Raw genomic sequence first — 57071 nt, 5'->3', positions numbered from 1 at the left:
TCGAAGGCATGGCGGAAATGCCTCCGCAGACGCCGATCCACATCGCCCTGGACATTCTCGACCCCGGCGCCAAGGCCGTGAACTACAGTCTGAGCTTCCACTCTCCGGAGTGAAACGCTTCATCGCTCCCCGATTGAAGTCGGCTTTCTGACTCCCCCTGGCCAACCAAACCACGGGGAATAACAGAATAACTGTTCAGATTTTGTTCAATTCAGCCTTTATCCAGTCATCGAGAGCGGGTATCATGCCCACCCTTTTTCGAACTCTCATGATCCGGCCCCACAACAGGGAAGTCCTATGTCGGCGGTACGCATCGGCCCATACACATTGCATAACAGCTTGATTCTCGCCCCCATGGCGGGTGTCACCGACCAGCCCTTTCGTCAGCTGTGCAAGCGCTTGGGCGCGGGACTGGTCGTCTCGGAAATGGTCACCAGCGACATGAGTTTGTGGAACACCCGCAAGTCGCGAATGCGCATGATCCACACAGGTGATCCCGAGCCACGCTCGGTACAGATCGCCGGTGGGGACGCGCAGATGCTGGCGGACGCTGCCCGTGCCAACGTTGAAATGGGCGCGCAGATTATTGATATCAACATGGGCTGCCCGGCCAAGAAAGTCTGCAACAAGGCTGCCGGTTCTGCACTGCTGAAGGATGAAACCCTGGTAACCGAGATCCTGCAGGCCGTCGTGGCTGCGGTCGATGTGCCGGTTACCCTGAAGATCCGGACCGGCTGGGACCGGGACAACAAGAACGGCCTGACGGTGGCGAAGATCGCCGAGCAGGCAGGCATTACGGCGCTGGCAGTGCATGGCCGCACCCGTGCCGACCTGTACACAGGTGTTGCCGAGTACGACACCATTGCCGCGATCAAGCAGGCGGTGTCGATTCCGGTCTTCGCCAACGGCGATATCGATTCACCGGAAAAAGCCCGGTACGTGCTCGACGCGACCGGTGCCGATGGTTTGTTGATTGGCCGGGCTGCCCAGGGGCGGCCATGGATTTTTCGCGAGATCGACCACTTCCTGCGTACCGGCGAGAAACTCCCGGCGCTGGAACTGATCGAGGTGGAACGCATCCTGCTAGAGCATCTGGCTGCCCTGCACGCCTTCTATGGCGATGTCATGGGTGTACGCATTGCTCGAAAGCATGTGGGCTGGTATCTCGCAACCCTGCCGGGCGCCAGGGAGTTTCGCGCCCACTTCAATCGTTTGGATGGTACGGATACACAATGCGCCAACGTTCGGGCGTTTTTCGCCGAGCGTTACAAGAGCCTGACAGGGGACGGAGAGTGGGTGGCCGCATGACGATGATGACCGAGACTTTAGTGAGTGGAACAACACCCGTGAGCGACAACGTGAATTTGAAACAGCACCTCAATACACCGAGCGAAGAGGGCCAGACCCTTCGCGGGAGTGTCGAGAAGGCGCTGCACAATTATTTCGCCCACCTTGAGGGCGCTGCCGTCACTGATGTGTACAACCTGGTGCTCTCCGAAGTCGAGGCTCCCCTGCTCGAGTGCGTGATGAACTACGTCAAGGGCAACCAGACCAAGGCCAGCGAGATGCTCGGACTGAACCGGGGCACGCTGCGCAAGAAACTCAAGCAGTACGATTTGCTGTAAGCATTCAATCAAACCAGAAAGGCGCCCGCGTAAAACCGGTCGCCTTTTTTGCTGACTTCCTTTGCTTTTGATGGAAATTGAGATGACCGACCAGACTACCCGCCTGCCGATCCGCCGCGCCTTGATCAGCGTTTCCGACAAGACCGGGATCCTCGAATTCGCCAAGGAGCTTGAAGCCCTGGGCGTCGAGATCCTCTCCACCGGCGGGACGTTTAAGCTGCTGCAGGACAACGGCGTTGCCGCAGTGGAAGTCGCGGATTACACCGGTTTCGCCGAAATGATGGACGGCCGGGTGAAAACCCTGCACCCGAAAATCCACGGCGGGATCCTCGGTCGTCGCGGTATCGACGACGCGATCATGAACGAACACGGCATCAAGCCGATCGACCTGGTCGCAGTCAACCTGTACCCGTTCGAAGCCACCATCAACAAGCCAGGCTGCGACCTGCCGACCGCCATCGAGAACATCGACATCGGCGGCCCGACCATGGTTCGTTCGGCCGCGAAAAACCATAAAGACGTAGCGATCGTGGTCAATGCCAGCGATTACGCCAGCGTCCTTGAAAACCTCAAGGCCGGCGGCCTGACCTACGCTCAGCGCTTCGACCTGATGCTCAAGGCGTTCGAACACACCGCCGCCTACGACGGCATGATCGCCAACTACATGGGCACCGTGAACCAGGCGGCCGACACCCTGAGCACAGAAGGCCGCAGCGAATTCCCGCGCACTTTCAACAGCCAGTTCATCAAGGCCCAGGAAATGCGCTACGGCGAGAACCCGCACCAGAGCGCGGCGTTCTACGTGGAAGCCAAGCCTGCCGAAGTCGGCATCGCCACCGCGACCCAGCTGCAAGGCAAGGAACTGTCGTACAACAACGTGGCCGACACCGACGCCGCGCTGGAATGCGTGAAGAGCTTCGTCAAGCCGGCTTGCGTGATCGTCAAGCACGCCAACCCGTGCGGCGTCGCTGTCAGCCCTGACGCCGAAGGCGGCATCCGCAAGGCCTACGATCTGGCCTACGCCACCGACACCGAATCCGCTTTCGGCGGCATCATCGCCTTCAACCGCGAACTGGACGCCGAGACCGCCAAGGCCATCGTAGAGCGCCAGTTCGTCGAAGTGATCATTGCTCCGAGCGTCAGCGAAGAAGCCCGCGCCATTGTCGCCGCCAAAGCCAACGTACGCCTGCTGGCCTGTGGCGAGTGGTCGGCTGACCGCGCCGCTGCCTGGGACTACAAACGCGTCAACGGTGGCTTGCTGGTGCAGAGCCGCGACATCGGCATGATCGGCGCCGACGACCTGAAAGTGGTGACCAAGCGTGCACCGACCGAACAGGAAATCAACGACCTGATCTTCGCCTGGAAAGTTGCCAAGTACGTGAAGTCCAACGCCATCGTCTACGCCAAGAATCGCCAGACCATCGGTGTCGGCGCCGGCCAGATGAGCCGCGTGAACTCGGCGCGCATTGCTGCCATCAAGGCAGAACATGCCGGCTTGCAGGTAGCCGGTTCGGTGATGGCTTCCGACGCATTCTTCCCGTTCCGCGACGGTCTGGACAATGCGGCCAAGGCGGGCGTGACTGCCGTGATCCAGCCAGGCGGCTCGATGCGTGATGCTGAAGTGATTGCTGCGGCCGACGAAGCCGGCATCGCGATGGTGTTCACCGGCATGCGCCACTTCCGTCACTAAGTACACGATCAACTGTGGGAGCGAGCCTGCTCGCGAAGACGGCGGCACATTCAATATTGATGTGACTGAAACACCGCTTTCGCGAGCAAGCCCGCTCCCACATAAGAGCATCCCAGCGGTGCTATCAAGAATTAGCGTCATCCGAGGTTTTTGAAATGAATGTTTTGATCATTGGCAGCGGTGGCCGTGAACACGCCCTGGCCTGGAAAGTGGCTCAGGATCCGCGCGTGCAGAAGGTGTTCGTGGCGCCGGGCAACGCTGGTACCGCCATCGAAGCCAAGTGCGAGAACGTTGCCATCGACGTACTGGCGCTTGAGCAACTGGCAGACTTTGCCGAGAAAAACGTTTCCCTGACCATCGTCGGCCCTGAAGTGCCGCTGGTTGCCGGTGTTGTGGACCTGTTCCGCAGCCGCGGCCTGGATTGCTTCGGCCCGACCGCTGGCGCTGCGCAGCTGGAAGGTTCGAAAGCCTTCACCAAGGACTTCCTGGCTCGCCACAAGATCCCGACTGCCGACTACCAGAACTTCACCGAAATCGAGCCTGCCCTCGCCTACCTGCGTGAAAAAGGCGCCCCGATCGTGATCAAGGCCGACGGTCTGGCCGCCGGCAAAGGCGTGATCGTCGCCATGACCCTGGCCGAAGCCGAAGACGCCGTGCGCGACATGCTGGCGGGCAATGCCTTTGGCGATGCAGGTTCGCGCGTGGTCATCGAAGAGTTCCTGGACGGCGAAGAAGCCAGCTTCATCGTCATGGTCGACGGCAAGAACGTGCTGCCGATGGCCACCAGCCAGGACCACAAACGCGTCGGCGACGGCGACACCGGTCCGAACACCGGCGGCATGGGTGCTTACTCCCCGGCGCCAGTGGTCACCGCCGACGTGCACAAGCGCGTCATGGACCTGGTGATCTGGCCGACCGTGCGCGGCATGGCCGAAGAAGGCAACGTCTACACTGGCTTCCTGTACGCCGGCCTGATGATCGACAAGGCTGGTAACCCAAAAGTCATCGAATTCAACTGCCGTTTCGGTGACCCTGAAACCCAACCGGTGATGCTGCGCCTGCAGTCGAGCCTGGTGTTGCTGGTTGAAGCCGCCCTGGCCCAGGCGCTGGATAAAGTGGAAGCGCAATGGGATCCACGTCCGAGCGTTGGCATCGTTCTGGCCGCTGGCGGCTATCCTGGTGACTATGCCAAGGGCACAGCCATAAAGGGTCTGGATGCTGCCGCCGCACTGGAAGGCAAGGTTTTCCACGCCGGTACGGCGCTCAAGGACAGTCAGGTAGTGACCGCCGGTGGTCGTGTGTTGTGCGCCACAGCCATGGGTGCCAGCGTCGACGCTGCACAGCAGCAGGCCTACAAGCTGGCGGCAACGATTGACTGGGAAGGTTGTTTCTATCGCAAGGACATTGGCTACCGCGCCATTGCCCGCGAGCGTGGCGAAAGCCAGGAATAAGGTAGACACCGCGCCAGGCAATGAACACGGTTCATTGCCTGGCTATTCCGGCGCCGCGCATCGTTATACTCTGGCATCAACCTATCGAAGGGATTTCGCCGTGCGCTGGCTCAGGATTGCCATAAGCTTAACCGTCACATTGCTGACCCTGCTCTGCATGCTACCGGCCCAGGCCGCGCAAGGCAGTGGCTGGGCGGTATTGCTCGACGAACAGGGCGATCTGCAACTGAGCGACATCCGTTCCGCACGCTACACCAATCAATTCAGCCCCATCGAACTCGACCGCATTACCGCGGCTGAACCCGATGGGGCGCTATGGTTGCGATTCAAGCTTGCACCGGGCAAGCACGAACAGGTGCTGCGGTTGTTCGCGCCTGACCTGCGCCAGTTCAACATGTACGTACTGGACGGCGACAAGCTGATCGACCAATCCAGCACGGGCAACGAACAACCCCAATCCGAGCGTCCATTGCCGAGCAGCGACTTCATGCTGCCCCTGCCGCAAAGCGACAGCCCGCTGGACGTCTACCTGCGACTGGCCTCCGACCACCAGTTACGACCCTACATCACCCTGCAATCGGCGGTCATCGCGGCTGCCAACCAGAACCAGACGCTGATCTATGGTTTGCTGTTCGGTTGCATCGCCATGCTGATCCTGCACAACCTCATCCGCTACGCCTACACCCGCTCGCACAGCGCCCTCTGGCTGGCAGCGTGTGAAGGACTGCTGATGCTCAGCCTGCTGTTGTTGCTGAACCTCGCCGGCCCCTGGCTACCGGACTGGCCCGCACTGCAGACGCCGGGGGCTTACCTGACATTACTGCTGACGGCGCCCTGCGGCCTGATGCTTGCCTATCGCTTCTTCTCCCCGCTCGGGCCGCACCCGCTAAACCGGTTGCTGCTCGGCGAAGTCCTGCTGATCACCGCCTGCGGCCTGATGCTGCTGTTCGTCAATACCTTGCCGCTGAACTTCATTACCTACGGCCTGGTAGCCCTGGCTGGCCTGACCATGCTGTTCATCAGCGCCTATCACTGGCAAAAAGGCTATCGCCCGGCCCGTCTCTTCGTGGCGGCCATGGTGGTGTTCAACCTCGGGAGCCTGGTCATCCTGCCTGCGCTGTTGGGGCTGACCCTGGTCGAACCCCATGGCCTGATCACCACCTTGCTGGTATTCATCTGCATCAGCGGCCTGCTGATGAGCATCGCGTTGAGCGAGCGCCAGCGCCGCATCACCGAAGACCGTTTCAGCATCAGCCGCGACCTGGCGGCCAGCAATGCCGAGATCAACGCCAAGGCCGAGTTCCTGGCGAAGATCAGCCATGAAATCCGCACTCCGATGAACGGTGTTCTCGGCATGACCGAGCTGCTGTTGGGCACACCGCTTTCGGTCAAGCAACGCGACTATGTGCAGACGATCCACAGCGCCGGCAACGAACTGCTGACACTGATCAACGAAATTCTCGACATTTCCAAACTCGAGTCCGGGCAGATCGAACTGGACGATGTGCAGTTCGACCTCAACGCACTGATCGAAGACTGCCTGAGCATTTTCCGCGCCAAGGCCGAGCAGCAAAACGTCGAGTTGATCAGCTTCATTCAGCCGCAAGTGCCTCGAGTGATCAGCGGTGACCCGACACGCCTGCGCCAGACTCTGTTGAGCCTGCTCGAAAACGCCCTGAAAAAAACCGATGAAGGCGAAGTCCTGATCGTCGTGGCGCTCGACGAGCGCAACACCAAACCGCGCCTGCGTATCGCCGTGCAGGACAGCGGTGAGCCGATGGACGCCGAAGAGCGCGACGCCCTGATGCACGCCGAACTGCACAGCCGGCATTTTCTGTCGGCCACCCACCTGGGCGGCAACCTGGGCCTGGTGATTGCCCGGCAACTGATACGCTTGATGCAAGGGGAGTTCGGAATCAAGAGTGGCAGCAACCAGGGCAGCACCCTGTGGCTGACCCTGCCGCTGGATCCGGATCGCCTAGAGCACCCGACCTCCGACCTCGATGGCCCGCTGCAAGGTGCACGGGTATTGGTGGTGGACGACAACGACACCTGTCGCAAGGTGCTGGTGCAGCAATGCAGCGCCTGGGGCCTCAACGTCAGCGCCGCGCCTTCCGGCAAGGAAGCGCTGGCACTGCTGCGCACCAAGGCGCATTTGCGTGATTACTTCGATGTGGTCCTGCTGGACCAGAACATGCCCGGCATGACCGGCATGCAACTGGCGGCCAAGATCAAGGAAGACCCGAGCCTGAACCATGACATCCTGCTGATCATGCTCACTGGCATCAGCAATGCGCCGAGCAAGATCATTGCGCGCAACTCCGGCATCAAGCGCATCCTCGCCAAACCGGTGGCCGGCTACACCCTCAAGACCACCCTGGCCGACGAACTGACCCAACGCAACAAAGGCCTGGTCGTCACGCAATCACTGCCAAGCGGCCCGCCCCCGCCGGTCAAGGTCCCCAGCGATTTCCGCATTCTGGTGGCCGAAGACAACAGCATTTCGACCAAGGTGATCCGCGGCATGCTGAGCAAGCTCAACCTGCAACCGGATACCGCCTGCAACGGCGAAGAAGCCTTGCAGGCGATGAAAGCCCAGCGTTACGACCTGGTGCTGATGGACTGCGAAATGCCGATCCTCGACGGCTTCTCGGCCACCCAGCAATTGCGTGCCTGGGAAGTCGGCAACCAGCGGGTCCGTACCCCCGTGGTGGCATTGACCGCCCACATCCTGGCCGAACACAAAGAGCGTGCGCGCCTGGCCGGCATGGACGGACACATGGCCAAACCAGTCGAACTGTCACAACTGCGTGAATTGATCGAACACTGGGTCGCCCAGCGTGAGCAGCAGAATCGCGCAACGACCCAAACGTCCTGAGCCGACAGACTGCGCAACCCCTGATAGACTCCCCCTCGACTTCCCTCGCCAGTGAGCCCGGCACCATGCTCCATGTGTTGTTCAGCGTTTACCTGAAGATGCTGGTGCTCTACAGCCCATTCTTCGTGTTGTCCTGCTTCATAAGCCTGACCCGTGGTTATTCGCGCAAGGAACAGCGACGGCTGGCCTGGAAAGTTGCGGTCGCCACACTGGTCTCCAGTGTGCTGCTGTACTTGTTCGGCCGAGTGATTTTCAGTGTTTTCGGCATTACCGTGGACGCATTCCGCATCGGTGCCGGTAGCGTCCTGTTCATCTCGGCGCTCGGGATGGCACAAGGCAAATCGGCGGTACAGACCGACAACGTGCAGCAGGATGTGACTATCGTCCCGCTGACCATTCCACTGACCGTCGGCCCCGGCACCATCGGTGCGTTACTGGTGATGGGCGTGAGTCAACCGCACTGGGACGACAAACTCACGGCCATTGTCGGCATTGCCATGGCCAGTTTTACAGTGGGCGTGGTGCTGTTTTTGTCCAGTCGAATCGAGCGCATTCTCGGTGATCAGGGATTACAGATCGTCAGCCGTTTGATGGGACTATTCGTATGCGCACTGGCGGCGCAGATTATCTTCACCGGGGTGAGGGGGTATCTGGTGCCTTAGCCCGCCCCCCCTGAGCAAGCTGCACCGCATGTTCGCCGACCTTGATGCACAGTGCCTGCCGTTGCGGCCCTAGCCACCGCACTGTGTCTTCTCGGAATGCCGTGTATTCGTTGACAGCAAATCGGGCGTGAAGAAATGAAGTCATCACACCTCCCTCTACACGATTCAAAGCGAAGTCTTGCCCGATAAACTGGCCTTCAATCGGCTGATCTGTTTCAAAGAACACGGTGGCCAATGTTAAAAAACCATCAGCCTCGACTACGCCTGCCAGCACTCTCACACGATGAGTACGCTTGAGATTGTCTTCGATACCGACTGAATGAGTCCCACTCTCCAATATCGATTGCTCACGGAAAACCCCAGCCCCCAGCGACTGTACCGGCAGTTGCGCAATCATGCGCAAAGCACTTCCCATCAGAATGACTTGCTGAGCAGACAGCCTTGATTGAAAGGCTGCATGCACAGCGTCATACACGGAAAAAATCGTAACGCCTGATCGAGGGAACATTCCTGAGGTTGCACCCTGGTCATGGAACTGCCAGCCACAAGCGGCCAGCGTCTCCACGAATACTTCGGCCCATTTGGCGTGAGCGTGACCATTCGGAAAATCTTCCTCGGCGGTGAGTTGCGCAAACAAGACAGTGTCAAGGCTGTCCTGCAGGGCCGCAGGCGACAACGCCTTCGACATCAGCAAAATGCTGCCTGAATTTATTACTACGGAGTACGTCATTCGCTTTCCTTGATTCAGAAAGGCCAAAGGCCTGAAGCCTCTGGCCTCGTTCCTTCACTTGCGCCGGCTGAACCGCCTGACCAACACATCTTTTCGGTGCTCGCCGAGGTACTCTTCGATGTCCGATTTGATTTCCGCATAACGGGCAGGGTTGAACGTTACAAACGACTTTCCGTGAAAGATTTCCAGGGAAGAAGTCTTCCAGTCGACAAACAGCGCACCGCCATCATCACTACCACCCTGATGATCAACCGCGCCTACCGCGATCAGGATAATTCCGTTGGCCATTTGCTCGCAGGGAATAGTGGTCAGGCGTACGCCTTCCGTATTCTTCGCTTCAAGGTTGAACAGATTTAGTGCATCAGGCTCTTTCTTCAATGCATCCAGCGTGGAGTTGGTGATTGCACTGAGCACAGTTGCGCCAGGAATTGCGGCCTTTGCAGCCTCGACGGCAGCCTGGATAATATCGACCATGACATTATCCATCGTGATCTTCAGCGAAGTGGCACTGTACTTTGAGTAACCTTTATCTGGAACGAAACACCCCAACTCTTCCAGGCACTTGGTAAAGGCGTGATACCAAGCCTTGGGATCTTTATTCCCGGGCACTTCGTAATTAGCTTCCATCTTCGACATGGTAATCAGGTTTTCAATGATCGCCATGTTCTCGATGCTGATCTTGTCACCGTAGCCAATCAGACTGTTGCCCAACACCAGCGCGTCCAATTCCTTGGTAGGACTCGAAGCGACCGACGACATCAACGACATTGTGCGCGGCCGCTTGGCCATGGCACTTTTACGCATCTTAATGCATGCTCTTACGAAATCAGCACTTTTCGAAAAACTTACAGAACTTTCAAAGTCATCCACAAGCAATACTCCTTTATTTATTAACAAGCGCTCCATCCAGAAGCGCCTTAAAACTAACGCAGCTCACTCCAACCATCAACCGCAACTAAATACAACATGTGTATATCAATCATTACAAACTAGCGAGACACGCATTCAACAACAAACAAACAGACACCGCCCACCAGGCCATTACTAATTAATAATGGCCTGGAGTTATTCAGCAGTCCGGAATAGTAACTATTGAATGGGGGTAAGCTTGTCGCCATAACTGCGTGGCGTGTACACCCAGGTACTACCGTCCAGGCGAGGGAACACACGAGTTGTCGAAGACCCGATGAGTACCATTGTCCGCATGTCCACCTGATCGACACCCAGTTGACCCAGCGTGGTCACCCGTAACGTCTGACCCGGACGGCCAATATCCCGCCCCAATACGACGGGAGTTCCCGGCTCACGGTGCTGGCCGACAATCTCCAGCGCCCGGCCCAATTGCCAAGGGCGTGAACGAGAGATCGGATTGTAGAAAGCCAGCGCAAGATCGGCTTGCGCGGCCAGGTCCAGACGTTTCTCAATGATCGACCAGGGCTTGAGGTTGTCTGACAGCGACAGCACACAAAAGTCATGACCCAACGGCGCACCGGCCTGGGCGGCCGTCGCCAGCGAGGCTGAGACACCTGGCAGGATTTCGAGATCGACGTTGTGCCAGGCGGCATCGCTGGACTCGTGAAGCGCCTCCAGCACAGCCGCGGCCATGGCAAAGACCCCCGGATCACCGGACGACACCACCACCACCGAACGCCCTTGAGCCGCCAGTTCGAAGGCGTGACGGGCACGCTGCATTTCTTCGCGGTTATCCGTGCAGTGCAGCACCTGGTCAGCCCGGAATGGCCCGGCCATGCGTACGTAGGTTTCGTAGCCGAGCACATCGTTGGCGCGAGCCAGTTCTGCCTTCACCGCCGGCACCATCAAGTCGGCAGCGCCTGGCCCGAGGCCAATCACCGCCAGCCGTCCGCGCGGTCGGCCGATCTGCGATGGCTCCAACGGCTGCTCGGCGACTGCAATGGCAACCACGTCATCGCCGACGATGGATACAGGCCTGATGGCATGATGCACCAGCTCACTCGCCGCACCTGCAGCGCTGACAAAACGCAACGGCACACTCAGCTCAAGCGCCGCTTCGCGCAACGTGGAGCCGGCCATTTCACTGTCGGCTGCCAACAGGCAAGCCACCGATTGCACTGCGATTCCGGCCTGACGCAAAGCCTGGCGAATGGCGGCCGATGCATCGGCCACTTCACCCGCCACGGCAACCAGCACGTTGCGTGGATAGATCCGCAATTCGTGGGCCGCAGGCGCTCGCTCGGCATGACCGACGTGAACGGTCAGTCGCGCGTGTTCATTCTCAGGCAATTGCGCTTGCGCCAACCACGGTGCAGAACCTTCGATACGCACCGTTTCACCCGCCAGCAAATCGGACACGAAACGCTTGCCCAATTCCAGATCGCCCAAGACATACCCACTGGGCGGATTGAGCAGGCAGGTGCCGAAACGCAGTTCACCGCTGGTGGTGATCGCCGCCGAGACTTCCAGTGCGGCGGCAATCTCGCGCGCCATCACATTCACGCCGCCAAGACCACCAAGCAGAGGCACCACCGCGCTGCCGTCTTCGGCCACGGCCAGCACTGGCGGCTCTGCGCCTTTTTCCAGCAGCAATGGCGCCAGCGTTCGGATCACGATCCCGGCTGCGCACAAGGCTATGATCGGCGTGTCCTGTTGATAAAGCTCACGCAGGGTCGCACCGAATTCACGGTAGACGCGGTCAGCGCCCTCAACCCGCCCGGTCAGGCCGTGGATCAACGCCCCCGGATAAAACTGCTGAATTTTCTGTGCGGTCGCGAGGCTGCCATTGCCGAGAATGACAATCGCCGGAACTGGACGGGTCATCAGCCTTGCCACCTTTCACCGGGAACGATGATCAACGAGAAGTACGGCGAAGACATCGGCTCGACCTGATCCAGCGGCACGATCTTCTGATTGGCCATGGTTGCGCGTTCGACGTACAGCGCACGCTCGGCCAGGCCGAGCTCTCCGAGCACCTGGCGGACCTTGGGAAAGTTGCGTCCCAGCTTCATGATCACCGCCGCATCGGCATCGGCCAGGCGACGCTTGAGTTCGTCGTGCGGCAGCACACCGGACAACACCGACAGACTCTGATTGCGATACACCAGCGGCGCACCGAGCACCGAGGCTCCGCCGAGCATCGAACACACGCCAGGCACGACTTCAGCCTGATAACGCTGGGCGAGCCGGTCGTGCAGGTACATGTAGGAGCCGTAGAAGAACGGATCGCCCTCGCAGATCACTGCCACATCGCGGCCTGCGTCGAGATGCGCGGCCAGCTCTGCGGCAGCGTCATCATAGAAGTCGCTGATCACTTGCTCGTAGGACAACGGCGCCGGCAAGGCTTCAGTGGTCACCGGGTACACCAGTGGCAACAAATTCTGTGCGTCCTGCAGGTGTGCTTCGATGATACCGAAGGCGTTGCCCTTCTTGCCCTTGGCGACGAAGTACGCCACTACAGGCGACTCGCGCAGCAGTCGCAGCGCCTTGACGGTAATCAGTTCCGGATCACCGGGACCGACGCCAAGGCCGATCAAACGTCCAGGTTGCTGCATCATTCGATCTCCGTGGCGAGGGCATTGACGGCGGCGGCAGCCATGGCGCTACCGCCCAGGCGACCCTGCATGATGACAAAAGGCACGCCACGGCTGTCAGCCGCCAGCGCTGCCTTGGATTCGGCGGCACCGACGAAACCTACAGGGAACCCGAGGATCAGCGCCGGTTTCGGCGCACCGGCGTCGAGCATTTCCAGCAAATAAAACAATGCCGTCGGGGCGTTGCCGATGACCACCACGCTACCTTCCAGATGGGGCCGCCACAGTTCCAGCGCAGCGGCTGAGCGGGTGTTGCCCAATTCACGGGCCAGCTGCGGAACGCTTTCGTCGCGCAAGGTGCAGATCACCGGATTGTTCGCTGGCAACCGCGCGCGGGTCACGCCTTCGGAGACCATTCGCGCATCGCACAAAATCGGCGCGCCGGCCGCCAGCGCATCACGCCCGGCCTTGCCCGCCCCTTCGGAAAACTGCAAACCGTCGATGGCCTCGACCATGCCGCAGGCGTGAATCACACGGACCGCGAGTTTCTCGAGATCGGCAGGAATTCGGTCGAGGTTGGCCTCGGCGCGAATGATCGCGAAGGAGTTGCGATAGATCTCCTGACCGTCGCGGATGTAATCAAGCATCAAGGGGGCTCCGTGAGCGAGCGTCGAGCAAGGCCGCGACCGCTTCAATAGTAAGGTTGTGTGCGTGCAGCGCGCCGAAACCCGGCTGCGCTGCGTCGCGAAAATATAGATCGTAGTGACCGGGGGCGACGGCCAGCAACGTGACGGGCGCGATATGCGCGGCGGCGCAGGAACGCGGGCAACCGCTCAGGTGTATGTTCAGCGCCGGTCCATGGCGACGCAGCAACGCGGCCAATTGCAGGGCATCGCCCTTGGTATCGGCCAGGCCTTTGGCGCAACCGTTTGAGCCGGTGCAGGCGATCAGCCGGGACAATGGCTGATCGGCTTCACACTGCAGACCCAGACACTGCAGTCGCCGAATGACCTCAGCGGCATTTTCCGCGCGAACATTGGGCACCAGCAGACTTTGCCAAGGTGTGAAGCGCAGACTCGAATCACCGAGTTCGCACGCCACTTGCGCCACGCCCCGCAGCATCGTCGGATCGAGCCGTTCCAGTGGCGGGACAGCCCCCACATAGACAAAGCCGGAGTCGGCCTGGGGATGGGCGCCGATGTGCAAATCGCTGCCAGCCGAAACCCGCTGCCAATCGACAACCGCTTGCATCGATACACACTCAGCCAGCCGAAGCAGAACGTGCTCGATCGAGTACTCGGCCAGCAAATGACGCATCCGCGTCTGCTCGGGGCGCGCCCGTTCAAGGAACAACTCAAGCACCGCGACTACCAGGGCATGGCCATCGTCGAGCGCGACCGAACCGGCCGGTTTGTCCGTCGGGCATCCGGCCAACCCAAACGCCAGCCGTCGCACTCCGTTTCGCTCGAAGGCCGCGAGCCACAGGTCGTGGGGATGCTCAAGCATCGCCAGAGCCTCGCCGCCATCGAGTTGCATGGCGAACTTGGCACTGAGATCGTGAAAGCGTTCTTGCTGTTGCACCGTGGCCAAAATCCGATCGGCAAGTGCACGGGTATCGAACAGCATCTGCTGATCGAATCCGGCGGCAGGGCTGAGCATCAGATTGCGAACATCGTCACCCGCCGCATGGCTCGGGCCCAATCCTGCGGCAAGCAGGCAGTCGATCAAGGAGGCCTCTTCGTTGCCGATGCCACGAATCTGCAAGTTGCCGCGGTTGGTCGCCTCGATCACGCCACCGGCATATCGCTCGGCTGCATCGGCCACCGCGAAGGCCTGCTGTGCGCGGATGGAACCACTGCTGAGTTTGATTCGGCAAATGCCGCCGTCCAACGCCTGGACGATACGCAGCAACCCGGGACAGGCCGAAGGGCGTAAAGGGTTGGATATCTGACGAGGATTCACTGGATGACCGGTACGAGGCGAAGGGCAGCATTATGCCTGCTTTGTCAGGCGGGATGAAAAGTCCAGGCAGATGGACGACGAAAAGCGCCTGGCTCCGGCGTCAGAATATTTGTTCTGGCGCACGAGTCGTACTGGCTCATGTCAGGCATAAACGCCGCAAAAAATACTGACAACAAAAATCAACTTCACAACACGCTCTTATTTCAACCCCATATCGACTCCTGTACTTTTAATTCGCAAACAACAATAGCAAACATATCAAACAGCTAACTATCAGGAGCAACCCATGAGCAAAAACAGCCTGTCTGGAGCATTGACCGGACACAGCCTTACTTCATGCGTAGACGAACTTTCACTGCAAGATCACAAAGACCTTACCGATTGCACGCAAATAGCCACAAAATCCGCTGACATGCTTTGTAGTCGCTTCACTGATTCGTCAAAGTGGCTGCATGAATATGTAAATACGCTGGATTTCCTGGGTTGGTCTGTCTTTGAAGACGCGATTTTCACCCGCACCCGTAGCGTCATTTCACAAAGCGTTGCGCACTTTCTGGTGCAAAGCGCTGAAGGCATGCGGGACTCCCGACAAGGCAATGCCATGATAGACACGCTCGACGCGCTGAAGCCCGACAAATCGGCGCTGTTTTCACTGGATGAAGAGAGTCTTATGGGAGAAGGTTTTCAGGTAATACCTGCACGCTACGATTCAAGGGGATTCCTTGAAATAGCCGTCTTTAATCTTGAATTGGAAGTAACTACAAGAAAAAATGGTTTTTTGTTCTGGAGCTGGGAAGATCAGGATGCACAAATCACCCAGCGACGGGCCAGTCTTAAACTGGACAGATACAAACTCGAAAATAAAAAACCGCTGATTGAAAAAAAGCTTCGCGAAATCACCATGAAGAGATTCGAACTGCGCAAGCCATCATAAGATTGAATATCCTGACACTTGAATGGTGTCATCACGGTCAAAAGCACGCCTTCACCCGATGACAACAGGCGAATGCCGCGCCGCGGTATGATGCGCAACCGCCAGCCCGGCACGGACCGGCTCCGTGATTTGGCTTCGATTGATAGATGAGGAACAGCATGACCCCCTGGCTGACAGTAGTAGGCATCGGAGAGGAAGGCTTCAAGGGGCTTGGAAAAAATGCCCGACATGCTCTGCTGAAGGCTTCGCGGATCATTGGCGGTCAACGACAACTGGATCTGCTGCCAACCTGCATCCGTGGCGAACGGCAACTGTGGCCAAGTCCTTTTTCCCTTGAACCGGTCCTGGCCAGACGTGGCGAGCCCGTCTGCGTCCTGGCCAGCGGCGATCCAATGTTCTATGGCGTCGGCGCCAGCCTTGCCCGACAACTCCCTGCCAGCGAAGTGCTGACGCTTCCCGCGCCCTCCTCCTGCTCACTGGCAGCAGCGCGAATGGGTTGGCCCTTGCAGGACGTGGTCACCCTCTCGGTGGTGGCCCGGCCGCTCGCCGCACTCAACGCCCACCTGTCCAGCGGCGTGCGCTTGCTGGTATTGAGCAACGACGGCCGCAGCCCCGCGGCCATCGCTGCACTGTTGCGCGAACGAGGCTTCGGCCCCAGCCGTCTCACCGTGCTGGAACACCTGGGCGGCGAAGCCGAGCGGCGTATCGACAGCATTGCCAGCGAATGGAACGCCCCGCTGATCGCCGACCTGAACCTGGTCGCCATCGAATGTGTCGCTGAACCGAATACACCGCGCCTGTCCCGACTGGCCGGACTGCCGGACTCCGCCTTCAGGCACGACGGTCAATTGACCAAACGCGATGTGCGCGCCATCACCCTCGCACGTCTGGCCCCGATCCCCGGCGAACTGTTGTGGGATGTCGGTGCCGGCAGTGGCTCGATCGGCATCGAATGGATGCGCACCCACCCCGGTTGTCGCGCACTGGCCATCGAGGCGGATGACGGCCGCCAGGCGTTGATCGAGCACAACCGCGATGCCCTCGGCGTTCCCGGCCTGCAGCTGGTTCGTGGCAATGCGCCGCAGGCCTTGGCCGGCCTGGAGCGACCGGACGCGATTTTCATCGGTGGCGGTGTCACCCGTGAAGGCGTGCTGGATACGTGCTGGGCCGAACTCAAACCTGGTGGCCGGTTGATTGCCAACGCAGTCACCCTGCAAAGTGAAATGACCCTGATGGCCTGGCGCGAGCAACACGGCGGAGAGTTGACGCGAATTCATATCGCGCAAGCACAACCGCTGGGCGACTTTGACACCTGGCGCCAGGCCCTGCCGATTACCTTGCTGGACGTGACGAAGCCTTTCGATGCGTGACGAAACCGCCGAACAACCCGCCCCGCTGCGCAGTGGCCTGACCACCGGCAGTTGCGCCACCGCGACCAGCCTCGCTGCCGCACGCTTGCTGTTGGCCGGTGTAACGGCCGATGCGGTCGAAATCGTGCTGCCCAAAGGCAAGCACGTGCAGATGCGCCTGGAGTTCTGCCGCCTTACCGAGGACGGCGCCGAAGCGGGAACCCTCAAGGACGCCGGCGACGATCCCGACGTGACCCATGGCGCCCTGCTGTATTCGCAGGTGCGTCTGAGCGCCGAGCCGGGGATTCGCTTCCATGCCGGCCGCGGCGTCGGCACCGTGACCCGGCCCGGGCTGGTGCTGGGGGTCGGCGAACCGGCGATCAACCCGGTGCCACGCAAAATGATCGGCGATCACCTGGCTCGACTGGCCGACGAGCTCGGTTATGCTGGCGGTTTCGACGTTACGGTCAATGTCGAGAATGGCGAGGCACTGGCACTGAAAACCATGAACCCGCGCCTGGGCATTCTTGGCGGACTGTCGATCCTCGGCACCAGCGGCATCGTCCGACCGTTTTCATGCGCGGCCTACATCGCCTCGATCCATCAGGGCATCGACGTGGCGAAAACCAACGGATACCTGCACATCGCCGCCTGTACCGGCAACGCCAGCGAAGACACCATGCGCCAGGTCTACAACCTGCCGGAAATTGCCCTGATCGAAATGGGCGACTTCGTCGGTGCCGTACTCAAGCACCTGCGCAAAGTGCCCGTGGACAAGCTCAGCCTGTGCGGTGGTTTCGGCAAGATCAGCAAACTGGCAGCCGGGCATATGGATTTGCACAGTCGTCATTCGAGCATCGACCTGCCGCAACTGGCGCAATGGGCCGCACAGGTCGGTGCCGATACGGCATTGCAGCAAAGCATCCGCGAGGCCAACACCAGCCAGCAGGCACTGGCCATGGCCGCCGCAGCCGGGGTTGCCCTGGGCGACGCAGTCTGCCAGCACGCCCTGGATTTTGCCCGCAGCGTGGTGCCGGCACAGGTTCAGGTGGAAGTCTTTGCCATCGATCGCCAGGGCGGGATTGTCGGCCATGCAGGCGCGTTTCAATGAAGCGCATCCTGTTGCTCGGCGGTGTGACCGAAGCCCTGGCCATTGCCCGCACGCTGGGGCCGCAACACATCTATAGCCTGGCCGGTATCGGTCGGGTGCCCACGGACCTGCAATGTCAGATCCGCATTGGCGGTTACGGCGGTGCCGAGGGTCTGGCGCAATTCATTCGCTATGAAGGTATCGAACTGCTGGTCGACGCCACTCACCCCTACGCCGCCCAAATCAGCCAGAACGCTGCGACCGCCGCGCGCTTGAGCGGTGTTCCCTGCTGGGCGCTGCGACGTCCGGCCTGGCAAGCCCGGGCGGGTGATGACTGGCGGGAAGTTGCCGATTGGGCCGAACTGATCGAAGCCCTGAAACCCTTCCGCCGACCGCTGTTCACCCTCGGCCGCGAGCCCCTGCAACACCTGGACGAAATTCCTGCGGAGCAATTCTGGACCCTGCGCGCGCTGGATATCTATCCGGGCAACGAGCGCTGCGAAGTGATCGGCGCACGGGGACCGTTCCTGATCGACGATGAACGCGCGTTGTTCGAACGTCGGCAGATCGACGTATTGATCAGCAAGAACAGTGGCAGCACGGCGACCGAGCCAAAGCTGGAAGTGGCGCGTGAGCGTGGGGTGCCGGTGATTGTTTTGAAGCGGCCGGTGTTGCCTGGGGTTGAGCGGGAATTTGGCTCGGTGGCAGAAATGTTGGATGCCCTATCGATGCAGGACTATTCCTGAAAGCTGCCAAATCTCGAGACTCTGCTGGCAATAATCTCAGACGAAGCTGGCTATCTACTCTACCTCCTCAATCCTATAGTTCACCTCCTCCTGAACCAATCAAGCACACCCAACATTCACTGGGATGTACGGCCTCGCCCAAAAGAAAGTGACGCTTGCCACTCTGTATCCCAAGGAATACGATTCAACATGATCGAATTTGAGCGATCCCGAGTATTTGCCGACTGGCTCAACTCGTTGAGGGATACCATCGGCAAAGCTCGAATAATCGCCAGACTCCGGGCAGCCGAGTATGGAAATTTTGGTGATTGTGAATCGGTAGGCGCTGCGGTTTATGAGATGCGCGTTCACTATGGCCCTGGCTACAGGCTGTACTTCACTCGCAGAGATGAAGTGATTTACTTGCTGCTGATTGGAGGAGACAAGTCGACTCAAAAACGAGATATCAAACGTGCTATTCAAATGGCACACAATATCGGTAATGAGGAGTAAATCATGGCCGAACAATTTACCCGTTTTGATGCCGTCGAGTTTCTCAAGACACCGGAGGAAATGGCGGCTTATCTGGATGCCTGCTTTGAAGAGGATGCCGGAGACGGCGTGTTGATACGTGCAGCGCTCAACGATATCGCCCGAGCAAAGGGCATGACACAAATAGCCCGTGATGCCGGCCTGGGACGCGAGAGTCTTTACAAGGCGCTGAGCAGTAGTGGCAATCCTGAATTCGCGACTATCATGAAGGTTATGAAAGCTTTGGGTCTGCGTTTGCACGCCATCGCTGTCTGATTGCACTGCGACACCAAACCGCACACCGCGTTTTTACTTATCGGCCCTGATCAGGCTAAATAGCCCGCGCCTGATCGCCCACCCAAACGGATTTTGTCCCATGTCCCGACAACGGCTCGCAATTGCCTGGATAGCCTGCTTCGCAGTGCTGTTCAATTTGCTCGCCATGCCGATGTCCGGAGCGATGGCGCAAACGTCGAAGTCACCTGCCGAACAGTTGTTGTGGGGCAGCTTCTGCAGCGCCAGCGGCACCAGGATGGTGGCGATTTCCATCGGCGACCTTGAACAGAAAGCCCCGCAGAACGACGATCATTCCAATATGCAGCATTGCTGGTGCTGCTCGGGTTCTGCGCCATTGGTGGCGTTGCCGGGACATTCGCCACAGCTGTATTTCGCGCACTTCGAATCCAACCGAAGCTTGCCTGCCACCTCGCTCGACAGCCCGTCACCGCGCCAGCAATGGCCGAGCCTCAACCCCCGTGCTTCACCTCTGGTGTGATTTTTTCTCGCAATTGACCTGCGTTTAAATCGTTCCGGAGAACTGCCATGTTGAACAAACTCATCGTTCTGGCCGCGTTGCTGCTGCCTGCCTGCTTTGCCAATGCCCACGAATACAAGGTCGGCACGCTGGAAATCGCCCACCCGTGGTCCCAGGAGTTGCCACCCAGTGCGCCCACCGTTGCGGCGTATTTCGTGATCGACAACGAAGGCAAGACCGCCGACCGCCTGCTCAGCGTCGACACCCCCATTGCCGGCGAAGCGCAATTGCATGAGCACGTGATGCAAGGCGACATGATGAAAATGCAGCACGTACCGAGCGTGGAAGTGCCCGCCGGTGGCGAGGTCACTTTCGCACCGATGGCCTATCACGTGATGTTGCTGGGTCTCAAGGACCGCAGCCTGCTGGTTGACGGCAAGCGCTTCCCCATGACACTGCACTTCGAAAAAGCCGGTGACGTGACGGTCGAAGTCGCGGTGCAGAAGCAGGCGCCGGACGGCATGCAAGCGCACATGCACAATCCGTAATCGCCTGAGCTGAAAACGCCCATGCGCCCGCTTAGCGCCAGGTCATCCAGGCCACGCAGTCAGGCATTGAGCCTGACACGCGGCAGCTGGATCAGCCTGTTCGCCATGCTGATGATCTTTATCGGTCCGCTGATTTCCCAGTCGATGCCGATGGATTCGCGCGCCATGTCGATGAGCATGCCTGCGGGTATGAGCATGGACATGTCTGCGATGGAGCATGCCGACCACGGCAAGCAAACCTCCGCCGAGCATTGCCCGCCAGCCCCGGGGCACCATGTGCTGTGGGAAAAGTGCGGCTATTGCAGCCTGCTGTTCAATTGCCCGGCGCTGACCGGCGGCGTGTCCTTCGCCAACTTCGTCATTCCACCTGTCAACACCTTCACCACACCCTCTCCGCGCCTGGGTCATGCCCGGCAAACCTTCTTCCCCGGCGCCCGTACCCGCGCCCCGCCGTTCATCGTCGCGTAAACACTCACTGCTGATTTCGCACGGTCCGCAAGACAGCCAAAGCCCGCTAACACAGGGAAAGCTTCAGGCTGCCGGCCGTGTCGTTTACGACTGTTCGATGGAAATTTCATGTCCAGGTTTTCTGCTGACACACGCTTGAGCCCAGCTCAAGTCTCCATGGCCCAAAACGAATCCGGCATTCGTTTCAGGCACGCCACTGCGATTTTGTGCAGTGCATTGCTGGCGCCTTCCGCGCTGGCCGATGAACACGCCGGTCACACTGAAGAACTGAGCCCGACGGTGATTACCGCCGTTGCCCCCAGCTCGCCATTGACCATCGTCACCAACCCCAAGGACCCGCGCCAACCGGTGCCGGCCAGCGATGGCTCGGATTATCTGAAAACCATTCCGGGTTTCGCCCAGGTGCGCAACGGCGGCACCAACGGCGACCCGGTGCTGCGCGGCATGTTCGGCTCGCGGCTGAACATCCTCACCAACGGCGGCATGATGCTCGGCGCCTGTCCCGGGCGGATGGACGCGCCGACCTCCTACATTTCGCCGGAAACCTACGACAAGCTGACCGTGATCAAAGGCCCGCAAACCGTGCTCTGGGGACCGGGCGCTTCGGCCGGCACCATCCTGTTCGAGCGCGAACCGGAACACTTCGGCGAGCTAGGCACACGGGTCAACGCCAGCGTGCTGGCCGGCTCCAACGGGCGCTTCGACAAACTGGTGGACACCGCTGCCGGCGGGCCACTGGGCTACGTGCGGGTAATCGGCAACACCGCACATGCAGACGACTACCAGGATGGCAACAACGACACCGTCCCATCGCGCTACGACAAATGGAACGGCGACGTCGCACTCGGCTGGACCCCGGATGCCGATACCCTGCTGGAGCTGACCGCCGGCAAGGGTGACGGTGAAGCGCGCTACGCCGGGCGCAGCATGGACGGTTCGCAGTTCCTGCGCGAAAGCCTCGGCCTGCGCTTCGAGAAATCCAACATCGGCGATGTGCTGGATACGGTCGAGGCGCAGGTCTACTACAACTACGCCGACCACGTGATGGACAACTACACCCTGCGCACGCCGTCCGGCACCGGCATGATGGCCGGCCCCATGGCCTCCAACGTCGACCGCCGCACACTCGGCGCACGGATCAAGGCCACCTGGCGTTGGGCTGATGTGCAACTGATCAGCGGCATCGACGCACAGACCAACGAGCATCGCCAGCGCGGTGCCATGGGCGTCGACACCTACAAGGACCTGCCCTACACCAAGGATGCCGACTTCCATAACTACGGTGTGTTCGGCGAACTGACCTGGTACGCCGCCGAGCGTGACCGCTTGATCAGCGGTGCACGCCTGGACCGCGCCTCGGCCAAGGACTATCGGCAAACCATCGGCTCGGGAATGATGACCCGCCCGAATCCGACCGCCGACGACACCCGCGCCGACACCCTGCCAAGCGGCTTCATCCGCTACGAGCATGACCTGGCCGACAGCCCGACCACCTTGTACGCGGGCCTCGGTCACACCCAACGGTTCCCGGATTACTGGGAGCTGTTTTCACCCAAATCCGGCCCCGCCGGTTCGGTGAATGCCTTCGACTCGATCAAACCGGAAAAAACCACCCAGCTCGATTTCGGCCTGCAATACAAGACCGAAACACTCCAAGCCTGGGCCTCGGGTTACGTCGGGCAGGTGCGCGATTACATCCTGTTCAACTACACCCCAACGATGATGGGCACGACCTCGCAAGCCGAGAACATCGACGCACGAATCATGGGCGGCGAACTGGGCGCCGCGTACAACCTCACTGAACACTGGAAAGCCGACGCGACCCTGGCCTATGCCTGGGGCAAGAACAGCAGCGATGGCTCTGCATTGCCGCAGATGCCGCCGCTGGATACCCGTTTCGGCCTGACCTACAGCGAAGACAACTGGAGTGCCGGCGCACTGTGGAGAGTGGTCGCCGCACAAAACCGTATCGACCAGAACAAGGGCAACGTGGTCGGCAAGGACTTCGGCAAGACGCCAGGGTTTGGCGTGTTCTCCCTCAACGGTGCCTATCGGATCAACAGCAACTGGAAGGTCAGCAGCGGCGTCGACAACCTGTTCGGCAAGGCTTACGCCGAGCACTTGAACCTGGCCGGAAACGCCGGCTTCGGCTACCCCGCCAATGACCCGCAAGCCATCAAGGAGCCGGGGCGCACGCTCTGGACCAAGGTGGATATGAGCTTTTAAGAGCATCGCGGGCAAGCCCGCTCCCACATGGACAATGTTGAACCTGTGGGAGCGGGTTTGCCCGCGATCGGTTGCGCAGCAACCGTAAAACAAACAACTAAAAAATCCAGCCAAGCGGAGCACACGTGATGAAACAGCCCAAAGTGAACTTCTACAACCTGGCCTGGCGCTGGCATTTCTATGCCGGATTGTTCGTTGCGCCATTCATGGTGATGCTGGCCCTGACCGGCACCATTTACCTGTTCAAGCCGCAACTCGATTCGCTGATGTACAGCAGCCTGCTCAACGTGCCGGCCGGTCATCACACTATCGCGGCCGACGACCTGCTCAAGCGGGTGAAAGATGCGTATCCCCAGGCAACGATCAAACAGTACCTGCCACCGGTCAATGCCGAACGCAGCGCCCAGTTTGTCGTGCTCAACGAAGGCAACGAGCTGAACGTTTTTGTCGATCCGTACCACGGCGACATCCTCGGCGAGCAGGACGCCAAGAAGAACCTGCAAGCCATTGCGCGCGCGATTCACGGCGAGCTGATGATCGGCACCGTCGGCGACCGGCTGATCGAACTGGCGGCCGGTTGGGGTGTGGTACTGGTGGTATCCGGGGTATTCCTGTGGTGGCCGCGCGGTCAGGCCGCCGGCATTCTGTGGCCACGCCTGAGCAGTCGCGGCCGGGTACTTTGGCGTGACTTGCATGCCGTCACCGGATTCTGGGGCGCCTCCCTGCTGCTGGTGATGCTGCTCAGCGGCATGACCTGGACCGGCTTCTGGGGCCAGCAATACGCAGCCGTGTGGAACGTCTTTCCGGCGGCAATGTGGGACAACGTACCGAAGTCCGACGTCGAGGCGCGCAGCCTCAACAGCGCCACCCGCCAGACCGTGCCCTGGGCCATGGAAAACACGCCGATGCCCATGTCCGGCGACCACGCCGAACACATGGCCCACGATGGCGCGCAAGCCGGCCCGGCCGCACCGACCATCAGCCTGCAGGACGTGCAGAACATCGCCACCCAAAGCAAGGTCGAGCCGGGCTACAGCATCACCTTGCCAACGACCGCCACGGGTGTGTTCACCATCGCCGTGTTCGCCGATGACCCGCGCAATGACGCCACGTTGCACATCGACCAGTACACCGGCAAGGTCCTTGCCGATGTGCGTTACGAGCAATATGGCGCCGTCGCCCGCGCCACGGAAATCGGCGTGATGCTGCACGAAGGCAAGATGTTCGGCACGCTCAATCAGATCATCGTGTTGCTGATCTGCCTGATGATCCTGCTCAGCGCGGTCAGCGGCGTGGTGATCTGGTGGAAGCGTCGTCCGCAAGGAAAACTCGGCGTACCGCCGCTGCGCCACGACCTGCCGAAATGGAAAACCGCCATGGTGATCATGTTCGCCCTCGCGGTGGCCTTCCCGTTGGTGGGCGCTTCGCTGGTGGTGGTGTGGGTGCTGGATCGTGTACTGCTGTCGCGTTTTACCCGGCAGACTGAGAGCGCCTCATCTTCATCATGAAACAGCTGAGATGCGCGGGGCTCAAGGAGCTGTAAACTCCCGCGCATGTCACCTCGACCTTCTTCGCGAGCAGGCTCTCTCCCACATTTGACCCTGTTCCAATGTGGGAGCGAGCCTGCTCGCGATGGGGTCAGCCGCACCACCGATGTACCAAGAGCATTTGCATGACCTCGCTGAACCTCGCAAACATTTCCTGGACGCCCCTGGGCCACGGCCATTGCCACCATCAATTCCAGCTGCGTGATGCCTCCGTGCACGTGGCCGCGGGTGAGTTCGTCGGGTTGATCGGCCCCAACGGCAGTGGCAAGACCAGCCTGTTGCGTTGTGCCTGGCGCTTCAGTAAACCGGAGCACGGCGAGGTCAGGCTCGATCACCAGAATGTCTGGAAACAGTCTTCACGCTGGTGTGCGCAACGCATCGCCGTGGTCTTGCAGGAGTTCCCCGACGCCTTCGGCCTGACCGTCGAGGAAGTGGTCGCCATGGGCCGCACGCCGCACAAAGGCCTGTTCGATGGCGACTCGCTCGAGGACTCGACACTCATTCATCAGGCGCTGGAGTCCGTCGGCCTCAAGGGCTTCGATGACCATGAGTTCGCCACCCTCTCAGGCGGTGAAAAACAGCGGGTTATCCTCGCCCGAGCCCTGGCCCAGCAACCGCAACTGCTGATCCTCGACGAGCCGACCAACCACCTCGACCCACGCTATCAGCTTGAGCTGTTGAAGTTGGTCAAGCACCTGAACATCGGCACCCTGGCGAGCATCCACGACCTCAACCTGGCGGCGGCTTTTTGTGATCGGCTGTACGTGATCAACCATGGCCGCATCGTCGCCAGCGGCACGCCGCAAGAGGTGCTCACCACCGCCCTGCTGCGCAATGTGTTTGGCGTCGACGCGCTTATCGATGACCATCCGCTGCACGGCTACCCACGAATCACCTGGATAACCCAACCATGAATTTGCGTTCCCTGCTGCGCTCCGGCCTCTGCCTCGTGATGCTGTCGATCAGCGCCCAGGCCTTGGCCGAAGCCACCCATTACCCGCTGACAGTCAAAAGCTGCAACCGCGAAGTGACCTTCACGCAAGCACCGCAACATGCCCTCAGCCACGACATCAACATGACCCAGATGATGCTCGCCCTCGGCCTCAAACCACGAATGGCCGGCTACAGCGGCGTCAGTGGCTGGAAGGCCGTGACACCCGACATGCAGTCGCTGCTCGACGGTCTGCCGGAACTGGCGGCCAAGTACCCGTCGGTGGAAACCCTGCTCGATGCCAACGTCGATTTCCTCTTCGCAGGCTGGGACTACGGCATGCGCGTGGGCGGCGATCTCACTCCGCAAACCCTGCAGCCGCTGGGCATCAATGTGTATGAGCTGAGCGAATCCTGCGCCTTCGTGATGAAGCGCCCACCGGCCAGCCTCGAAGACACCTACAACGACCTGCGCAACCTCGGCAGGATCTTCGACGTGCAGGACCGCGCCAACGCCCTGGTCGCCCACATGCAGGCGCAAGTGGCGGACATTCGCAAAACCCTGCCCGCGCAAAGACCGCGGGTCTTCCTGTACGACAGCGGCGAAGACCGGGCCATGACCTCAGGCCGACTGGGCATGCCGCAAGCACTGATCGACGCCGCTGGCGGGCGCAACATCCTGGAGGATGTCGAGGCAAGCTGGACCCGGGTCAATTGGGAAAGCGTGGTCGAACACAACCCGCAGGTGATCGTGATCGTCGACTACAGCGAAATCACCGCCGAACAGAAGATTCAGTTCCTGCTGGCAAACAAGGCCCTGCAATCGGTGGAAGCGATCAAGCACCGGCGCTTCATCGTCATCCCCTACGTGCAGGCCACGCCGGGGATCGATAACGTGCTGGCGGTCGCTACCCTGGCCAAGGGTTTCCACGGCGAATGATCAACCGTCGCTACGTCCTGTTGCTGATCGCCCTCGGTGCGCTGTTGCTGGTGTCGTGCGTGGTGTCCCTGGGTTTCGGCCCGGCGCGGGTACCGCTGGACGTGGTGTGGCGCATTCTGTTGCACAAACTGTTCGGCTTCGGTGTACCGGACTGGAACCCCGGGCAGGAACATATCGTCTGGCTGATCCGCGTGCCGCGCATGCTGCTCGGCGCACTCGTGGGCGCCGGGCTGGCTTTGATCGGCGCCGTGCTGCAAGCGGTGACGCGCAATCCGCTGGCTGACCCGCATTTACTCGGCGTCACGTCCGGCGCGACGTTGGGCGCGGTGATCGTGGTGTTGCATGTCGGAGAAATCGTTGGCCTGCTGACCCTGCCGATCGCAGCCTTCATCGGTGCATTGCTGAGCATGCTGGTGGTGCTGATGATCGCCAGCCGCCACGGTCGCCTCGACAGTGATCGATTGTTGTTGTGCGGCGTGGCGGTGTCGTTCGTGATGATGGCGATCGCCAATTTGTTGCTGTTCCTGGGCGACCACCGAGCCAGTTCGGCGGTGATGTTCTGGATGCTCGGCGGACTCGGGCTGGCGCGCTGGGAATTGCTGGCGGTACCGACCGCCAGTGTGTTGTTCGGGCTGGTTTTGCTGCTGGGCATGGCGCGACCGTTGAATGCGCTGATGGCCGGTGAGCAGACGGCAGTGACCCTGGGCCTGAATGCGCGCACCGTGCGCCTGCGGGTATTTCTGATTGCATCGCTGATGACCGGGGTGCTGGTGTCGATCAGCGGCTCGATCGGTTTTGTCGGACTGATGGTGCCGCACATCGCACGGCGTCTGGTCGGGGCTGAACACCGAAGGGTGCTGCCGGTGTGCGTGTTGCTCGGCAGCGTGTTTCTGGTCTGGGTCGACGTCGCCGCCCGGACGATGATCGCGCCCGAAGACTTGCCCATCGGGGTGGCCACGGCGGCGATTGGCGGGTTGTTCTTCATCGGCTTGATGCGACGTCGTTAACGCCATGTTTAATTAAAAAAAACTTCAAAACTGCATGGATGTCTGGAAAAACCTCGTATTGAGTTAGCACTTAACAAATCCATTACCACGCTCATACTCCGCCCCCGCGAGTTGAATAATAAAAACACTCGCGCACTTCAATGATGATTATTCCTACACCTTAATCGTCACAACTCTTACAAGAGCGGAAAGAGGTAAACATGTTCAAAAAACTCATCATATCCATCGCACTTGTTTCAACGCCTGCATGGGCAGCCAAGCCCCCCTTTACTGGCGTTGACTACAGCGGCCGATATCAATGCACCGGGATGGACAGCCATATCGGTGCGTTTGAAGGTGTTGTCGACATGAAACTCAATGCCGAACAAAGTACCGGCGAACATGGCGCCTACGGTTTTACCCTGACGCTCCTCGACAACTCCCGGTATGACGGGTTTGCCGCCGCCAGCTTGAATTCCCTGGCGATTTACTTTGCCCATACGGATCCGTCGCATAAGGACTACGGTGTCGGAATAGCGAACATCGCTTCCACGCCTGACGGAAAAACTTCATTCACCAAGTACTACTACGGCCCGGAGTACGAAGGTGGCGGACATGGTTTTGAAACCTGCATCAAAAGCTGAGTTGATGCGCCGCTGACTTTGTGGGAGCGGGCTTGCTCGCGAAAGCAGTGGATCAGTCGACACTGTAATCGACTGACCTGACGCTTTCGCGAGCAAGCCCGCTCCCACAATTGATCGATGCTGCCCGCCCCAATCTGGCGCAACGCTTCGCACCAACACGCCTGCCGCGATCCTTCCTGGTGCGCCATCAATCCGCACAACCGCTCTAAAACGCCATTCCCGTACCTTTCCCCGACCGGGCACAGCCCTTGCTAAAGACCCTTCAGTAGTCCGCATCTGCCAACCAAGAAAACTCATAAGTTCATGGAGATCGCACAATGAAGCGTCGCAGTTTGATCAAGGCTTTCACTCTCTCGGCATCCATTGCCGCAATGGGCATGACCTGGACCGTCCAGGCCGCCGAGACCATCAAGGTCGGTATTCTGCATTCGTTGTCCGGGACCATGGCGATCTCCGAAACGTCGTTGAAAGACATGGCGCTGATGACCATCGACGAGATCAACGCCAAGGGTGGCGTGAACGGCAGGATGCTGGAACCGGTGGTGGTCGACCCGGCGTCGAACTGGCCGCTGTTCGCCGAAAAGGGTCGTCAGTTGCTGACCCAGGACAAAGTCGCCGTGGTGTTCGGCTGCTGGACTTCGGTGTCGCGCAAATCGGTACTGCCGGTGTTCGAAGAGCTCAATGGCCTGCTGTTCTACCCGGTGCAGTACGAAGGCGAAGAAATGTCGCCGAACGTGTTCTACACCGGCGCCGCGCCGAACCAGCAGGCGATCCCCGCCGTTGAATACCTGATGAGCGAAGAAGGCGGCAGCGCCAAACGCTACTTCCTGCTCGGCACCGACTACGTCTACCCGCGCACCACCAACAAGATCCTGCGCTCGTTCCTGCATTCCAAAGGTGTGGCCGACAAGGACATCGAAGAGGTCTACACCCCCTTCGGTCACAGCGACTACCAGACCATCGTCGCCAACATCAAGAAGTTCTCGGCGGGCGGCAAGACCGCCGTCATCTCCACCGTCAACGGCGACTCCAACGTGCCGTTCTACAAAGAACTGGCCAACCAGGGCCTGAAAGCCACCGACGTTCCGGTCGTGGCGTTCTCGGTCGGCGAAGAAGAACTGCGCGGCATCGACACCAAGCCACTGGTGGGCAACCTCGCCGCGTGGAACTACTTCGAATCGGTCGAGAACCCGGTGAACAAGAAGTTCGTCGAAGACTGGAAAGCCTACGCCAAGAAACACAACCTGCCGGGCGCCGACAAAGCGGTGACCAACGACCCGATGGAAGCCACCTATGTCGGCATCCACATGTGGGCGCAAGCCGCCGAAAAAGCCAAATCCACCGAGGTCGACAAAGTCCGCGAAGCCCTGGCCGGCCAGACCTTTGCTGCGCCGTCCGGTTACACGCTGACCATGGACAAGACCAATCACCACCTGCACAAGCCGGTGATGATCGGTGAGATCCAGTCTGACGGTCAGTTCAACGTGGTGTGGCAGACCGAAGGACCGATCCGCGCCCAACCGTGGAGCCCGTTCATCCAGGGCAACGACAAGAAGCCGGAGTATGCGGTGAAGAGCAACTAAGCCACAGGATGTCGGGCCCGGGCACTTTGTCTCAGGCCGACACAAATCCCTGTGGGAGCTGGCTTGCCTGCGATGGCATCGCCTCGGTGCAGCAAATACATCGAGTCGCCTGCATCGCTGGCAAGCCAGCTCCCACAATGTCCGCGTCAAGGCGACTTACTATGCCCACCGCCCTTTACCGCCTCATCCTCGCCATCGCACTCTTGCTGCCGATGGCCACCCACGCCGGCGACGCCGAAGACTTCGTCGCCGCCAATCCCGTGCAGCAAGCCAAACTTCTGGAAGCCTGGGCCGCGCAGCCCGATCCGGCCCGTATCGAGTTGATCGATGCCCTGCAACAAGGCGAACTGACCATCGACGGGCAACCGAAAACCCTGCGCCTGAACAACCGCCTGCGGGGTCTGATCGACTCGGCCCTGGCCAGTCATCAGTTGCTCGCCGCCGACGCCAAAATCCGTCTGGCCGCCGCGCAGCAATTGCAGAAGAGTGCCAAACCGGCGCAGTTGAAATTTCTCGACCAGCAACTGGCGGGTGAAACGGATGAAGGCGTCCACGCAGCCCTCAGCCTGGCCCTGGCCAATCTGCAACTGGTCGACAGCGATCCGGCCGTGCGCCTCGCTGCCGTGCGCCTGCTCGGCGAAACCGGCGATCCGCTGGCCCGCACCCGCCTCGAAAGCCTGCTGGAGCCGGGCGTTGAAACCGATGCGATGGTGCGCACCGCCGCTGAAACCAGCCTCGCCCAGGTCAAGCGCAAACTGCTGGTCGGCGAGATGCTGGGCCAGGCGTTCAGCGGCATGTCCCTCGGTTCGATCCTGCTGCTCGCGGCACTGGGCCTTGCGATCACCTTTGGTCTGCTCGGCGTGATCAACATGGCTCACGGCGAGATGCTGATGCTCGGCGCCTACTCGACCTATGTGGTGCAACTGATGTTCCAGCGCTTCGCTCCGCAGGCCATCGAGTTCTATCCATTGATCGCGCTACCCGTGGCATTTTTCGTCACCGCCGCCATCGGCATGGCGCTGGAGCGCACGGTGATTCGCCACCTTTATGGCCGACCACTGGAAACCCTGCTCGCCACCTGGGGCATCAGCCTGATGCTGATTCAGCTTGTTCGGTTGCTGTTCGGCGCGCAGAACGTCGAAGTGGCCAACCCGGCCTGGCTGTCGGGCGGGATTCAGGTGCTGCCCAATCTCGTGCTGCCGTACAACCGCATCGTCATCATTGTCTTTGCGCTGTTTGTGGTGGTGCTGACCTGGCTGCTGCTGAACAAGACACGCCTGGGCCTGAACGTACGAGCGGTCACCCAGAATCGCAACATGGCCGCCTGCTGCGGCGTGCCCACCGGACGCGTGGACATGCTCGCCTTCGGTCTCGGCTCGGGCATCGCCGGCCTCGGTGGCGTGGCCCTGAGCCAGATCGGCAACGTCGGCCCGGACCTCGGCCAGAGCTACATCATCGACTCGTTCCTGGTGGTGGTGCTCGGTGGTGTCGGCCAGTTGGCCGGTAGCGTGCTGGCGGCATTCGGCTTAGGGATAGCCAACAAGATTCTCGAACCGCAGATCGGTGCGGTACTCGGCAAGATCCTCATCCTCGCGCTGATCATTCTGTTCATCCAGAAACGTCCGCAAGGCCTCTTCGCACTCAAAGGACGGGTGATCGACTGATGAACCAGCCCCTACTCGTTACCGCGACCCAAAAAGCCGGCCCCAAAGTCTCGATTGCCATCGGCGCAGTGATCCTCATTGTGTTGCTGGCGTTACCGCTGCTGTCGTTGTTACCGGTGGACAACACGCTGCATGTTTCAGCCTATACGCTGACGTTGGTGGGCAAGATTCTCTGCTACGCCATCGTCGCCCTGGCGCTCGATCTAGTCTGGGGCTACGCCGGCCTGCTGTCCCTGGGGCACGGCCTGTTCTTCGCCCTCGGCGGCTATGCCATGGGCATGTACCTGATGCGCCAGGCTTCGGGCGATGGCTTGCCGGCGTTCATGACGTTCCTGTCGTGGACTGAAATGCCGTGGTTCTGGACCGGCACCAGTAGCTTCCTCTGGACCCTGTGCCTGGTGGTATTGGCGCCGGGGTTGCTGGCGCTGGTGTTCGGTTTCTTCGCCTTCCGTTCGCGGATCAAGGGCGTGTATTTCTCGATCATGACCCAGGCCCTGACCTTCGCTGGCATGTTGCTGTTCTTCCGCAACGAAACCGGTTTTGGCGGCAACAACGGCTTCACCAACTTCCGCACCATTCTCGGCTTTAGCATCACCGAACCGGGCACCCGCGCGGTGCTGTTTTTCGCCACGGTGCTGTTGCTGGTGGCGAGCCTGTACATCGGCTGGCGCCTGGCGCAGAGCAAGTTCGGTCGGGTACTGACCGCGTTGCGCGATGCGGAGAACCGCCTGATGTTCTGCGGCTACGATCCGCGCGGGTTCAAGTTGTTTGTCTGGGTGCTGAGCGCGGTGTTGTGTGGCCTGGCCGGTGCGCTGTACGTGCCGCAAGTCGGCATCATCAACCCGAGCGAGATGTCGCCGACCAACTCGATCGAAGCGGCTGTATGGGTCGCTCTCGGCGGGCGCGGCACCTTGATCGGTCCGTTGCTCGGTGCCGGCGTGGTCAACGGCATGAAGAGCTGGTTCACCGTGGCCTTCCCCGAATACTGGCTGTTCTTCCTCGGCGCGCTGTTCATTGTCGTGACCCTGTACCTGCCCAAAGGCGTGATCGGTCTGCTGAAGAAAGGAGGTGAATCATGAGAATCACGGCAACCGCTGAATTCATGCTCGAACCGGCGTTTTTCCCCGTAGAACCCAACAAGGACGCCGGTAGCAGCCGCGACGCCATCGGTCTCGGCCAGCGCGCCGGCAAAGGCCTGAATACACGCCACGGCACCATCCTGACCCTGGAAGACATCAGCGTCAGCTTCGACGGCTTCAAGGCGCTGAACGATTTGAACCTGTACATCGGCGTCGGCGAACTGCGCTGCATCATCGGCCCCAATGGCGCAGGCAAGACCACGCTGATGGACGTGATCACCGGCAAGACCCGCCCCAGCCACGGCAAAGCCTGGTTCGGCGAAACCCTGGACCTGACGCAGATGGGCGAAGTGCAGATCGCCCAGGCCGGCATCGGGCGCAAGTTCCAGAAGCCGACGGTGTTCGAAGCCTTGAGCGTGTTCGAGAACCTGGAACTGGCGCAGAAAACCGACAAGTCGGTGTGGGCCAGCTTGCGGGCGCGCTTGAGCGGCGAGCAGAAAGACCGCATCGCCGAAGTGCTGGATACCATTCGCTTGACCAGTTCGGTCAATCGCCCGGCCGGCTTGCTGTCCCACGGCCAGAAGCAGTTCCTCGAGATCGGCATGCTGCTGATGCAGGACCCGCAATTGCTGCTGCTCGATGAACCGGTGGCGGGCATGACCGACGCCGAAACCGAGTTCACCGCCGAGCTGTTCAAGCGCCTGGCCGGCAAGCACTCGCTGATGGTGGTGGAACACGACATGGGCTTCGTCGGCTCGATTGCCGACCACGTCACCGTGTTGCATCAGGGCAGCGTGCTAGCCGAGGGCTCACTGGAGCAGGTGCAGGACAACGAACGGGTGATCGAGGTCTATCTCGGTCGATAGACCTGCAAACACATACCAATGTGGGAGCGGGCTTGCTCGCGAAAGCAGTGTGTCCGTCGATGCAAATGTTGAATGTCAGTCCGCATTCGCGAGCAAGCCCGCTCCCACAGGGGAATTGAGGAGTATTTGAGAATGCTACAAGTCGAAAAACTGCACCAGTACTACGGCGGAAGCCACATCCTGCGCGGCCTGACGTTTGACGTGAAGGTCGGCGAAGTCACCTGTCTGCTCGGGCGCAACGGCGTGGGCAAGACCACCCTGCTCAAATGCCTGATGGGCCTGCTGCCGGCCAGGGAAGGCGCGGTGAACTGGGAGGGCAACCCCATCACCGCGTTCAAGCCGCACCAGCGCGTGCATGCCGGCATTGCCTACGTACCCCAGGGCCGGGAGATCTTCGGCCGCCTCACCGTGGAAGAGAACCTGCTGATGGGGCTGTCGCGGTTTCCCGGTAGCGAAGCCAGGGAAGTCCCGGCGTTTATCTACGAGCTGTTCCCGGTGCTGTTGCAAATGAAGCAGCGGCGCGGCGGCGATCTGTCCGGCGGCCAGCAACAGCAACTGGCCATCGGCCGCGCGCTGGCCAGCCGCCCTCGCCTGCTGATCCTCGACGAGCCCACCGAAGGCATCCAGCCGTCGGTGATCAAGGAGATCGGTGCCGTGATCAAAAAACTCGCGGCCCGGGGCGACATGGCCATTCTGCTGGTGGAGCAGTTCTACGATTTCGCCGCCGAACTGGCTGACCAATACCTGGTGATGTCCCGGGGCGAGATCGTGCAACAGGGCCGTGGAGAAAACATGGAAGCGGAAGGCGTACGCGGGCTCGTTACCATCTGAGCCGTCACCGTCCGCTTTTATTGACAGGGCACCAATTTGTCGCGCCAAAGCTACGATTTCGCACGCTATTGGTGCGCCGCAACACTCAACAGCCTCATCCTGCCTGCAATGTCTGGCGGCACAGCCTTTGCAAACATCCTGATGACCTCTCGACAAGCATTGACTATGACTCTCGCGGCTTCAGGCGTTTTGTTCACCCCCAGTTGGCACGCCGAACTGGAACTGGGCTACGCCCGATTCGACAACACCACGCGCCCGGTCCAGCGTCGGCACAAAGGCCCGCTACGGGTACAAAAGCACCTGTATGCCGAAGGGCCGGAAGTCTGCCAGCACATCATCGTCCACCCACCCGGCGGAATTGCCGGCGGCGATCGACTGAATATTTCTGCCAGCGTCGAGGGCAATGCCTGGGCGCAAATCACCAGCCCCGGCGCGGCCAAGTGGTATCGCGCTGCCGGCCCGGCCTTTCAGCAATTGAAGTTGAAGGTGGCGGCCGGTGCGACACTGGAATGGCTGCCCCAGGAGACGATCATTTTCAGTGCGGCCCAGGCTGAACTCAGCACCGCCATCGACCTTGAAGGCGATGCGCGTCTGTTCTACTGGGACGTCGTGGCCCTGGGCCGTCCGGCCAGTGGCGAGCGCTTCGACCATGGGCATTTCCAGGCGCGACTGGATGTGCGTCGCGACGGCCAGTTGCTCTGGCATGAACGTCAGCGCATTGTCGGAGCGGACGGTTTACTTGATTCGCCCATCGGGCTCGACGGGCAGCCGGTGTTTGCCACGTTGTTGGTGACGGGTGAGATCGATAGCGAACTGCTGGAGTCCTGCCGATCGCTGCCCAACGATGTGCGCGGGGATTTGACCCAGTTGCCGGGGTTGCTGGTTGCACGGTGCCTGGCGAGTGAGGCGTTGTTGGCGCGGGGCTGGCTGATTGATTTGTGGCGATTGCTCAGGCCAGCTCTGCTTGGCCGCGAAGCGGTCCCCCCGAGAATATGGAGCACCTGAATATGCAGCTCCTGGAGTCGTATGGGTTGCAAGATTTAACCTTTTAAACTGCCGATTATGGATGTCTACGATGGACCTGACCCCACGCGAAAAAGACAAGCTGCTGATCTTCACCGCGGGCCTGGTGGCCGAGCGGCGTTTGGCGCGCGGCGTGAAACTCAATTACCCGGAAACCATGGCCTATATCTCCGCGGCCCTGCTCGAAGGCGCCCGTGACGGCCAGACCGTGGCCGACCTGATGCACCTGGGCACCACCCTGCTGACTCGTGAACAAGTGATGGAAGGCATCCCGGAAATGATCCCGGAAATCCAGGTCGAGGCCACCTTTCCCGATGGCACCAAACTGGTCACCGTCCACCAACCCATCGCCTGAGGCCGCGCCATGACTTACCGCATCCGCGATGCCGTGCATGCCGACTTGCCGGCCATCTGTGACATCTACAACGACGCCGTGCTCAACACCACGGCGATCTGGAATGAACAGGCGGTCGACCTCGGCAACCGCCAGGCATGGTTCAGCGCCCGGCAATCCCAGGCTTACCCGATTCTGGTGATCGTCGATGGTGAAAATTCGGTACTGGGCTATGCCTCATTCGGTGACTGGCGACCTTTCGACGGTTTCCGCCACACCGTCGAGCACTCGGTCTACGTGCGCAGCGACCAGCGCGGCAACGGCCTCGGCCCACAACTGATGGAAGCGCTGGTCGAGCGCGCCAAAGGCTGCGGCAAGCACGTGATGGTCGCCGCCATCGAAAGCGGTAACGCCGCGTCCATTCGCTTGCATGAGCGCATCGGTTTCATCACCACCGGGCAAATGCCTCAGGTCGGCACCAAATTCGGCCGCTGGCTGGATCTGACGTTCATGCAACTGACCCTCAACCCCGGCGCGCAGCCGCCAGGCATCAACCAGGAGTAATACCCGATGAACGCCGCCCAACTGCGACGCGTCAACGTTGAAAGCTTTGCGCACTATCGTCAGGGCCTGATCGACCTGCTGCTCGACGCCGTCGGCTACGGGGCCAGTGTCGGCTTCATGGCCGGCCTCGATGCGACCCAGGCACACGCCTATTTTGATGAGGTCCAGGACAACCTGAACAAGGGCAATCTGTTGCTGTGGGTGGTGGTCAAGGACGAACAGGTGCAGGCCAGCGTGCAGTTGGGCTTGTGCCAGAAAGCCAACGGCCTCAACCGCGCCGAAGTGCAAAAGCTGCTGGTGCGCGAACATGCCCGGCGTCGCGGTCTGGGCCAGCAACTGATGAGCGCGCTGGAGGCGGCCGCCCTGCAACACAAGCGCGGCATGCTGTACCTCGACACCGAGGCCGGTTCGCCCGCCGAAGCCTTCTACCAATCGCTGGGCTATACCCGCGCCGGTGAAATCCCCGACTACGCCTGCGACCCGAGCGGCCGCTACAAACCGACCGCCCTTTATTACAAGATTCTCCAAGGAGCCCAATGATGATTCCCGGTGAATACCAGATCCAGCCCGGTGACATCGAACTCAACGTCGGCCGCCGCACGATCAGCCTGAAGGTGGCCAACAGTGGTGACCGGCCGATCCAGGTCGGCTCGCATTATCACTTTTTCGAAACCAACGACGCCCTGGCGTTCGACCGTGCCGCCAGTCGCGGCATGCGCCTGAACATCCCGGCCGGCACGGCGGTGCGTTTCGAACCGGGGCAGAGTCGCGAGGTGGAGTTGGTGGATCTGGCGGGGCATCGTCGGGTGTTCGGGTTTGCCGGCAGGATCATGGGTGATCTTTAAGTAACGCTGCGGCCGCACTGGCGTCATCGCGAGCAAGCTCGCTCCCACAGTTGATCGCATTCCTCTGTGGGAGCGAGCTTGCTCGCGATAGTGAGCGCAGCGAACGATCTCAAATCCAATTAAACCCCAAGGCAAGCGCATGAAAATCTCAAGACAAGCCTACGCCGACATGTTCGGTCCCACCGTCGGTGACAAGGTGCGCCTGGCCGATACCGAATTGTGGATCGAAGTGGAACAGGACTTCACCACCTACGGCGAAGAAGTGAAATTCGGTGGCGGTAAAGTCATTCGTGACGGCCAGGGTCAGAGCCAATTGCTGGCCGCTGACGTGGTCGACACCCTGATCACCAACGCGCTGATCATCGATCACTGGGGTATCGTGAAGGCAGACGTCGGTCTCAAGGACGGGCGCATCGCGGCGATCGGCAAAGCCGGCAATCCGGACATCCAGCCCAACGTCAACATCGCCATTGGCGCCAGCACCGAAGTCATCGCCGGCGAAGGCATGATCCTCACCGCCGGCGGCATCGACACCCATATCCACTTCATTTGCCCGCAGCAGATCGAAGAGGCATTGATGAGCGGTATCACCACCATGATCGGTGGCGGCACCGGACCGGCCACCGGCACCAATGCGACCACATGCACCTCCGGGCCGTGGCACCTGGCGCGCATGCTTCAGGCCGCCGACGCATTCCCGATGAACATCGGCCTCACCGGCAAGGGCAACGCCAGCTTGCCGGAGCCGTTGATCGAACAGGTCAAGGCCGGTGCCATCGGCCTCAAGTTGCATGAGGACTGGGGCACCACACCCGCGAGCATCGACAACTGCCTGAGCGTGGCCGACCGGTTCGACGTGCAGGTGGCGATCCACACCGACACCCTCAACGAATCCGGTTTCGTCGAGACCACCCTCGCCGCCTTCAAGGGCCGCACCATTCACACCTATCACACCGAAGGTGCCGGTGGCGGTCACGCGCCGGACATCATCAAGGCCTGCGGTTTTGCCAACGTGCTACCGAGTTCGACCAACCCGACCCGGCCGTTCACCCGCAACACCATCGACGAACACCTCGACATGCTGATGGTCTGCCATCACCTCGACCCAAGCATTGCCGAGGATGTGGCCTTCGCCGAAAGCCGCATTCGCCGCGAGACGATTGCCGCCGAAGACATCCTCCACGACCTCGGTGCGTTCTCGATGATCAGCTCCGACAGCCAGGCCATGGGGCGGGTTGGTGAAGTCATCACCCGCACCTGGCAGACCGCCGACAAAATGAAAAAACAGCGCGGGCCGCTGCCCGGCGATGGTCAAGGCAACGACAACTTCCGCGCCAAGCGCTACATCGCCAAGTACACCATCAACCCGGCGATCACCCACGGCATCAGCCATGAAGTAGGTTCGGTCGAAGTGGGCAAATGGGCGGATCTGGTGCTCTGGCGACCAGCATTCTTTGGCGTGAAACCGACGCTGATTCTCAAGGGCGGTGCCATCGCGGCCAGCCTGATGGGCGACGCCAATGCCTCGATTCCGACACCGCAACCGGTGCATTACCGCCCGATGTTCGCCAGCTTCGGCGGTTCGCTGCACGCCACCAGCATGACCTTCATCAGTCAGGCGGCGCAGGAGGCAGGCTTGCCTGAAGCGCTGGGTTTGAAGAAGAAAATCGCAGTGGTCAAAGGTTGCCGCGACGTGCAGAAAACCGACCTGATCCACAACGACTACCTGCCGAACATCGACGTCGATCCGCAGACCTATCAGGTCAAGGCCGATGGGGTTTTGCTGTGGTGTGAACCGGCTGAGACATTGCCGATGGCCCAGCGTTACTTCCTGTTCTGACCCGGCAATCACGACACGAGCAAAGGCCTCGCACGCCCTGTGTCGAGGCCTTTGTTTTTTCCGTGATTACTGAACGGATTCAATCCGCAGCCGATCCAGCTTGGCCCGAATCATCGCTTCCCGTGTCAGTTTTTTCAGCAACTGCGTAATCTGCAGATCGATGTCATCCAAGGCTTGAACATATTCCTCGTCAGTCATCAACTTGCCGTCCGCAAAGTCAGTTTCACTTTTGCCCAACTCACTGCACAACCCCTTGATTTCCGCCTCCACCGCCGCCTTTCCCTCGGTGGTGAGTCGTGCACCATCGGCCCGACGCTGCAACGCATCCTGCAAATCGGTAGTGGCGTCGATCCTGCGCTTCAAGCCGTTCAATTCCTCGCGGTAAGTAGTCTCCAGCCAGGTTCGCCAGAGCGGTTGCTCGAAGAGGCGATCAACCAGCAGATCACCTTCCTCCAGCGCCTTGATCCGCTGGAACGCTGCTTCGATCATATCCTTGCTCACACCCGCGATTTTGCGAAACTGCATGCCCCGCGCCTGCCACGGCAAATCCAGACGCTCCGCCAGATCGGTCATGTAGGCCAGGTGCACTTCCACTTCATCGATAGTGCCGATCACATCGCCATTGGCGTCGTAGCGACGGAACCGTTCGCCGTTAGCCAACCGCGCAGACACCCGCTGACGGGCGATGGCACCGAGTTCATCGAGCCGGGACTTGCCCAGGGCCAGTTCCAGCAATTGCGCCTCGATCAGGTCCGCACGCACCAGGGCGTAGGCTTCGTGCACCATCACCTGCACGCCCATGGCATTGAACAGTTGCGTGCCGCCATCCACGCACTCGGTGGGCGTTGCCGCCTCGTTGAACAGCTTGCTTCGCAGTTCACTGTCGCTGGCCATGGCTTCGAGCATGCGCCAGACCTTGGTCGTCAGTTCCGTCTGATAGGCACCGCCGGCCTTGAAGTCGGCGGACTGGGTGAGCTTGCGCAGTTCATTGAAAAACGGCACCGAACCAAACTCGTCTTCAACGTCGTTCCAGATGTCCTGCTTTTTCTGCCATTGCCGCTCGGTCATGCCCATATCCCAATCCGCGCTGTCGAGTACGCCTCGGGGCGGATAAGGACGCTCCGGGTCCATTCCGACCGACTCGATGTAAGACTTGAGGATCTCGAGATTCTCCGACGAGATCCAACGCGGGTCCCGGCTGATTACGGTGCGCGCCAGTAGCTCTGCGCGAAATGAACCGGGTGCGACCTCGGGTATCCGACTGATCGGGTTGCCGCTCAAGTCAAGGTAGATACTGCGCGGTCGCGATTGCGAAAACAGCCCGACAGGCCAGCTGTCCAGTCCGGTTTCGTTCAGCAACAACACCTGCAAATGCGGCATTCGGCTGATGTTCGGAATGAGCTTGAGCGGGTTGCCGCGCAAGCGCAGGAATGTCATGCGCGTCAGGTTTTTCAGGTGATCGAGCGCCGATGCATCCAGTTCAATGTTATTGCCGTCAAGAAACAGGTGAGTGAGATGACGCATGTCTTTCACCGCCTGCGGAAGCGTCGTCAGCAGATTGTCTTGCAGATTGAGGTAGCGCACCTGATGGAACGGCTCGAGGAACGACAGGTTCCCGGAACGCAACTGCCCACCGCGCAGGCTCAGGCTTGTGACATGATCGAAGTTGGCCTCCAGTCTCGGCAGGGTTTCCAGCAGTCGGCTCAGCCTGGGAATGTTGTCCAGACTCAACGCCTGCGGCCGCACTACCCCGAAAGCCTCGATGCCCTCCGGCCCGGTGCGCTGCCAGCATTGCCTGAGCGCTTTGTAGATGTTGTTTCGCGCATGCCACTCCGCCACGCCCGCCGGGGTAAACCGAGCGGATTGCGTCGGCGAATTCATCCAGCGTTGCAGGGCACGGTTCAATTGGTTGAACTCGGCCTCCAGCACGGTCAGCCGTTCATGCACCGCCCCTTCGCCCTGACCGAAACCCGCCAGCAGTGCCTCGACTTCCTCCGAAGTAAAATCCGGATACAGTGCATGAGCCCGTTGTCGCAGCCCCACGCCTTGCGATGCTTGTCGGGCATAGCCACGCATGCCGCCACGCAAGCGCATGACGCTCGGGTCGTAAGCCGGCCTGGTGATCGGGTTGTCCCGCAGAATCAGCTCAAACCGGGATCGATCCAGCGGCTGCGCCCTGACCGCTTGCTCAAGGCGCGAAGACTCATGGATTTCAAAGCCAAGCGCTGTGCGCTCGGAGTCGGGCAAGGCATGCAGCACTGCCGCGTACAGATTGTCCGCACCGTGCAGCTGTTGATCGCTGCCGTCCCGTGCCTCGTATTGGCCATCCTCACCCAGGACCAGCACTTTGCGGGTCGTCGCGTCGACGGGGCCGAGACTGCCTGTCAGTGATCCCGTGAATGAATACTCACGGATTTCCAGACGCAGATCCGCCGGCCAGCCCGGCAATGCGGCCAGCGAGTGCAGCTCCAGGCGTGCGGTATCGCGATTGTGCAGTGCGTCGAGGTACAGGCCTTCATAAGCCCGTGTCACACGCAGTTGTTCCGCTGCCTCCCGAGCTTGTTGAGCCAGTCTCAACGGGACACGTTTTTTTTCGTTCAAATGCTGCACATCCGAGGGATGCGCTTCACTCAGCAACTCCTGCGCCTGACTGACAGAGATATCAGCCCCATCATCCTTGAGCATGTTCACCAACGGATCGTCCGACCGGGTACGGCGCTTGTACAACAGGTCGAACAACTGACTTTTGCGCTGACGCGCCAGCGCCGCCCATTGATCACAAAGTGCCTGGGCACGTTTCGCCTGGTCACCGGAATACCCTTCTCCAAGCAGTTCGCGTAACGCTGTTTCGTCAAGGAAACCGACCACCCGTTCCGGCAACTCACCCGCAAGCAGTTCAGACCAGGTCATCTGCAAGGTATTGGTCGCTGACGCATTGGCGTAGCCATCCTTGATCGATACACCGGTCAGGCCCGGTTCCTGGAAGACTTCAATGGCCTTGTCGCCGGGCCAGCCGCGCAATTCCGTCATGAGTCGAAGCGAGTAATCCGCCCAATCGTTACTGATCCGATGGGCCAGAATCTGTTGTGCACCGGCTTCGGCATCGGCATGGACCTTGAAGCGCTTGAGGGTATCGGCCAATGACGCGGGCGGAGTTTCATGTTCGACATGAAGTCGTCGCAGCACGTTTTCATGCACGCCGCTGGCAGTCAAAATCTGCTCCAGGGTCTCATCGGATAGCCCCCCCACCGAAGCGCCCAGACGCCTGAGCACTACACGCCGATCCCATTCGAGCGGTTGATCGAGCTCGGTCTTCCAGCTGCCGGCACCGTTGTGCTCCAACAGCGGCTGATAGGCTTCGGCGCGAGTCGGGTGTTGCAGCCGATGCTGGCCGGTTTCCGGGTCTTGCCTGACGGCATAGCATTTGTCATCGAGGCGTAGCAGGTCTTGCTCCTGATAACGGTACAGCCCAGTGTCACCAGCCTTCGCCCCATCGGGCAATGCGGTCTTTTGCTCATAAGGGGCGAGATCAGGGTTCCACAACCGCTCCTTGCCGCCGACTTCCACTGGCTTGAGCCCCTCGACAAACGGCGACACCTTGATCGGTGCGACAGCGGTGCCGGGCAACACATGTCCGGCGCCCATCAGTGCCAGTTGCGCGAAGTTGATCAAGACCCCGTTGAAGTACGCCGAAGCCTGTTCCTTGTCACCCTTGCTCCAGTCCTCGACGCCTTCGGCAACCTCGGCGAGCATTTGCGCGACCATGATGCCAAGCATGGCCTCACCCAGCCCCGGCACCAGCATTGCGGCGAAATTGAAAACATTCCAGCCGATCGACAGGTAACCGGTCAGGCGCTTGAAGCGTGCGTTGGCATCCTCGTCGCCGGTCGGTACGGCGATCAACCGGGCATCGGCGATGGCCTTGTCGCGGCGCTCCACAAACAGCGTGGCCCACAGTTCATCGCGGATCTGGTTAGTCACCGGTTCCGCATCGGGATTTTCGACCGCCGTTTCACGCCACCATGGGCCCATGTCCAGCGGTTCGCGCTCATGCCAGGTGTAGGTCGTGAGACGCTCTTTGACCCGGGCGAAAAACAACCCCTTGTCCTTCTGCGCCACAAAGCGGCTGAAAAAAGCCTGGTAATCGGTACTTCTCAACTGACCCAGCAGCGCCTTCATGAACGCGGTCAGCGAGGGATACTCCTTCAACGGATGGTCAGGATCATCGGGCACATAGGCGATCAACGGACCGCTTACACGACTCTGTTGATAGATATCGTCGCGGCGCAACAGCTCATCGCTCACCCCCTGCGGCCCATTGGCGAAGTAGGCTTGCAACAGTTTGAATTGATCGTATTCCCGGCCCGGCAGAACAGGAATGCGGCGCGACCAGTCGATCCAGAATCTCAACAGCGCCGGCGTCAATGCTTCAACTTCGCGCTTTATTTGCGATGGCTCGCTGACCGCGCTGAACAACACGATGCCGGTCAACCGAAAACCCATCAGCGATAAGCGATGAGCATGCAATGGCCGGTCGTACAGCCTGATGTTTGCCTGCCCCTCACGCACCTGGCCCAGTTTGGCGTAGCCATGGTCACTGATATCACCTTTTAATCGGGCAATCAGTGCGGCCACATGAAAGGCCGCCTGTTCACTGGCCACCGAGTCTTGTTGCAAGGTTCGCTGTGCTTGCAGGGTATCGGGCAACAGGACGGACTTGATGTGCCGCTGGTACTGCCCGCCGATGTCCAGGCAGCGGCACAAGGCGGCAAAATCCGGCAGGGCAATGGCCGGCTCCAGGCTGAGACCGCCCCGACTGTCCTTGCGGTAAATACCGGAACTGTCTCGGAACGCCCCTTCGACGGTTTCAGCTTCCTCGAAGTTGTGCAGTGCCGCCTCCAGCAAGGTGGACTGGCGGACGCGACTGGCGCCGGTGTCGATGCCGAAGATGATCGTACTGGGCACCTCGAGCTGCACGCTGAGTTCGTCGGTGCGTTCCACCGAGCTGAAATTCGCCTGCAACATCTCCCTGAGCAGCGGTTCGGCGAAGGTCTCAATGTCGTGTTGCAAGCTGCCCAGTTTTTTGTCCAGTACGCCCTGCACACGCCAGCGTTCCTCGATCAACTGCTTCAGGTACTGGCGGTCCATGGCCCGTGCGCCGCTGTACCACTCGGGCATCGCCGGCTTCAGGGTTTCGAGGGATTTGAGCCTTGCAGGCGGGGCATTTTTCAGGGCGCCCGGTATCCCGTCGAATACGCGACGGTAATGCACGCCCTGGTGTTCGACGCCTGTGGTTTCAATGGTTTGCTGTGAATGGCTTCCATGCAATTCAGACACTTTTACAACACCTTGATGGCTGGATTTGAACCCACAGCTTCGCCAACCCGCCCGCCAAACAAAAGCCCAAAAAACCGTTGGGCCGCCCCTGAAAAAAGGCCTCCACCGTTCGAAATTCAAAGAGCCGTCATTACATAAGTACCGCCACAGGGGCCTGGACTTATGCCACCGAACGAGCGGTCGTGTTTTTTCCGGCAAAGGGACTACTATTCGATTCGCTGTCCCCCGATTCATGCTCAGGTAACCGCCATGCGTCTTTCCGAATTCATCGTGCTACAGGTTGATCGCATCGTCGATGAGTGGGAGCAGTTCGCCAAAACCATCACCCCGGCCGCCGAGTCCATGGACAGCGCCGCCTTGCGCGACCATGCCCGGTCGATCCTGCTGGCCGCGGCCCGGGACATGTGCAAGCCCCAGACACCCGCCGAACAAGCGGCCAAGGCACGCGGCGAAGGCCCGGAGAAAACCCCGAGCCTCGACGAGGCCGGCGCCAGCCATGGCGAGTTGCGCCATACCGTGGGTTTTGACCTGGTGCAGATGACCAGTGAATTCCGTCATTTGCGCGCCTGTGTCATCCGCCTGTGGGTCAACAGCCTGCAGTCACCTGACCTGGCCTACTTCCAGGACATGATCCGCTTCAACGAAGCCATCGACGAAGCCCTGGCCGAATCCACCGCCGCCTATGCCGAAATGGTCAACCGCTCCCGGGACATTTTCCTCGCGATCCTCGGTCATGACCTGCGCGCGCCCCTGCAGGCGGTGAGCATGTCCACCGAAATCCTGCTGCGCAAAGCCGCGTTGGAAGGTGATGCGCTCAAGTGCGCGATCAATATCCAGCGCAGCACCGGACATCTGGCAGTGATGGTCGGGGATTTGCTGGAACTGGTGCGCAGTCGCCTGGGCAAGCACCTGCCGATCGAACCGACGCCCATGGACCTGGCCGAAGCGGCACGGGACGCGATTGCGCGGGCCTGTGTCAGTCAACCGGAGTGCGATCCGACCCTGACGGTACAGGGTGACACCCGCGGTACCTGGGACCCGCGCAGGATCGATCAGATGCTGCAAAACCTGATCGGCAATGCCTTGCAGCATGGCTCGAGCAAACGTGAAGTGACCTTGACTCTCAAGGGCGAGGCCGACGGCGTTCGGCTGACGGTGCAGAACGACGGAGCCCCCATCCCTTGCGATGCGATCCCGACCCTTTTCGACCCGCTGGTGCGCAGTGCCAGCGAAGAACTCGGCGAGCCCACTACCAGCCTTGGGTTGGGGTTGTTTATTGTCAAGGAAGTGGTCGACGCCCATCAGGGGACGATTGAAGTCAGTTCCAGTGAGATGGATGGCACGACCTTTACCGTGGTGTTGCCGAGGACAATATAGGGCCATTGTGGCGAGGGGGCTTGCCCCCGTTGGGCTGCGCAGCAGTCCTGAAACCAGGCACTGCATTTTTGTCAGTTGTACCTAGTCGTTCGATTGGCGGGCGCTTTGCACCCGAACGGGGGCAAGCCCCCTCGCCACAGAGTTAGTGTTGGTTACTAATTGAGGAACTACTCGACCAACAACCGCCCCAACCGCTGCTTGAGCATGCGGTTCTCGGCGCGCAGCTGCTGCACCTCTTCGAGCAGGTCCAGCGCCAGGGCGACGCCTTCCCACTCCAGGTCAAGGTCGCGCCGCAGCTTGGCGGCACGCTTGGCCAAGGTCAGCTCATAGTCGTTGAAAACCCAGTCCTTGGGCTGAGCGCCCTGAGGTTCGAGGATGCCGTGCTCGACGATTTCGATCACGTAGACGTCCGACAGCTCGGTCGCCTCACAGAATTCTGCCATGTCCAGTTGAACGATCAGGGGACTGCTCATTGTCAGTGACTCCTTGGTTCTAAGGGATCAAAAATGCTCTCGCGGGTCGAACGCGGCTTTTTTCGCCAGCTCCTGCCACAGGGCCTTGATGTCATCGTCGGATTTCTTCGGCATTACGGCCTTCAATTGCACGAACAGGTAACCGCGCTCACCGGCCTTGTTCATCAGGCCATGGCCCTTGGCGCGCATGCGCTGGCCGTTCTGGCTGCCGGCAGGCACCTTGAGGTTGATCTTGCCGGTCAGGGTCGGCACGGCGACTTCGGCCCCCAGCGCCAGCTCCCACGGAGCCAGTGGCAAGGTGATGATCAGGTTATCGCCTTCGACGTCGAATTTCGGGTGCGGTGCGAAACGGATCGTCAGGTACAGGTCGCCATTGGCGCCGCCACCCACACCCGGAGCGCCCTGCCCCTTGAGGCGAATGCGTTCGCCGTCGGCCACACCGGCCGGAATCTTCACGTTCAGGCTTTTGCTGGTGTTGCTCACATGCTGGCCGGCCGCGTTGTACTGCGGTACCTGGAAGGTGACCTTCTTCGATTCGGTCGACAGCGTTTCTTCGAGAAAAACCCCAAGCTCCATTTCCACGTCCTGCCCTCGACGTCCGGTGCTGCGACGCGACTGTCCACCGCCATTGAAACCAGGCCCACGGTTGCCGAAGATCGAACTGAAGAAGTCCGAGAAATCGCCCGTGTCCTGACCACCGCCACCGAAACCGCCACGGCTTTGCCAGCCTGGTGGTCCCTGGAACGGTTGGCCGTGCTGGCCATAGCGGCGCAGATCATCGTATTCGGCGCGCTTGTCGGCGCTTTTCAGCGCTTCATAGGCTTCCGAGGCGTCCTTGAACTTGGCCTCGGCGTCCTTTTCCTTGCTGACGTCGGGGTGGTATTTGCGCGCCAGCTTGCGATAGGCAGCCTTGATCGCCTTATCGTCTGCGGTCGGCTCCACACCGAGAATCTTGTAATAGTCTTTGAAGTCCATCGCGGGAATCACCATCCGTTATCAAATCGCGCCACGGGCCACAGCATGCGCTTGTTTGCAGCCGTTGGTTTGACCGATCTCAAATTTGTGACCGGGCGGCGCGGCAGAAGTTTATCGGCAGCCGGCGGGGCTTCTTGCGAGCACGCCCGCCGCGGTCCGGTTGATGCAGGGTAGTTTGGGGGGAATGCCCCATCTTTCAAGGCATTGTTTGCGAAGAATTAGCAGATAACCGGCCTTCGATTCTGGCGCGCACTGGCATACACTGCGCGGCCGTTTTTTAACCGGAACCTGAAAGACATGAACAACGCATCTCCAGCCCGTGCCGTGGGTATCGACTTTGGCACGTCCAACTCCACCGTCGGCTGGCTGCGCCCCGGCGTGGAAACGCTGATCGCGCTGGAGGACGACAAGATCACCCTGCCGTCAGTGGTCTTCTTCAATATCGAAGAACGTCGCCCGGTGTACGGCCGGCTGGCGTTGCACGAGTACCTGGAAGGCTACGAAGGCCGCCTGATGCGCTCGCTCAAGAGCCTGCTGGGTTCCAAGCTGATCAAGCACGACACCAGCGTCCTGGGCACGGCCATGCCGTTCAAGGACCTGCTCGGGCTGTTCATTGGCCAGCTCAAGAGCCGTGCCGAAACCGCCGCCGGTCGGGAATTCGAAGAAGTGGTGCTGGGACGCCCGGTGTTCTTCGTCGATGACGACCCGATGGCCGACAAGGAAGCCGAAGACACCCTGGTCGACGTGGCGCGCAAGATCGGCTTCAAGGAAGTCTCGTTCCAGTTCGAACCGATTGCCGCGGCATTCGACTACGAGTCGACCATCGAGAAAGAAGAGCTGGTACTGATCGTCGACATCGGCGGGGGTACGTCCGACTTCTCCCTGGTGCGCCTGTCACCGGAGCGACGCGCTGTGGATAACCGCCAGGACGACATCCTCGCCACCGGCGGCGTACACATCGGCGGGACCGACTTCGACAAGCAACTCTCGCTGGCCGGCCTGATGCCACTGTTCGGCTACGGCAGCCGGATGAAGAGCGGCGCCTACATGCCCACCAGCCACCACATGAACCTGGCGACCTGGCACACGATCAACTCGGTGTACTCGCAGAAATCGCAACTGGCCCTGGGCAGTATGCGCTACGACATCGAAGACACCGGCGGCATCGATCGCCTGTTCAAGCTGATCGAACAGCGCGCCGGCCACTGGCTGGCGATGGAAGTGGAAGAAACCAAGATCCAGCTGACCCACGCCGACAAGCGCCACGTGCCGCTGGACCGCATTGAAGCGGGCCTGAGCGTGGACTTGAGCCGTGCGTTGTTCGAGTCGGCCATCGACAACCTGCTGGAACGGGTGCGCAACAGCGTCACCCAATTGCTGACAGACGCCGATGTCCGGGTCGATCAGGTCGACACGGTGTTCTTCACTGGCGGCTCGAGCGGTATCCCGGCGCTGCGCAACAGCGTTTCGGCGATGCTGCCGAAGGCGCGGCATGTGGAAGGGAACATCTTTGGCAGTATCGGTAGTGGTCTGGCGATTGAAGCGGCCAAGCGTTACGGCTCTATGGACTGATCCAAAAGCTATGGTGCGCCCTTCGCGAGCAGGCTCGCTCCCACAATGGACCTGAACTTACAGGACTAATGTGGGAGCGAGCCTGCTCGCGAAGGGGTCAGTTCAGGCAACGAATAACCTGAGTCAAACCATCCCCACCTGCTTCAACTCACTCTTCAGATACGCGTAGTAAATCGGCCCCGCCACCACCCCCGGCAGGCCGAACGCGGCCTCGAACACCAGCATCGCCAGCAGCAACTCCCACGACTTGGCACTGATCTGCCCGCCAACGATTCGCGCGTTGAGGAAGTATTCGAGCTTGTGGATAACAATCAGGTAACCCAGCGCCGCGACGGCGACCCAGATCGACAGCGACAGACCGACGATGGTGATCAGGGTGTTGGACATCAGGTTGCCGATCACCGGCAGCAAGCCGAGCAGGAACGTCAGTACGATCAGGGTTTTGGTCAGCGGCAGTTTGATGCCGAACATCGGCAGGATCACCGCCAGGAAAATACCGGTGAAAATGGTGTTGAGCAGGGAAATCTTGATCTGGGCGAACACGATGTTGCGAAACGCCTGGACCAGCAGGTGCAGACGATCAAACAGCGCCGCCGCCAGCGGTTTGCGCTTGGTCAGATCCGGCACACGCTGCAACGCAATGATCGCGCCCAGCACCATGCCGATCAGCAAGGTCACGAACATGTGTGCCGCATCCTTGCCCACCAGTTGCAATTCGCTCAGGTGCTTGCTGACCCACTCGCCAATGGCCACACGGAACTCGGCGGCACTGGCCGGCAAATAGGCGTCGATGAACGGCGGCAGTTGTCCGCGTGCGCGGTCGACCACCCCCATGAATTTGTCGAGGGAGGCGCCGGGGTTTTCCGCTTCGTGCAACAGGAAGCTGAATGCACCGGCAAAGATCAGCGACAGTACGCTGACAATCAGCGTCCCCAGCAATGCCACCGCCAGCCAGCGCGCACGCCGGCCTTCGATCAGCCGTTGCAGTTGCGGGGTGAGCATGTTGACCAGCTCGAACACCAGCAACCCGGCGAGCAGGCTCGGCAGCAACCGCAGCGGCAGGACCAGCAGCAGCCCGCCAAAAATGATGACCCAGCTGATGACCAGCAAAACTTGACGCTGAGAAAACGTTGGCATACAGCCTCAAAAACGAACGGCGCAAAAAGGATTGGCAGTCTGCCAGCGATCCGATGCGAGCACTAGGGATTGTGTGGCTCGACCTTAGTGGGGTGGCAGCTCGAGTGCGAGCCCCATCGCGGATCGTCGTACACATATCTGAAAATCGCCACCAATCAAATGTGGGAGCGGGCTTGCTCGCGAAGGCGTCGTGTCAGTCAACTTCAATGCTGTTTGAGGCACCGCTTTCGCGAGCAAGCCCGCTCCCACACTCGACTGAGTTGATCCCTGTGAATTATTTTTTCTTCAGGCAATCGCTCATGAACGCCTTGCGCTCATCACCCTTGAGGGCTTTGGTGGCGGCGTCGGCGTTGCAGGTTTTCATTTTCTCTTGCTGCGGCGTCAAGGCCTTGCCGGCATCGTTTGCCGCCGGTGCGGCCTTCAGGCAGGTGCTCATGAAGGCTTTGCGCTCGTCGCCCTTGAGGCTTTTGGCCGTGGCGTCGGCGTTGCAGGTAGTCATCTTTTCCTGTTGGGCTGTGGCGGCGAAACCCTGGGAGCAGAGCAGCAAACCGATCATCAACAACGGGACACGCAACATCATCATGGAGTTTTCTCCTTGTTGCCACACCGAGGGGGGCGGCCTCGTACTGGAGTGTAGACAACCCCTGTTACACCTTCCTGTTCTCCAGATGACTGCGCCGGTACTGCTCCGGCGTACACCCGGCCTGGCGCTGGAACATCGCGATAAACGCCGAGCCGGTGCTGTAGCCCATGTCGAAAGCGATTTCCTGAATGCTGCGCTGGCTGTCCAGCGCTTCGATCGCCGCCAGAAAACGCAGGCGCTGGCGCCACTCACCGAAGCTCATGCCTAGCTCCCGCACGAACTGCCGCGCCAGGGTGCGTTCGCTGACATGGATGCGTGCGGCCCATTCCGCCAGCGGCCGGTTATCCCCAGGCTCGGCCTGCAATGCTTCCAGAATCCCCAGCAATCCCGGGCTGCTGGCGTAGGGCAGATAGCACTCGTGCACCGGGGCCTGTTGCAGTTGATCCACCAATACCTGGGCCAGACGCTGGTCCGCATCGCGCTCGGGAATTTTCACGTCCCGGGCGGCGAAGTCCTTGAGGATCGCCTTGAGGATGTCGCTGATGGCCAGGGTACAGGCTCGCGACGGCAGTTCGGCGCACACCTTGGGCGCCAGGCACACGGCGCGGTAGTTGACCGGTTGATGGCTATAGAAACTGTGCTCGATCTGTGGCGGTACCCACACTGCGTATTGCGGTGGCGACATGAAACGGCTGCCCTCGACGTCCATGTGCAGTACGCCGTGGGCTGCATATTCCAGCGTCCCCCAGGAATGTCGATGGGGGGCGGCGTATTCATGGGCGTCAAAATCGGCGTAGCGGAAGTACACCGCCGACGGCAGTTCGCTGAAATCCAGCAGGTCGATGTGTTTACTGCTCATGCTGTCCGTCATCAAGGGCGAGTTGTCCGGATCGAAGTATAGGCTTACATCCAGACAAGCGGATAATTGCTCTTCATTAACGTTCTGGTTTTTCCCGATGCAATACGCTTACCCCCTGCTGGCCATTTTCATCTGGGCCGGCAACACCGTGATCACCAAAATGTCGGCCGGGGCGATCTTCCCCGCCGAGATCGGTTTCTACCGCTGGCTGCTGGCCGGGTTGCTGTTCACGCCCTTCATGCTCAAACCGGTGCTCGCCCATTGGCCCCTGATCCGCCCGAAACTGGGCAAGATCTTTGTCCTCGGTGTTCTCGGCATGGCGGTCTATCAAAGCCTGGCGTACTTCGCCGCGAGCCTGACCTCGGCCACCAACATGGGCATCATCCTGTCGCTGATGCCGCTGATGTCGCTCGCCATGGCGATCATCAGCCTCGGTCAGCGCCTGACCATGGGGGCCCTGGCCGGAGCGGTGCTGTCGTTCGCCGGTGTCCTGGTGGTGGTGTCGTCCGGCAGCCTGGGCACATTGCTCGAACACGGGGTCAACCTGGGCGACGCGATGATGCTGATCGCCACCCTGGCCTACGCGGTCTACAGCACCCTGTTGAAAAAATGGCAGCTGAAACTGCCGCCGCTGGTGCTCCTGTATCTGCAGGTGCTGGTGGCCGTGGTGGTGCTGTTTCCGCTGTTCCTCGCCTCACCGAAAGTCGGCCCGACCCTGCAGAACATTCCGCTAGTGCTGTACGCCTGCCTGCTGGCTTCGATGGTCGCGCCGTTGGCGTGGATGCAGGCGGTGGTACGTTTGGGTCCGAGCCGGACCACGCAGTTTTTCAATTTGCTGCCGTTGATTACCGCATTGATTGCGGCGGTGGTGCTGCATGAACAACTGGCGATGTACCACTTGGTGGGTGGGGTGTTGACGCTGGGCGGGGTGATTGTTTCCGAGCGTTGGACCACCGTGCTTGGTCGCAAGATAAGCGTTGCCTGATCCGGCGCTTTCGCGGGCAAGCCCGCTCCCACAGGGGATTGCATTCCATTGTGGGAGCGTGGCTTGGTCCGGGCGGCGTTCCGACGATGAACGATAACGCGGTCTAAAGCCCCGTCGCGCTTAGCCGCGCCGCATGTTCGACAAACAAACGGATCGGCTCTGCCCCCTTGCCCACCAGCCCCAGCGACTGATTGACGATATCGAAGTGATCCAGCGGATACTCATCGCCAATCACCGTGCCCAGGTGCGAGCTGTAGCGCCCGACCATGCCGTCGCAATGCCCGGCTTCACGGACGAAGGTTTTGGCGAACAATCGGCAACTGCGGTTGGTACCATCCAGCAGATTGCGCCCACGATCGGTGATGCCCGGCTGCAAAGTGCCGGACCAGGAGTAATAGCGCACGCCGTTGACCTCTTCCGGCCCGTGACCGCCCCAGGTTTCAGGCAAGCCCTGTGGATAACGCTGGTTGAACAGCGCGACGCCAGCGGTGGTAAGGGCGTGATGGGAGGCATGGATATCCACCGGCAACTTCGGCCCGTGGTAACCGGTATCCAGCCACCCCATCAGCGTGCCGATCATTCGCAGCAAAAAGCACAGCAGACGACCGCGCAGGCTGTCATGGGGATAGTGTTGATGCAGGTAATCGGCGAGCTCCGAACCATGGTTCGGCCCCGCCACCGAAGTCACCGATGCCACAAGATCCGGACGCTTGGCCGCGGCGTAACGGGCGGTCAACGAGCCCTGGCTATGGCCGATCAGGTTGACCTTGTCGGCCCCGGTTTCCCGCAGGATTTCGTCGATACGTGCCAGCAATTGCTCGCCGCGCACTTCGTTCGAATTAAGCGGCGAGACCTGCACGGCGAACACCACGGCCCCGCCATGGCGCAGCACCTCGACAATCCCGTACCAGTACGGATAAAGCACCAACCGGATGAACCCGAGCATTCCCGGGACCAGCACCAGCGGGTAACGCGGGGCAGAACCTTGCGACATGGGCGGACATCCTTGTGGTCGGGGGGGTGACGCAAGGCGGAATGCAAGACATCCGCCAAGCTACGCCTGCGAAGATGACAACTCGACGACAAGTCTATGTCATCCACCCTACTTCAACCCTGCCACGCCCGCCACGATCAGGCCGACCGAGACCAGTTTGATCACGCTCAGGCTTTCCCCCAGCAGCGCAAACCCGAGAAACACCGTGCCCAGCGAACCGATGGCGGTCCAGATCGGGTACGCGATGCTCACGGGCAACTCGCGCATGGCCAGGGTCAGGAAGTAGATCCCGCCCACAGCGGCTACCACCGTGATCAGCGAAGGCCAGAGCCGGGTGAAGCCCTCGGCGTACTTCATGCCCATGGCGAAGGTGACTTCGAACCCGGCGGCGACCAGCAGAAACACCCAGGCCATCTAGAACTCCCCGGCCAGCGCCAGCAAGCGCTGCTCAGCCTCGGCGGCAGAGATTTCAAAGCTGCGTTCGGCGGACTCCTCGCCCTCGGCAGCCACCACCGTGACATCGGTGATGCCGATGAATCCGAGCACCGTACGCAGTAGCGTGTCGGCATGGTTCATGGCTTCCAGCTCGCCGCCCGGACCAAAACCGAAGCCGCCACGGCTGGTGATGATCAGGGCTTTTTTGCCTTGCACCAACGGTTGGTACTGGGCCACGCCATTGTCCAGGGTGTGATCGAAGGTCACTCCCACCCGCACGATCTGATCGATCCAGGCCTTCAAACCACTGGGTACGCTGAAGTTGTGCATCGGTGTGGAAATCACCAGCACATCATGGCCAAGCAGTTCGCCGACCAGTTCGTCGCTGAACGCCAGATCGGCCTGCATCGACAGCGGCCGAGCGGCGGGCTCGGGGTAAAACGCGGCGGCCACGAATGCCTCGTTGACCGGCGGGATCAGTGCCCGACCGACTTCGCGTCGGGTCAGTGGCGAGTGTGGATGACGGGCCTGCCAGGCAGACAGAAACACTTCGGCCAAACGCCGGGAGTGCGAACGATCACCACGGGGGCTTGCATGAACAGCAAGAATTTTACTCATCTGAATCTCCTCAGGGACTAAACTAAAACGGCTTGTGGCTTGCAGCTTGAAGCTCGCGGTTGCGTCCCTTCAAATGAGTAAAAATCAGCCAAGATGAATCTATTTCATCTGTGGAGTGTTCAATGTTCGCCTCATTGCCCTTGACTGCCCTGCGCGCCTTCGAATCCGCCTCACGCCTGTTGAGTTTCAAGGCCGCCGCCGAAGAACTGTCTGTCACCCCGACGGCGGTGTCCCATCAGATCCGCTCCCTGGAAAGCTGGCTCGGCGTGCCGCTGTTCGAACGCCTGCCACGCCAGGTGCGCCTGACCGAGTGCGGCGAACGGCTGTTCCAGAGCCTGCACGGAGCATTCCTCGAAGTGGCGCAAAGTGTCGAGACCCTGCGCCCGCAACGTAGCGGCGCCAACCTGACGGTCTCCACCACCGCGGCCTTCGCCGCGCTGTGGCTGGTGCCTCGGCTGGGACGCTTCTACGCCCGGCACCCGAACATCAACGTACGCCTCGACACCCACTGCGAAGTCATCGATTTGCATCAGGACGCCAGTGTCGATCTGGTGCTGCGCTACAGCCTCGACGATTACCCCAACCTGTACGGCCAGTGCCTGTTCGATGAGTCCTTCGGTGTCTACGGTTCGCCCGAACAAGTGGCGCTGGCGGTCAATCGTGCCCCGACGCTGATCAGCGTGCGCTGGCACAACTCGAAACTCTATGCCCACGGCTGGGAGGCCTGGTGCGCGCAATCGGGCGAAACCTGGCTGAGCGGTCGGCCAGCGGTGCGCGAGTACGACGAAGAGCATTACGCCCTGCAAGCGGCCATTGCCGGGCAGGGTCTGGTGCTGGCGAGCAATATTCTGGTGTCGGAAAGTGTGGCCAGTGGGTTGCTGGTGCCATATCGGGGTGACGTCCAGGTCGATGGCGCCGGATACAGTGCACTGTGCGTGCCGGGGCGCGAACGTCATCCGCCGGTTCGGGCGTTTTTTGGGTGGTTGCGTGAGGAGGCATTGGCATCCGGTCATTCGTTGCGATGAACGTTCATCGAGCGACGAAAATAACGACAATAGTTACCAGACACCAGACATACTGATCACAAACTTAACCAGACCAACTCCCCACACCAAAACAGCAACACACGATATTTATCAAGTTACAACCACACCATGGACTAAACTCTTCCAGCCCTTATATTCAACTGACAGACAAGAAGTCTGCAAAACATATAAAGGACTAAACAACCATGCACATTGAACAACAACTTGAATTTCTGGACAGCCTGCCCGCCCTGCCTGCTCGACGTGCTGCCTATACTCAAACACTGCCTACCATTCAAAGCGTCTCAGACGAGCTTCCAATTGATCCAAACAAGGAAAGCGGTACCGTCGGCCCGGACATGATGAATATCTATGTACCCGGCGTATCGGTGCAAAACCGTGAAGATGTAGACAACTGCAAATTACTGATGCAAAACGCAGCATCGCAAAAATACGACATGATTAAAGAGTTGCATCAGTGGTACAACTTTTACACAGAAGGCCTGCGTAACCTCGGATGGACGATCAACAAGATTTACGATCAGAACATAATCATTGAAAGAACCGGCCTTACCATGGACGCCGTCGCTTTTGACGTACTTCAGAAGCTGGTCGGGGTAAACGCTCCTCGCTTGGCAGAACTGGCTGGCAAAGCCGTGGAGGGAGTGAAAGGTGAGGACGGCCTGATCCAGATCTACAATCGTAACGCTCAAAAAGGTTCTCAAGCGGTATTTGATATTTCCCCAGTCTGGCAAACCCGGGAAGGCTCTCCGATGATGATCCTTAGCTGTACAAGTGTGGATGTCAGGGAAAGTACTCGCGGTATTCTTTGGTGGAAATCGACAACTAAATCCACCACCGTAAAATCGCAGGCAACACCGGTTTACCTCAACACTCAAGTCTATTCCAAAGTACGAAACAAGGTTCTTGAGAAACTGGGAAATGCGGCCGAAGCATACCTCGATGGAATTCCAGGTTTCCAATAACCAAAAGCTTTCAAATTGGCGTTGAGGTCGAATCGAGACCTCAACCCAACCGCCCCAATTGATCCGAGGCCTACATGGAATCTTTCAAATCCGACACTTACATTGTCAATGGCAATATCACGGTTTTTTTTGGCACTCATGCCAAACAATTCAAAAAAGATATTTTACACTCCAGCTTGCTGGGTCAGTTGATTGCGGACCAATCTCCCAACACCTGGCTCTCTTCCTATATAACCACACTGGGCAAATTTTACTGGACAATCAATAAAACCAACCCCCACAATTTTCCCAGCGAAACAACCAGCCTGCTAAATATCGTATCCACAGCCTTGCCTGATGCAATACAAAAAGAACGATTACAGCAACTGAGCGATGCATTATCTTCCATCGCACAGTTAGCCGCTGATACGCCTGCAGGTGAAACGCTCCTGAACAGGGTTCAAAAGCAAAATGCACCCGTCGACGATGAAGCACCCACGTTCACCGTGAGCACACTGTTCACTCTGGTTTGCGAAAATAAAAAAATCCTTTCACTCCAAATATCGCTCGAAACTACTCGCGCAGTAGGACTTGCCGTCTTTGAACAACCAATCTCTGACAAGATCATCCTGGGTGATATCGAATCCGTTTTGTGGACAACCTATTTGTCGGAAGACAACTACGCCAAGATTCGGGATCAGGTCATTAATAAGCTTGGAAGCAAGCCTCACACCTGCCTGTTTCCCATCGAAGCGTAACCGCTCATCACGCTATTGGCTCTCTGGTCCAATAGCGTGCACACAAACTCTTCTATTACTTGACCGTCTTCGGCGCCTTGCCCGACTTCATCTGCTCCAGCAACGGCGCGCATTGATTCGGCTCACCACCGCTCGGTGCCACCAGCGCCAGCAACCCTGCCGCCGGTGCGGCA

55 protein-coding genes (2 of these 55 cut by a window edge) are annotated in these 57071 nt (G+C 60.1%); 39 read left to right on the top strand and 16 right to left on the bottom strand.

Going from position 1 to position 57071, the window contains the following annotated elements:
• The 7 genes from PPUTUW4_RS02790 to PPUTUW4_RS02760 all read left to right on the top strand — a co-directional run.
• Window positions 1-113, top strand: the 3' end of a protein-coding gene (locus PPUTUW4_RS02790) for a DUF3426 domain-containing protein (protein WP_015093303.1). It extends 1141 nt beyond the left edge of the window; 113 of the gene's 1254 nt are visible here — the last part of the coding sequence; its start codon lies beyond the left edge, outside the window; the stop codon is at window positions 111-113.
• 184 nt (window positions 114-297) lie between these two features.
• The gene (gene dusB / locus PPUTUW4_RS02785; RefSeq protein ID WP_015093302.1) at window positions 298-1308 is read left to right on the top strand and encodes a tRNA dihydrouridine synthase DusB; all 1011 of its coding nucleotides are present in this window, start codon (window positions 298-300) and stop codon (window positions 1306-1308) included.
• Window positions 1305-1625 (top strand): DNA-binding transcriptional regulator Fis, encoded by a 321-nt coding sequence (gene fis, locus PPUTUW4_RS02780; protein WP_015093301.1) that lies wholly within the window; start codon window positions 1305-1307, stop codon window positions 1623-1625. The genes dusB and fis overlap by 4 nt, the downstream gene beginning before the upstream one ends.
• Before the next feature lie 82 nt (window positions 1626-1707).
• Complete coding sequence (gene purH, locus PPUTUW4_RS02775; protein ID WP_015093300.1) at window positions 1708-3315, top strand: bifunctional phosphoribosylaminoimidazolecarboxamide formyltransferase/IMP cyclohydrolase; 1608 nt, start codon at window positions 1708-1710, stop codon at window positions 3313-3315.
• A 155-nt stretch (window positions 3316-3470) separates the two neighbouring features.
• The gene (purD, locus tag PPUTUW4_RS02770) at window positions 3471-4766 is read left to right on the top strand and encodes a phosphoribosylamine--glycine ligase (RefSeq protein WP_015093299.1); all 1296 of its coding nucleotides are present in this window, start codon (window positions 3471-3473) and stop codon (window positions 4764-4766) included.
• 100 nt (window positions 4767-4866) lie between these two features.
• Window positions 4867-7644, top strand: a complete 2778-nt coding sequence (locus tag PPUTUW4_RS02765; RefSeq protein WP_015093298.1) for a hybrid sensor histidine kinase/response regulator — start codon at window positions 4867-4869, stop codon at window positions 7642-7644.
• Window positions 7645-7709: 65 nt separating this feature from the next.
• The gene (locus PPUTUW4_RS02760) at window positions 7710-8306 is read left to right on the top strand and encodes a MarC family protein (protein WP_007971378.1); all 597 of its coding nucleotides are present in this window, start codon (window positions 7710-7712) and stop codon (window positions 8304-8306) included.
• Here the strand turns inward: PPUTUW4_RS02760 and PPUTUW4_RS02755 are convergent.
• The 6 genes from PPUTUW4_RS02755 to cobG all read right to left on the bottom strand — a co-directional run bounded on the left by PPUTUW4_RS02755 (window position 8275) and on the right by cobG (window position 14504).
• Window positions 8275-9036 (bottom strand): hypothetical protein, encoded by a 762-nt coding sequence (locus tag PPUTUW4_RS02755; RefSeq protein WP_015093297.1) that lies wholly within the window; start codon window positions 9034-9036, stop codon window positions 8275-8277. The genes PPUTUW4_RS02760 and PPUTUW4_RS02755 overlap by 32 nt on opposite strands.
• A 54-nt stretch (window positions 9037-9090) precedes the next feature.
• A complete protein-coding gene (locus PPUTUW4_RS02750; RefSeq protein WP_041474975.1) occupies window positions 9091-9906 on the bottom strand; it encodes a hypothetical protein in 816 nt (271 codons plus the stop codon).
• A gap of 219 nt (window positions 9907-10125) precedes the next feature.
• Complete coding sequence (cobJ, locus tag PPUTUW4_RS02745; RefSeq protein ID WP_015093295.1) at window positions 10126-11832, bottom strand: precorrin-3B C(17)-methyltransferase; 1707 nt, start codon at window positions 11830-11832, stop codon at window positions 10126-10128.
• Complete coding sequence (locus PPUTUW4_RS02740) at window positions 11832-12566, bottom strand: precorrin-2 C(20)-methyltransferase (protein ID WP_015093294.1); 735 nt, start codon at window positions 12564-12566, stop codon at window positions 11832-11834. Before PPUTUW4_RS02740 ends, cobJ begins: the two co-directional genes overlap by 1 nt.
• A complete protein-coding gene (locus tag PPUTUW4_RS02735) occupies window positions 12563-13189 on the bottom strand; it encodes a precorrin-8X methylmutase (RefSeq protein ID WP_015093293.1) in 627 nt (208 codons plus the stop codon). The genes PPUTUW4_RS02740 and PPUTUW4_RS02735 overlap by 4 nt, the downstream gene beginning before the upstream one ends.
• Window positions 13182-14504, bottom strand: a complete 1323-nt coding sequence (gene cobG, locus PPUTUW4_RS02730; protein WP_015093292.1) for a precorrin-3B synthase — start codon at window positions 14502-14504, stop codon at window positions 13182-13184. The genes PPUTUW4_RS02735 and cobG overlap by 8 nt, the downstream gene beginning before the upstream one ends.
• A gap of 286 nt (window positions 14505-14790) precedes the next feature.
• Here cobG and PPUTUW4_RS02725 point away from each other — a divergent pair, with 286 nt between their 5' ends.
• The 26 genes from PPUTUW4_RS02725 (at window position 14791) to ureC (ending at window position 38805) form a co-directional block, all read left to right on the top strand.
• Window positions 14791-15438 (top strand): hypothetical protein, encoded by a 648-nt coding sequence (locus PPUTUW4_RS02725; RefSeq protein ID WP_015093291.1) that lies wholly within the window; start codon window positions 14791-14793, stop codon window positions 15436-15438.
• Between the two features lie 158 nt (window positions 15439-15596).
• Window positions 15597-16808, top strand: a complete 1212-nt coding sequence (locus tag PPUTUW4_RS02720) for a bifunctional cobalt-precorrin-7 (C(5))-methyltransferase/cobalt-precorrin-6B (C(15))-methyltransferase (RefSeq protein WP_015093290.1) — start codon at window positions 15597-15599, stop codon at window positions 16806-16808.
• Complete coding sequence (locus tag PPUTUW4_RS02715; RefSeq protein WP_015093289.1) at window positions 16801-17898, top strand: cobalt-precorrin-5B (C(1))-methyltransferase; 1098 nt, start codon at window positions 16801-16803, stop codon at window positions 17896-17898. Before PPUTUW4_RS02720 ends, PPUTUW4_RS02715 begins: the two co-directional genes overlap by 8 nt.
• On the top strand, window positions 17895-18623 hold the full coding sequence (locus PPUTUW4_RS02710; RefSeq protein WP_015093288.1) for a cobalt-precorrin-6A reductase: 729 nt from the start codon (window positions 17895-17897) through the stop codon (window positions 18621-18623). Before PPUTUW4_RS02715 ends, PPUTUW4_RS02710 begins: the two co-directional genes overlap by 4 nt.
• 189 nt (window positions 18624-18812) lie before the next feature.
• On the top strand, window positions 18813-19115 hold the full coding sequence (locus PPUTUW4_RS02705; RefSeq protein WP_015093287.1) for a type II toxin-antitoxin system RelE/ParE family toxin: 303 nt from the start codon (window positions 18813-18815) through the stop codon (window positions 19113-19115).
• Window positions 19116-19118: 3 nt separating this feature from the next.
• Entirely contained in the window at window positions 19119-19409 is a 291-nt protein-coding gene (locus tag PPUTUW4_RS02700; protein WP_007994260.1) for an addiction module antidote protein, read from the top strand.
• A 100-nt stretch (window positions 19410-19509) separates the two neighbouring features.
• Window positions 19510-19908: a DUF2946 domain-containing protein gene (locus tag PPUTUW4_RS02695; protein ID WP_015093286.1), complete on the top strand. Its 399-nt coding sequence runs from the start codon at window positions 19510-19512 to the stop codon at window positions 19906-19908.
• Between the two features lie 47 nt (window positions 19909-19955).
• Window positions 19956-20435: a copper chaperone PCu(A)C gene (locus PPUTUW4_RS02690; protein WP_015093285.1), complete on the top strand. Its 480-nt coding sequence runs from the start codon at window positions 19956-19958 to the stop codon at window positions 20433-20435.
• A gap of 21 nt (window positions 20436-20456) precedes the next feature.
• Window positions 20457-20903, top strand: coding sequence for a DUF2946 domain-containing protein (locus PPUTUW4_RS02685; RefSeq protein WP_015093284.1), 447 nt, complete (start codon window positions 20457-20459; stop codon window positions 20901-20903).
• A 108-nt stretch (window positions 20904-21011) separates the two neighbouring features.
• Window positions 21012-23129 (top strand): TonB-dependent copper receptor, encoded by a 2118-nt coding sequence (locus PPUTUW4_RS02680; protein ID WP_015093283.1) that lies wholly within the window; start codon window positions 21012-21014, stop codon window positions 23127-23129.
• 128 nt (window positions 23130-23257) lie between these two features.
• Window positions 23258-24637, top strand: a complete 1380-nt coding sequence (locus PPUTUW4_RS02675; protein ID WP_015093282.1) for a PepSY domain-containing protein — start codon at window positions 23258-23260, stop codon at window positions 24635-24637.
• A gap of 164 nt (window positions 24638-24801) precedes the next feature.
• Window positions 24802-25590 carry an ABC transporter ATP-binding protein gene (locus tag PPUTUW4_RS02670; protein ID WP_015093281.1) on the top strand — a complete coding sequence of 263 codons (789 nt, stop codon included), beginning with the start codon at window positions 24802-24804 and terminating at the stop codon, window positions 25588-25590.
• Complete coding sequence (locus tag PPUTUW4_RS02665) at window positions 25587-26546, top strand: ABC transporter substrate-binding protein (protein WP_015093280.1); 960 nt, start codon at window positions 25587-25589, stop codon at window positions 26544-26546. Before PPUTUW4_RS02670 ends, PPUTUW4_RS02665 begins: the two co-directional genes overlap by 4 nt.
• Window positions 26543-27553, top strand: coding sequence for an iron ABC transporter permease (locus PPUTUW4_RS02660; protein ID WP_015093279.1), 1011 nt, complete (start codon window positions 26543-26545; stop codon window positions 27551-27553). Before PPUTUW4_RS02665 ends, PPUTUW4_RS02660 begins: the two co-directional genes overlap by 4 nt.
• A gap of 200 nt (window positions 27554-27753) precedes the next feature.
• Complete coding sequence (locus PPUTUW4_RS02655) at window positions 27754-28176, top strand: hypothetical protein (protein ID WP_015093278.1); 423 nt, start codon at window positions 27754-27756, stop codon at window positions 28174-28176.
• A 317-nt stretch (window positions 28177-28493) separates the two neighbouring features.
• A complete protein-coding gene (urtA, locus tag PPUTUW4_RS02650; protein WP_015093277.1) occupies window positions 28494-29759 on the top strand; it encodes an urea ABC transporter substrate-binding protein in 1266 nt (421 codons plus the stop codon).
• A gap of 161 nt (window positions 29760-29920) precedes the next feature.
• Complete coding sequence (urtB, locus tag PPUTUW4_RS02645; protein ID WP_015093276.1) at window positions 29921-31423, top strand: urea ABC transporter permease subunit UrtB; 1503 nt, start codon at window positions 29921-29923, stop codon at window positions 31421-31423.
• A complete protein-coding gene (gene urtC / locus PPUTUW4_RS02640; RefSeq protein WP_015093275.1) occupies window positions 31423-32502 on the top strand; it encodes an urea ABC transporter permease subunit UrtC in 1080 nt (359 codons plus the stop codon). The genes urtB and urtC overlap by 1 nt, the downstream gene beginning before the upstream one ends.
• Window positions 32499-33368: an urea ABC transporter ATP-binding protein UrtD gene (urtD, locus tag PPUTUW4_RS02635; protein WP_015093274.1), complete on the top strand. Its 870-nt coding sequence runs from the start codon at window positions 32499-32501 to the stop codon at window positions 33366-33368. Before urtC ends, urtD begins: the two co-directional genes overlap by 4 nt.
• 132 nt (window positions 33369-33500) lie before the next feature.
• Entirely contained in the window at window positions 33501-34199 is a 699-nt protein-coding gene (gene urtE / locus PPUTUW4_RS02630) for an urea ABC transporter ATP-binding subunit UrtE (RefSeq protein ID WP_015093273.1), read from the top strand.
• A gap of 165 nt (window positions 34200-34364) precedes the next feature.
• Complete coding sequence (locus PPUTUW4_RS02625; protein ID WP_015093272.1) at window positions 34365-35204, top strand: urease accessory protein UreD; 840 nt, start codon at window positions 34365-34367, stop codon at window positions 35202-35204.
• A gap of 70 nt (window positions 35205-35274) precedes the next feature.
• Window positions 35275-35577 (top strand): urease subunit gamma, encoded by a 303-nt coding sequence (locus tag PPUTUW4_RS02620; protein WP_015093271.1) that lies wholly within the window; start codon window positions 35275-35277, stop codon window positions 35575-35577.
• A gap of 9 nt (window positions 35578-35586) precedes the next feature.
• Window positions 35587-36120 (top strand): GNAT family N-acetyltransferase, encoded by a 534-nt coding sequence (locus PPUTUW4_RS02615; RefSeq protein WP_015093270.1) that lies wholly within the window; start codon window positions 35587-35589, stop codon window positions 36118-36120.
• A 6-nt stretch (window positions 36121-36126) separates the two neighbouring features.
• A complete protein-coding gene (locus PPUTUW4_RS02610) occupies window positions 36127-36660 on the top strand; it encodes a GNAT family N-acetyltransferase (RefSeq protein ID WP_015093269.1) in 534 nt (177 codons plus the stop codon).
• Entirely contained in the window at window positions 36660-36965 is a 306-nt protein-coding gene (locus tag PPUTUW4_RS02605) for an urease subunit beta (protein WP_007979653.1), read from the top strand. Before PPUTUW4_RS02610 ends, PPUTUW4_RS02605 begins: the two co-directional genes overlap by 1 nt.
• 139 nt (window positions 36966-37104) lie before the next feature.
• Entirely contained in the window at window positions 37105-38805 is a 1701-nt protein-coding gene (gene ureC / locus PPUTUW4_RS02600) for an urease subunit alpha (RefSeq protein ID WP_015093268.1), read from the top strand.
• 66 nt (window positions 38806-38871) lie between these two features.
• On the opposite strand, the gene PPUTUW4_RS02595 is transcribed toward ureC, so the two are convergent.
• Entirely contained in the window at window positions 38872-44142 is a 5271-nt protein-coding gene (locus PPUTUW4_RS02595; RefSeq protein ID WP_015093267.1) for a DUF6543 domain-containing protein, read from the bottom strand.
• A 249-nt stretch (window positions 44143-44391) separates the two neighbouring features.
• Between PPUTUW4_RS02595 and PPUTUW4_RS02590 the strand changes: the two genes are divergently transcribed.
• Window positions 44392-45519 (top strand): HAMP domain-containing sensor histidine kinase, encoded by a 1128-nt coding sequence (locus PPUTUW4_RS02590; protein ID WP_015093266.1) that lies wholly within the window; start codon window positions 44392-44394, stop codon window positions 45517-45519.
• Between the two features lie 167 nt (window positions 45520-45686).
• Here the strand turns inward: PPUTUW4_RS02590 and PPUTUW4_RS02585 are convergent, their stop codons facing one another.
• Window positions 45687-45992, bottom strand: coding sequence for a chaperone modulator CbpM (locus tag PPUTUW4_RS02585; protein ID WP_007979663.1), 306 nt, complete (start codon window positions 45990-45992; stop codon window positions 45687-45689).
• Window positions 45993-46019: 27 nt separating this feature from the next.
• Entirely contained in the window at window positions 46020-46967 is a 948-nt protein-coding gene (locus PPUTUW4_RS02580) for a DnaJ C-terminal domain-containing protein (protein WP_015093265.1), read from the bottom strand.
• 297 nt (window positions 46968-47264) lie between these two features.
• Between PPUTUW4_RS02580 and PPUTUW4_RS02575 the strand changes: the two genes are divergently transcribed.
• Complete coding sequence (locus tag PPUTUW4_RS02575) at window positions 47265-48539, top strand: Hsp70 family protein (RefSeq protein WP_015093264.1); 1275 nt, start codon at window positions 47265-47267, stop codon at window positions 48537-48539.
• Window positions 48540-48662: 123 nt separating this feature from the next.
• Here PPUTUW4_RS02575 and PPUTUW4_RS02570 read toward each other — a convergent pair whose 3' ends face one another.
• The 3 genes from PPUTUW4_RS02570 to PPUTUW4_RS02560 form a co-directional block, all read right to left on the bottom strand.
• Complete coding sequence (locus tag PPUTUW4_RS02570; RefSeq protein WP_015093263.1) at window positions 48663-49676, bottom strand: hypothetical protein; 1014 nt, start codon at window positions 49674-49676, stop codon at window positions 48663-48665.
• Between the two features lie 274 nt (window positions 49677-49950).
• The gene (locus tag PPUTUW4_RS02565; protein ID WP_015093262.1) at window positions 49951-50259 is read right to left on the bottom strand and encodes a PsiF family protein; all 309 of its coding nucleotides are present in this window, start codon (window positions 50257-50259) and stop codon (window positions 49951-49953) included.
• Between the two features lie 64 nt (window positions 50260-50323).
• Window positions 50324-51118 carry a helix-turn-helix transcriptional regulator gene (locus PPUTUW4_RS02560; protein ID WP_015093261.1) on the bottom strand — a complete coding sequence of 265 codons (795 nt, stop codon included), beginning with the start codon at window positions 51116-51118 and terminating at the stop codon, window positions 50324-50326.
• Window positions 51119-51215: 97 nt separating this feature from the next.
• On the opposite strand from PPUTUW4_RS02560, the gene PPUTUW4_RS02555 reads away from it, so the two are divergent.
• Window positions 51216-52103, top strand: coding sequence for a DMT family transporter (locus PPUTUW4_RS02555; RefSeq protein ID WP_015093260.1), 888 nt, complete (start codon window positions 51216-51218; stop codon window positions 52101-52103).
• Window positions 52104-52206: 103 nt separating this feature from the next.
• Here the strand turns inward: PPUTUW4_RS02555 and PPUTUW4_RS02550 are convergent, their stop codons facing one another.
• From PPUTUW4_RS02550 to PPUTUW4_RS02540, 3 genes are all read right to left on the bottom strand, one after another.
• Entirely contained in the window at window positions 52207-53097 is an 891-nt protein-coding gene (locus tag PPUTUW4_RS02550) for a triacylglycerol lipase (RefSeq protein ID WP_015093259.1), read from the bottom strand.
• A 108-nt stretch (window positions 53098-53205) separates the two neighbouring features.
• Complete coding sequence (locus tag PPUTUW4_RS02545; protein WP_007979676.1) at window positions 53206-53511, bottom strand: multidrug efflux SMR transporter; 306 nt, start codon at window positions 53509-53511, stop codon at window positions 53206-53208.
• Complete coding sequence (locus tag PPUTUW4_RS02540) at window positions 53512-54150, bottom strand: NAD(P)H-dependent oxidoreductase (protein ID WP_015093258.1); 639 nt, start codon at window positions 54148-54150, stop codon at window positions 53512-53514. It abuts the gene before it with no gap.
• A 110-nt stretch (window positions 54151-54260) separates the two neighbouring features.
• Between PPUTUW4_RS02540 and PPUTUW4_RS02535 the strand changes: the two genes are divergently transcribed.
• From PPUTUW4_RS02535 to PPUTUW4_RS02525, 3 genes are all read left to right on the top strand, one after another.
• Window positions 54261-55175 carry a LysR substrate-binding domain-containing protein gene (locus PPUTUW4_RS02535; protein ID WP_162139251.1) on the top strand — a complete coding sequence of 305 codons (915 nt, stop codon included), beginning with the start codon at window positions 54261-54263 and terminating at the stop codon, window positions 55173-55175.
• A gap of 206 nt (window positions 55176-55381) precedes the next feature.
• Window positions 55382-56161: a hypothetical protein gene (locus PPUTUW4_RS02530; protein WP_015093256.1), complete on the top strand. Its 780-nt coding sequence runs from the start codon at window positions 55382-55384 to the stop codon at window positions 56159-56161.
• A 74-nt stretch (window positions 56162-56235) separates the two neighbouring features.
• Window positions 56236-56898 carry a hypothetical protein gene (locus PPUTUW4_RS02525; protein WP_015093255.1) on the top strand — a complete coding sequence of 221 codons (663 nt, stop codon included), beginning with the start codon at window positions 56236-56238 and terminating at the stop codon, window positions 56896-56898.
• A gap of 55 nt (window positions 56899-56953) precedes the next feature.
• On the opposite strand, the gene PPUTUW4_RS02520 is transcribed toward PPUTUW4_RS02525, so the two are convergent.
• Window positions 56954-57071, bottom strand: partial view of an AsmA family protein gene (locus PPUTUW4_RS02520; RefSeq protein ID WP_015093254.1) — the 3' end only. Its footprint extends 1949 nt past the window's final position; 118 of the gene's 2067 nt are visible here — the last part of the coding sequence; the start codon falls outside the window, past its right edge — the gene reads right to left on this strand; it ends in the stop codon at window positions 56954-56956.

It is taken from the genome of Pseudomonas sp. UW4 (assembly GCF_000316175.1).
In the GTDB taxonomy this organism is placed as follows: domain Bacteria; phylum Pseudomonadota; class Gammaproteobacteria; order Pseudomonadales; family Pseudomonadaceae; genus Aquipseudomonas; species Aquipseudomonas laurylsulfatiphila.
Note: the sequence above shows the minus strand (reverse complement) of the source record. Positions and strands in the feature narration are given on the sequence as shown.

Excerpts from the sequence above, each read along its gene's own strand:
- dusB (WP_015093302.1), top strand. The coding sequence starts at position 298 with ATGTCGGCGGTACGCATCGGCCCATACACATTGCATAACAGCTTGATT.
- fis (WP_015093301.1), top strand. The coding sequence starts at position 1,305 with ATGACGATGATGACCGAGACTTTAGTGAGTGGAACAACACCCGTGAGC.
- purH (WP_015093300.1), top strand. The coding sequence starts at position 1,708 with ATGACCGACCAGACTACCCGCCTGCCGATCCGCCGCGCCTTGATCAGC.
- purD (WP_015093299.1), top strand. The coding sequence starts at position 3,471 with ATGAATGTTTTGATCATTGGCAGCGGTGGCCGTGAACACGCCCTGGCC.
- PPUTUW4_RS02760 (WP_007971378.1), top strand. The coding sequence starts at position 7,710 with ATGCTCCATGTGTTGTTCAGCGTTTACCTGAAGATGCTGGTGCTCTAC.
- PPUTUW4_RS02755 (WP_015093297.1), bottom strand. The coding sequence starts at position 9,036 with ATGACGTACTCCGTAGTAATAAATTCAGGCAGCATTTTGCTGATGTCG.
- cobJ (WP_015093295.1), bottom strand. The coding sequence starts at position 11,832 with ATGACCCGTCCAGTTCCGGCGATTGTCATTCTCGGCAATGGCAGCCTC.
- PPUTUW4_RS02740 (WP_015093294.1), bottom strand. The coding sequence starts at position 12,566 with ATGATGCAGCAACCTGGACGTTTGATCGGCCTTGGCGTCGGTCCCGGT.
- PPUTUW4_RS02735 (WP_015093293.1), bottom strand. The coding sequence starts at position 13,189 with ATGCTTGATTACATCCGCGACGGTCAGGAGATCTATCGCAACTCCTTC.
- PPUTUW4_RS02725 (WP_015093291.1), top strand. The coding sequence starts at position 14,791 with ATGAGCAAAAACAGCCTGTCTGGAGCATTGACCGGACACAGCCTTACT.
- PPUTUW4_RS02720 (WP_015093290.1), top strand. The coding sequence starts at position 15,597 with ATGACCCCCTGGCTGACAGTAGTAGGCATCGGAGAGGAAGGCTTCAAG.
- PPUTUW4_RS02715 (WP_015093289.1), top strand. The coding sequence starts at position 16,801 with ATGCGTGACGAAACCGCCGAACAACCCGCCCCGCTGCGCAGTGGCCTG.
- PPUTUW4_RS02710 (WP_015093288.1), top strand. The coding sequence starts at position 17,895 with ATGAAGCGCATCCTGTTGCTCGGCGGTGTGACCGAAGCCCTGGCCATT.
- PPUTUW4_RS02705 (WP_015093287.1), top strand. The coding sequence starts at position 18,813 with ATGATCGAATTTGAGCGATCCCGAGTATTTGCCGACTGGCTCAACTCG.
- PPUTUW4_RS02700 (WP_007994260.1), top strand. The coding sequence starts at position 19,119 with ATGGCCGAACAATTTACCCGTTTTGATGCCGTCGAGTTTCTCAAGACA.
- PPUTUW4_RS02695 (WP_015093286.1), top strand. The coding sequence starts at position 19,510 with ATGTCCCGACAACGGCTCGCAATTGCCTGGATAGCCTGCTTCGCAGTG.
- PPUTUW4_RS02690 (WP_015093285.1), top strand. The coding sequence starts at position 19,956 with ATGTTGAACAAACTCATCGTTCTGGCCGCGTTGCTGCTGCCTGCCTGC.
- PPUTUW4_RS02685 (WP_015093284.1), top strand. The coding sequence starts at position 20,457 with ATGCGCCCGCTTAGCGCCAGGTCATCCAGGCCACGCAGTCAGGCATTG.
- PPUTUW4_RS02680 (WP_015093283.1), top strand. The coding sequence starts at position 21,012 with ATGTCCAGGTTTTCTGCTGACACACGCTTGAGCCCAGCTCAAGTCTCC.
- PPUTUW4_RS02675 (WP_015093282.1), top strand. The coding sequence starts at position 23,258 with ATGAAACAGCCCAAAGTGAACTTCTACAACCTGGCCTGGCGCTGGCAT.
- PPUTUW4_RS02670 (WP_015093281.1), top strand. The coding sequence starts at position 24,802 with ATGACCTCGCTGAACCTCGCAAACATTTCCTGGACGCCCCTGGGCCAC.
- PPUTUW4_RS02665 (WP_015093280.1), top strand. The coding sequence starts at position 25,587 with ATGAATTTGCGTTCCCTGCTGCGCTCCGGCCTCTGCCTCGTGATGCTG.
- PPUTUW4_RS02660 (WP_015093279.1), top strand. The coding sequence starts at position 26,543 with ATGATCAACCGTCGCTACGTCCTGTTGCTGATCGCCCTCGGTGCGCTG.
- PPUTUW4_RS02655 (WP_015093278.1), top strand. The coding sequence starts at position 27,754 with ATGTTCAAAAAACTCATCATATCCATCGCACTTGTTTCAACGCCTGCA.
- urtA (WP_015093277.1), top strand. The coding sequence starts at position 28,494 with ATGAAGCGTCGCAGTTTGATCAAGGCTTTCACTCTCTCGGCATCCATT.
- urtB (WP_015093276.1), top strand. The coding sequence starts at position 29,921 with ATGCCCACCGCCCTTTACCGCCTCATCCTCGCCATCGCACTCTTGCTG.
- urtC (WP_015093275.1), top strand. The coding sequence starts at position 31,423 with ATGAACCAGCCCCTACTCGTTACCGCGACCCAAAAAGCCGGCCCCAAA.
- urtD (WP_015093274.1), top strand. The coding sequence starts at position 32,499 with ATGAGAATCACGGCAACCGCTGAATTCATGCTCGAACCGGCGTTTTTC.
- urtE (WP_015093273.1), top strand. The coding sequence starts at position 33,501 with ATGCTACAAGTCGAAAAACTGCACCAGTACTACGGCGGAAGCCACATC.
- PPUTUW4_RS02625 (WP_015093272.1), top strand. The coding sequence starts at position 34,365 with ATGACTCTCGCGGCTTCAGGCGTTTTGTTCACCCCCAGTTGGCACGCC.
- PPUTUW4_RS02620 (WP_015093271.1), top strand. The coding sequence starts at position 35,275 with ATGGACCTGACCCCACGCGAAAAAGACAAGCTGCTGATCTTCACCGCG.
- PPUTUW4_RS02615 (WP_015093270.1), top strand. The coding sequence starts at position 35,587 with ATGACTTACCGCATCCGCGATGCCGTGCATGCCGACTTGCCGGCCATC.
- PPUTUW4_RS02610 (WP_015093269.1), top strand. The coding sequence starts at position 36,127 with ATGAACGCCGCCCAACTGCGACGCGTCAACGTTGAAAGCTTTGCGCAC.
- PPUTUW4_RS02605 (WP_007979653.1), top strand. The coding sequence starts at position 36,660 with ATGATTCCCGGTGAATACCAGATCCAGCCCGGTGACATCGAACTCAAC.
- ureC (WP_015093268.1), top strand. The coding sequence starts at position 37,105 with ATGAAAATCTCAAGACAAGCCTACGCCGACATGTTCGGTCCCACCGTC.
- PPUTUW4_RS02590 (WP_015093266.1), top strand. The coding sequence starts at position 44,392 with ATGCGTCTTTCCGAATTCATCGTGCTACAGGTTGATCGCATCGTCGAT.
- PPUTUW4_RS02585 (WP_007979663.1), bottom strand. The coding sequence starts at position 45,992 with ATGAGCAGTCCCCTGATCGTTCAACTGGACATGGCAGAATTCTGTGAG.
- PPUTUW4_RS02580 (WP_015093265.1), bottom strand. The coding sequence starts at position 46,967 with ATGGACTTCAAAGACTATTACAAGATTCTCGGTGTGGAGCCGACCGCA.
- PPUTUW4_RS02575 (WP_015093264.1), top strand. The coding sequence starts at position 47,265 with ATGAACAACGCATCTCCAGCCCGTGCCGTGGGTATCGACTTTGGCACG.
- PPUTUW4_RS02570 (WP_015093263.1), bottom strand. The coding sequence starts at position 49,676 with ATGCCAACGTTTTCTCAGCGTCAAGTTTTGCTGGTCATCAGCTGGGTC.
- PPUTUW4_RS02565 (WP_015093262.1), bottom strand. The coding sequence starts at position 50,259 with ATGATGATGTTGCGTGTCCCGTTGTTGATGATCGGTTTGCTGCTCTGC.
- PPUTUW4_RS02560 (WP_015093261.1), bottom strand. The coding sequence starts at position 51,118 with ATGAGCAGTAAACACATCGACCTGCTGGATTTCAGCGAACTGCCGTCG.
- PPUTUW4_RS02555 (WP_015093260.1), top strand. The coding sequence starts at position 51,216 with ATGCAATACGCTTACCCCCTGCTGGCCATTTTCATCTGGGCCGGCAAC.
- PPUTUW4_RS02550 (WP_015093259.1), bottom strand. The coding sequence starts at position 53,097 with ATGTCGCAAGGTTCTGCCCCGCGTTACCCGCTGGTGCTGGTCCCGGGA.
- PPUTUW4_RS02545 (WP_007979676.1), bottom strand. The coding sequence starts at position 53,511 with ATGGCCTGGGTGTTTCTGCTGGTCGCCGCCGGGTTCGAAGTCACCTTC.
- PPUTUW4_RS02540 (WP_015093258.1), bottom strand. The coding sequence starts at position 54,150 with ATGAGTAAAATTCTTGCTGTTCATGCAAGCCCCCGTGGTGATCGTTCG.
- PPUTUW4_RS02530 (WP_015093256.1), top strand. The coding sequence starts at position 55,382 with ATGCACATTGAACAACAACTTGAATTTCTGGACAGCCTGCCCGCCCTG.
- PPUTUW4_RS02525 (WP_015093255.1), top strand. The coding sequence starts at position 56,236 with ATGGAATCTTTCAAATCCGACACTTACATTGTCAATGGCAATATCACG.